Annotated in this window: 56 protein-coding genes, 1 pseudogene and 1 riboswitch (1 of these 58 running past the window's edge); of the genes and pseudogenes, 48 read left to right on the top strand and 9 right to left on the bottom strand. The window is 33.6% G+C overall.

Annotated features, from left to right (window positions below):
* From RWO76_RS02490 to RWO76_RS02480, 3 genes and pseudogenes are all read left to right on the top strand, one after another.
* Nucleotides 1-143, top strand: a pseudogene (locus RWO76_RS02490) (heavy metal translocating P-type ATPase) (it extends 2,342 nt beyond the left edge of the window).
* Between the two features lie 1,114 nt (nt 144-1,257).
* Nucleotides 1,258-2,577 (top strand): glycosyltransferase, encoded by a 1,320-nt coding sequence (locus RWO76_RS02485; RefSeq protein ID WP_314354071.1) that lies wholly within the window; start codon nt 1,258-1,260, stop codon nt 2,575-2,577.
* Nucleotides 2,578-2,754: 177 nt separating this feature from the next.
* Entirely contained in the window at nt 2,755-5,721 is a 2,967-nt protein-coding gene (locus tag RWO76_RS02480) for a YSIRK-type signal peptide-containing protein (protein ID WP_314354070.1), read from the top strand.
* Nucleotides 5,722-5,805: 84 nt separating this feature from the next.
* Here RWO76_RS02480 and RWO76_RS02475 read toward each other — a convergent pair whose 3' ends face one another.
* Nucleotides 5,806-6,525, bottom strand: a complete 720-nt coding sequence (locus RWO76_RS02475) for a YebC/PmpR family DNA-binding transcriptional regulator (RefSeq protein ID WP_006703679.1) — start codon at nt 6,523-6,525, stop codon at nt 5,806-5,808.
* 143 nt (nt 6,526-6,668) lie between these two features.
* Between RWO76_RS02475 and RWO76_RS02470 the strand changes: the two genes are divergently transcribed.
* The 5 genes from RWO76_RS02470 to RWO76_RS02450 all read left to right on the top strand — a co-directional run bounded on the left by RWO76_RS02470 (nt 6,669) and on the right by RWO76_RS02450 (nt 10,298).
* Nucleotides 6,669-6,962: a thioredoxin family protein gene (locus RWO76_RS02470; RefSeq protein WP_314354069.1), complete on the top strand. Its 294-nt coding sequence runs from the start codon at nt 6,669-6,671 to the stop codon at nt 6,960-6,962.
* An 80-nt stretch (nt 6,963-7,042) separates the two neighbouring features.
* Entirely contained in the window at nt 7,043-7,705 is a 663-nt protein-coding gene (locus RWO76_RS02465; RefSeq protein WP_314354068.1) for an NfeD family protein, read from the top strand.
* A complete protein-coding gene (gene floA, locus RWO76_RS02460; protein ID WP_314350002.1) occupies nt 7,699-8,703 on the top strand; it encodes a flotillin-like protein FloA in 1,005 nt (334 codons plus the stop codon). The genes RWO76_RS02465 and floA overlap by 7 nt, the downstream gene beginning before the upstream one ends.
* Nucleotides 8,704-8,774: 71 nt before the next feature.
* Nucleotides 8,775-9,368, top strand: coding sequence for a hypothetical protein (locus RWO76_RS02455; RefSeq protein WP_314354067.1), 594 nt, complete (start codon nt 8,775-8,777; stop codon nt 9,366-9,368).
* A gap of 114 nt (nt 9,369-9,482) precedes the next feature.
* Nucleotides 9,483-10,298, top strand: a complete 816-nt coding sequence (locus RWO76_RS02450; RefSeq protein ID WP_314354066.1) for a DUF2785 domain-containing protein — start codon at nt 9,483-9,485, stop codon at nt 10,296-10,298.
* Between the two features lie 359 nt (nt 10,299-10,657).
* Here the strand turns inward: RWO76_RS02450 and RWO76_RS02445 are convergent, their stop codons facing one another.
* Entirely contained in the window at nt 10,658-11,824 is a 1,167-nt protein-coding gene (locus RWO76_RS02445) for a GTP-binding protein (protein ID WP_314354065.1), read from the bottom strand.
* Nucleotides 11,825-12,003: 179 nt separating this feature from the next.
* On the opposite strand from RWO76_RS02445, the gene RWO76_RS02440 reads away from it, so the two are divergent.
* From RWO76_RS02440 to RWO76_RS02420, 5 genes are all read left to right on the top strand, one after another.
* Nucleotides 12,004-12,861, top strand: a complete 858-nt coding sequence (locus RWO76_RS02440; RefSeq protein ID WP_314354064.1) for a methyltransferase domain-containing protein — start codon at nt 12,004-12,006, stop codon at nt 12,859-12,861.
* A 13-nt stretch (nt 12,862-12,874) separates the two neighbouring features.
* The gene (locus RWO76_RS02435; protein ID WP_314354062.1) at nt 12,875-14,230 is read left to right on the top strand and encodes a hypothetical protein; all 1,356 of its coding nucleotides are present in this window, start codon (nt 12,875-12,877) and stop codon (nt 14,228-14,230) included.
* Nucleotides 14,231-14,366: 136 nt separating this feature from the next.
* Nucleotides 14,367-14,816, top strand: coding sequence for a MarR family transcriptional regulator (locus RWO76_RS02430; RefSeq protein WP_314354061.1), 450 nt, complete (start codon nt 14,367-14,369; stop codon nt 14,814-14,816).
* 55 nt (nt 14,817-14,871) lie between these two features.
* The gene (locus RWO76_RS02425; protein ID WP_314354060.1) at nt 14,872-15,603 is read left to right on the top strand and encodes an ABC transporter ATP-binding protein; all 732 of its coding nucleotides are present in this window, start codon (nt 14,872-14,874) and stop codon (nt 15,601-15,603) included.
* Entirely contained in the window at nt 15,596-17,116 is a 1,521-nt protein-coding gene (locus RWO76_RS02420; RefSeq protein WP_314354059.1) for an ABC transporter permease/substrate-binding protein, read from the top strand. Before RWO76_RS02425 ends, RWO76_RS02420 begins: the two co-directional genes overlap by 8 nt.
* A 141-nt stretch (nt 17,117-17,257) precedes the next feature.
* Here RWO76_RS02420 and RWO76_RS02415 read toward each other — a convergent pair whose 3' ends face one another.
* Nucleotides 17,258-17,824, bottom strand: coding sequence for a TetR/AcrR family transcriptional regulator (locus RWO76_RS02415; RefSeq protein WP_314354057.1), 567 nt, complete (start codon nt 17,822-17,824; stop codon nt 17,258-17,260).
* Nucleotides 17,825-17,953: 129 nt separating this feature from the next.
* On the opposite strand from RWO76_RS02415, the gene RWO76_RS02410 reads away from it, so the two are divergent.
* The 8 genes from RWO76_RS02410 to RWO76_RS02375 all read left to right on the top strand — a co-directional run bounded on the left by RWO76_RS02410 (nt 17,954) and on the right by RWO76_RS02375 (nt 28,175).
* The gene (locus tag RWO76_RS02410; protein WP_314354056.1) at nt 17,954-20,605 is read left to right on the top strand and encodes a YhgE/Pip domain-containing protein; all 2,652 of its coding nucleotides are present in this window, start codon (nt 17,954-17,956) and stop codon (nt 20,603-20,605) included.
* 261 nt (nt 20,606-20,866) lie between these two features.
* Nucleotides 20,867-22,798: a PTS sugar transporter subunit IIA gene (locus RWO76_RS02405; RefSeq protein WP_314354055.1), complete on the top strand. Its 1,932-nt coding sequence runs from the start codon at nt 20,867-20,869 to the stop codon at nt 22,796-22,798.
* Between the two features lie 12 nt (nt 22,799-22,810).
* The gene (locus RWO76_RS02400; RefSeq protein ID WP_314354054.1) at nt 22,811-23,290 is read left to right on the top strand and encodes a PTS sugar transporter subunit IIA; all 480 of its coding nucleotides are present in this window, start codon (nt 22,811-22,813) and stop codon (nt 23,288-23,290) included.
* Nucleotides 23,287-23,565, top strand: coding sequence for a PTS sugar transporter subunit IIB (locus tag RWO76_RS02395; RefSeq protein WP_006703663.1), 279 nt, complete (start codon nt 23,287-23,289; stop codon nt 23,563-23,565). The genes RWO76_RS02400 and RWO76_RS02395 overlap by 4 nt, the downstream gene beginning before the upstream one ends.
* Nucleotides 23,566-23,576: 11 nt before the next feature.
* Nucleotides 23,577-24,917 carry a PTS transporter subunit IIC gene (locus RWO76_RS02390; RefSeq protein ID WP_314354053.1) on the top strand — a complete coding sequence of 447 codons (1,341 nt, stop codon included), beginning with the start codon at nt 23,577-23,579 and terminating at the stop codon, nt 24,915-24,917.
* 538 nt (nt 24,918-25,455) lie between these two features.
* Entirely contained in the window at nt 25,456-26,289 is an 834-nt protein-coding gene (gene rhaD / locus RWO76_RS02385) for a rhamnulose-1-phosphate aldolase (RefSeq protein ID WP_314255914.1), read from the top strand.
* Nucleotides 26,290-26,451: 162 nt separating this feature from the next.
* Nucleotides 26,452-27,201: an SDR family NAD(P)-dependent oxidoreductase gene (locus RWO76_RS02380; RefSeq protein WP_314354052.1), complete on the top strand. Its 750-nt coding sequence runs from the start codon at nt 26,452-26,454 to the stop codon at nt 27,199-27,201.
* Between the two features lie 44 nt (nt 27,202-27,245).
* Nucleotides 27,246-28,175, top strand: coding sequence for a 2-keto-3-deoxygluconate permease (locus RWO76_RS02375; RefSeq protein ID WP_314354050.1), 930 nt, complete (start codon nt 27,246-27,248; stop codon nt 28,173-28,175).
* 40 nt (nt 28,176-28,215) lie between these two features.
* Here RWO76_RS02375 and RWO76_RS02370 read toward each other — a convergent pair whose 3' ends face one another.
* Nucleotides 28,216-28,521, bottom strand: a complete 306-nt coding sequence (locus tag RWO76_RS02370) for a hypothetical protein (RefSeq protein WP_314354049.1) — start codon at nt 28,519-28,521, stop codon at nt 28,216-28,218.
* A 152-nt stretch (nt 28,522-28,673) separates the two neighbouring features.
* Between RWO76_RS02370 and cdaA the strand changes: the two genes are divergently transcribed.
* From cdaA to yidD, 6 genes are all read left to right on the top strand, one after another.
* Entirely contained in the window at nt 28,674-29,519 is an 846-nt protein-coding gene (gene cdaA / locus RWO76_RS02365; RefSeq protein ID WP_314354048.1) for a diadenylate cyclase CdaA, read from the top strand.
* Nucleotides 29,512-30,546 (top strand): CdaR family protein, encoded by a 1,035-nt coding sequence (locus RWO76_RS02360; protein ID WP_314354047.1) that lies wholly within the window; start codon nt 29,512-29,514, stop codon nt 30,544-30,546. The genes cdaA and RWO76_RS02360 overlap by 8 nt, the downstream gene beginning before the upstream one ends.
* Nucleotides 30,547-30,576: 30 nt before the next feature.
* Complete coding sequence (gene glmM, locus RWO76_RS02355; RefSeq protein WP_314255902.1) at nt 30,577-31,932, top strand: phosphoglucosamine mutase; 1,356 nt, start codon at nt 30,577-30,579, stop codon at nt 31,930-31,932.
* A 154-nt stretch (nt 31,933-32,086) separates the two neighbouring features.
* A complete protein-coding gene (locus RWO76_RS02350) occupies nt 32,087-32,617 on the top strand; it encodes an acyl-CoA thioesterase (RefSeq protein WP_314354046.1) in 531 nt (176 codons plus the stop codon).
* Between the two features lie 115 nt (nt 32,618-32,732).
* Nucleotides 32,733-33,344 (top strand): VTT domain-containing protein, encoded by a 612-nt coding sequence (locus tag RWO76_RS02345; RefSeq protein ID WP_314354045.1) that lies wholly within the window; start codon nt 32,733-32,735, stop codon nt 33,342-33,344.
* Nucleotides 33,329-33,655 (top strand): membrane protein insertion efficiency factor YidD, encoded by a 327-nt coding sequence (gene yidD, locus RWO76_RS02340; protein ID WP_399543061.1) that lies wholly within the window; start codon nt 33,329-33,331, stop codon nt 33,653-33,655. Before RWO76_RS02345 ends, yidD begins: the two co-directional genes overlap by 16 nt.
* Nucleotides 33,656-33,678: 23 nt before the next feature.
* Here yidD and RWO76_RS02335 read toward each other — a convergent pair whose 3' ends face one another.
* Nucleotides 33,679-34,218: an ECF transporter S component gene (locus RWO76_RS02335; RefSeq protein WP_314354043.1), complete on the bottom strand. Its 540-nt coding sequence runs from the start codon at nt 34,216-34,218 to the stop codon at nt 33,679-33,681.
* Complete coding sequence (locus tag RWO76_RS02330; RefSeq protein WP_314354041.1) at nt 34,218-34,619, bottom strand: DUF4430 domain-containing protein; 402 nt, start codon at nt 34,617-34,619, stop codon at nt 34,218-34,220. The genes RWO76_RS02335 and RWO76_RS02330 overlap by 1 nt, the downstream gene beginning before the upstream one ends.
* A 192-nt stretch (nt 34,620-34,811) precedes the next feature.
* Here RWO76_RS02330 and RWO76_RS02325 point away from each other — a divergent pair, with 192 nt between their 5' ends.
* Both RWO76_RS02325 and RWO76_RS02320 read left to right on the top strand, forming a co-directional pair.
* Nucleotides 34,812-35,612, top strand: a complete 801-nt coding sequence (locus RWO76_RS02325; RefSeq protein WP_314354039.1) for a formate/nitrite transporter family protein — start codon at nt 34,812-34,814, stop codon at nt 35,610-35,612.
* A gap of 147 nt (nt 35,613-35,759) precedes the next feature.
* Nucleotides 35,760-37,379 (top strand): peptide ABC transporter substrate-binding protein, encoded by a 1,620-nt coding sequence (locus tag RWO76_RS02320; RefSeq protein WP_314354038.1) that lies wholly within the window; start codon nt 35,760-35,762, stop codon nt 37,377-37,379.
* A gap of 39 nt (nt 37,380-37,418) precedes the next feature.
* Here the strand turns inward: RWO76_RS02320 and RWO76_RS02315 are convergent, their stop codons facing one another.
* Nucleotides 37,419-37,985 carry a GNAT family N-acetyltransferase gene (locus RWO76_RS02315; protein ID WP_314354037.1) on the bottom strand — a complete coding sequence of 189 codons (567 nt, stop codon included), beginning with the start codon at nt 37,983-37,985 and terminating at the stop codon, nt 37,419-37,421.
* A 9-nt stretch (nt 37,986-37,994) separates the two neighbouring features.
* On the bottom strand, nt 37,995-38,837 hold the full coding sequence (locus tag RWO76_RS02310; RefSeq protein ID WP_314354035.1) for an AraC family transcriptional regulator: 843 nt from the start codon (nt 38,835-38,837) through the stop codon (nt 37,995-37,997).
* A gap of 195 nt (nt 38,838-39,032) precedes the next feature.
* A riboswitch (THF riboswitch) is annotated at nt 39,033-39,132 on the top strand.
* Between the two features lie 63 nt (nt 39,133-39,195).
* On the opposite strand from RWO76_RS02310, the gene RWO76_RS02305 reads away from it, so the two are divergent.
* The 7 genes from RWO76_RS02305 to RWO76_RS02275 all read left to right on the top strand — a co-directional run bounded on the left by RWO76_RS02305 (nt 39,196) and on the right by RWO76_RS02275 (nt 43,738).
* Complete coding sequence (locus RWO76_RS02305; RefSeq protein WP_314354033.1) at nt 39,196-39,723, top strand: folate family ECF transporter S component; 528 nt, start codon at nt 39,196-39,198, stop codon at nt 39,721-39,723.
* A gap of 33 nt (nt 39,724-39,756) precedes the next feature.
* On the top strand, nt 39,757-39,936 hold the full coding sequence (locus RWO76_RS02300; RefSeq protein ID WP_314354031.1) for a 2-hydroxymuconate tautomerase: 180 nt from the start codon (nt 39,757-39,759) through the stop codon (nt 39,934-39,936).
* A 235-nt stretch (nt 39,937-40,171) separates the two neighbouring features.
* Nucleotides 40,172-40,543, top strand: a complete 372-nt coding sequence (locus tag RWO76_RS02295) for a GntR family transcriptional regulator (protein WP_314354029.1) — start codon at nt 40,172-40,174, stop codon at nt 40,541-40,543.
* A gap of 1 nt (nt 40,544) precedes the next feature.
* On the top strand, nt 40,545-41,234 hold the full coding sequence (locus RWO76_RS02290) for an ABC transporter ATP-binding protein (protein WP_314354028.1): 690 nt from the start codon (nt 40,545-40,547) through the stop codon (nt 41,232-41,234).
* The gene (locus RWO76_RS02285; RefSeq protein ID WP_314354027.1) at nt 41,231-42,025 is read left to right on the top strand and encodes a hypothetical protein; all 795 of its coding nucleotides are present in this window, start codon (nt 41,231-41,233) and stop codon (nt 42,023-42,025) included. Before RWO76_RS02290 ends, RWO76_RS02285 begins: the two co-directional genes overlap by 4 nt.
* Nucleotides 42,026-42,038: 13 nt before the next feature.
* Entirely contained in the window at nt 42,039-43,259 is a 1,221-nt protein-coding gene (locus RWO76_RS02280) for a hypothetical protein (RefSeq protein WP_314354026.1), read from the top strand.
* Nucleotides 43,260-43,501: 242 nt separating this feature from the next.
* Nucleotides 43,502-43,738 (top strand): hypothetical protein, encoded by a 237-nt coding sequence (locus tag RWO76_RS02275; protein WP_314354025.1) that lies wholly within the window; start codon nt 43,502-43,504, stop codon nt 43,736-43,738.
* A gap of 53 nt (nt 43,739-43,791) precedes the next feature.
* On the opposite strand, the gene RWO76_RS02270 is transcribed toward RWO76_RS02275, so the two are convergent.
* On the bottom strand, nt 43,792-44,289 hold the full coding sequence (locus RWO76_RS02270) for an aromatic acid exporter family protein (protein WP_314354024.1): 498 nt from the start codon (nt 44,287-44,289) through the stop codon (nt 43,792-43,794).
* Between the two features lie 213 nt (nt 44,290-44,502).
* Here RWO76_RS02270 and RWO76_RS02265 point away from each other — a divergent pair, with 213 nt between their 5' ends.
* The 12 genes from RWO76_RS02265 to metG form a co-directional block, all read left to right on the top strand.
* The gene (locus tag RWO76_RS02265; protein ID WP_314354023.1) at nt 44,503-45,099 is read left to right on the top strand and encodes a glycoside hydrolase family 73 protein; all 597 of its coding nucleotides are present in this window, start codon (nt 44,503-44,505) and stop codon (nt 45,097-45,099) included.
* Nucleotides 45,100-45,133: 34 nt separating this feature from the next.
* Nucleotides 45,134-46,246: an ATP-grasp domain-containing protein gene (locus RWO76_RS02260; RefSeq protein WP_314354021.1), complete on the top strand. Its 1,113-nt coding sequence runs from the start codon at nt 45,134-45,136 to the stop codon at nt 46,244-46,246.
* Nucleotides 46,247-46,275: 29 nt separating this feature from the next.
* Nucleotides 46,276-48,570, top strand: a complete 2,295-nt coding sequence (pcrA, locus tag RWO76_RS02255; RefSeq protein ID WP_314354020.1) for a DNA helicase PcrA — start codon at nt 46,276-46,278, stop codon at nt 48,568-48,570.
* A complete protein-coding gene (gene ligA / locus RWO76_RS02250) occupies nt 48,571-50,577 on the top strand; it encodes an NAD-dependent DNA ligase LigA (protein WP_314354018.1) in 2,007 nt (668 codons plus the stop codon).
* A 2-nt stretch (nt 50,578-50,579) separates the two neighbouring features.
* Nucleotides 50,580-51,698 (top strand): CamS family sex pheromone protein, encoded by a 1,119-nt coding sequence (locus tag RWO76_RS02245; protein WP_314354017.1) that lies wholly within the window; start codon nt 50,580-50,582, stop codon nt 51,696-51,698.
* Nucleotides 51,699-51,766: 68 nt separating this feature from the next.
* Nucleotides 51,767-52,066 carry an Asp-tRNA(Asn)/Glu-tRNA(Gln) amidotransferase subunit GatC gene (gatC, locus tag RWO76_RS02240; protein ID WP_227931903.1) on the top strand — a complete coding sequence of 100 codons (300 nt, stop codon included), beginning with the start codon at nt 51,767-51,769 and terminating at the stop codon, nt 52,064-52,066.
* Nucleotides 52,067-52,071: 5 nt separating this feature from the next.
* Complete coding sequence (gatA, locus tag RWO76_RS02235) at nt 52,072-53,529, top strand: Asp-tRNA(Asn)/Glu-tRNA(Gln) amidotransferase subunit GatA (protein ID WP_314354016.1); 1,458 nt, start codon at nt 52,072-52,074, stop codon at nt 53,527-53,529.
* A 13-nt stretch (nt 53,530-53,542) separates the two neighbouring features.
* Nucleotides 53,543-54,973 (top strand): Asp-tRNA(Asn)/Glu-tRNA(Gln) amidotransferase subunit GatB, encoded by a 1,431-nt coding sequence (gatB, locus tag RWO76_RS02230; RefSeq protein WP_314354015.1) that lies wholly within the window; start codon nt 53,543-53,545, stop codon nt 54,971-54,973.
* A gap of 146 nt (nt 54,974-55,119) precedes the next feature.
* Nucleotides 55,120-55,530 (top strand): DUF1934 domain-containing protein, encoded by a 411-nt coding sequence (locus tag RWO76_RS02225; RefSeq protein ID WP_314354014.1) that lies wholly within the window; start codon nt 55,120-55,122, stop codon nt 55,528-55,530.
* Between the two features lie 62 nt (nt 55,531-55,592).
* A complete protein-coding gene (gene rpoE / locus RWO76_RS02220) occupies nt 55,593-56,201 on the top strand; it encodes a DNA-directed RNA polymerase subunit delta (RefSeq protein ID WP_314354013.1) in 609 nt (202 codons plus the stop codon).
* Nucleotides 56,202-56,286: 85 nt separating this feature from the next.
* Entirely contained in the window at nt 56,287-56,709 is a 423-nt protein-coding gene (locus RWO76_RS02215; RefSeq protein WP_314354012.1) for a GtrA family protein, read from the top strand.
* Between the two features lie 96 nt (nt 56,710-56,805).
* Nucleotides 56,806-57,671: methionine--tRNA ligase (gene metG, locus RWO76_RS02210; RefSeq protein WP_314354011.1), on the top strand; the 866-nt coding region annotated here is incomplete at its 3' end.

The following is a 57,671-nucleotide window of genomic DNA, read 5'->3' as shown; positions in this document are numbered from 1 at the left end:
CAGTAGCAATGGGCGTCTTACATTTCTTTGGAGGTCCACTATTAAGTCCAATGATTGCAGGAGCAGCGATGAGTTTCAGTTCCGTATCAGTTGTGCTAAACGCATTGCGATTGAATCATAAATTATCTAAATTGGAAAAATAAAAAAGATGAAGCGACCCCAAAAAGTTTAATTTTTTGAGGTCGCTTCAATTATTCCTTCATTATTTTATATCCATGTCTTTGTTTCTTGGGAATATAACATTGTAGTAAAAACTAGCAATACAAAATATAACAATTACTGGTTTAAGAAATGGAAATGAATCGAGAATATTGGTAAACCAAACTAATAAGGCTAAAAATATAAAAGTAATATAGATGATTATTTCATAAAACTTCATATCAATCCCTCCAAACATTCATATTACATCTATTAAGTAAAATTTATTCAAGAGTTACTTCAATGTTGCATTGAAACTACAGCTAAAATAAATATTAATATTAATACAAATATTAAAAAACTCATTGGATTAAATTCTTGAATCTTCTTTTTATATACTAATACAATACTTATTGTCACTGAAATCAAACCTATAACAAATACAAATACTGTTATCATTTATAATCACCTTGGGTAATAAGCAAATTTTGACTATCAATTCAAATCTAAAATAACACCAACACCATTTAAGTTGGCATGATGAGTAATATTTTAAGTTCTATTTTTAATTTTTTTGAACACGAATTTAAGGAAAGCATACAGTAATCCTAGATAAAAACAAATAGTCGAGAGATGAACAAATAACAAGAAAAAGTCAGGTAAGAAATAATATATAAGTAGTACTGTTCCTACGCCAAAAACAGTACCGTAAAATAAATAATTACCAAATAAAAACTTACTCATTTTTATTCATCTCCATTCACATTAGGTATCTAGTTTTCCTTATCTTATCCATATTCTAAAATATAAATTCAGAAAAAAATAGACTTATATTTTAGAAAAAATTGATGTATAATTAATTTTTGTAAGGGCTTTATAAATGTTTTTCAAAAGTTGAGATTGTTATTCTCCTAAAGAAAACTTTCTCGATGAATGATTACAGGAGAAATTGAGCCCTAAATTATCAAAATTGGAAAAGTAAATAGAACACAAAAGTTAGAGGGCTATATGTTGATAGTCCTCTTTTTATGGCATCAATTTCATTTTGTTTATGGTAATATATGAGTAAATAGGTGCGATTTAAAAGTAGATTAGAATAAGAGAATCGAGGAGTCATTTATGGTTAAAATGGTTACGATACATCCAGGACTTTGGAAAGAAACTGTCAAAAAATATGGATTTGAGTCCTCTCAATTATCAAGAAAGAAAATAGCTGAATATTTAGGATGGGGACATCTCTATATTTTAACGCATCCTCAAGTTCGACCAGATTGGAAAGCTGGATATGAAAAAATAGGATTTCAACGTAATGAATTGATATCAATCTCTCATTATCAGTCAGATATTGGACATGATGAATTAAGTGTTCGCCCTTCTGATATTATCGAAAAATATCCAAATGGGAAAATGACCGTTATGAATGGCTTTGTAGCAAGTATGGAATTAGAAGAAGAAACATTATATTTTACTTCAGGATTATTTTTAAAGAAAAATAAAAAAGAGGAATTAGAATGGCTTAATCGAGATGGAACGACAGCGATGAGAGCCAGGTATTATAAACCGAAAGAAGAACCGACTCCTATTTATATGATGGAGGATAATTACTTATATTATAAAGACGGAGAATGGTTAATGTACGAAGATTTATTGATTCAAGTATTAATCAAGCTTACCGATAAGAATGACTTTCTGATTCGAGATCAACATAACGTTGTGACACCAAAATTATGGCGATTTGTAGAAAATACGAATCGAAAATATTTTGAATATATTCATAATAATGTATTGAAAGATCCCGCACATAATTTGAGAAGAAAAACACGATACTTAGTAGCTTCTGAAGTTTTATCAGATATTTTACAAGATTTAGGCTATCATACATGGTTTATGCCACCAATTTATGCTCCTCAAAATGAATCTGTAGTTACAAAAAGAAGTAATCCTCGTTCTTATTGTTATGTTGGGAATATGACAGAAGTAAAAAGAGTAGGATGGATTATTGAAACCTTTAGGCAATTGGAGAAAGAGGGAGTTCCCGTCGAAGTTTCTCTCTATGGGGGAGATTTGAATCAATTAAAAGAGAAGTATGAGAATTTACCTATTAATATTCATATTGTTGGTTATGTAGATGAAGTGCCGTATTGGAAACATGATGGGTATATCTCTACTTCTCAAAAGGAATTATTTGCGAATGCTTGTGTTGAAGCAATGAGTTTTGGTTTAATTCCGTTATTATCTAATGTAGAAATTGCGCATCAATATTATGCAGCTAAAAATCCAGATGTTTGCTTGTTTGATTCACCGGATGAATTAGCAAATATTGTTAAAAATTTATATGAATCAGAAAATGAAATTATAGTGAATCATACGATTTCTTTTGTGAAAGATTACTCAATAGAAGAGGTTTCAAAAAAATATTTATTAATAAACAAATCATGATAATTATTTATAATACTAATTTAATATTAATTTTTTAGGAAAAATTCTTTTTAAAAGTAAAAAATATATTTGTGAATTAATTATATAACTGTTTGATAACTAAAAATTAGAATGCTATGATTAACAGGATACAGTATAAATTTTATTTAACAATGAAGAATTGGAAAAGAGGATTCTATGAAAAAAATAGGTTCAGAAAAAATACAAAAATATTCATTACGTAAATATAAAGGGATTGGTGCTGCTTCTGTTTTGTTAGGGATGATGATTGTTGGAGCTAGTCCGGTATTGGCTGAAGCAAACACGCCTAAGGAAAGTACGGTTACCCCTGCAAAAGATAATGTGGAAATGGAAACTTTGAGTAATAGTGCTGGTAGCTATACAATGCCGAAAATGCATGTGTTTAGTGGATTGAGTTACAATGGAGCAGGTACAGAAGGTGGGTATGAAATAAATCACCGTGTAAATGAAGATAGAGCCAAATATAATTTAGACAGAGTTGAAAAGGAAAATATCAAAAAACAAGGAGAAGATAACTTTAAGGATTCAAGAATTTCTTATGTCACAAAAGAAGGTGAAGTTCTAAAAGAAGAATCGGATGTAGAAATCTCTGTTGGTGATAAAAAAACTGCTAGTAGTACAATGAACTATAAAATACGCGGACTTTTTGGAAAACGTTATGAAGGAAATGTAGCGAATTTAAATAATGATGTCTTAACTAAAATCAAAGAAGCTGATAAAGTTTTAGAAAAGAATGGAGAAAAATATCATAAGATTGATACAGTAGTAGATAAACATGAAGGAACTACTAAGGAAACAACGTTTAATGATATTACAGTACATGCAAATCCTGGCAACTTACATAATGAAGACGGAAGTATTCGCTATAACAATATTAAAGAAGGTAGTCGAGTTTGGTTAGTTTCTGAAACTGATGAAGGAAAATATGGGAAGTATGTTTTAGCCACAAAACCAACTACAGCCAATGATTCTTGGGCTGTTGAAACATTTAAACAAGGTGAAAATGATGCTAAAGATTTTACAAAAGAAAATATAACAACTGATGGTGGAATTAAGGAAGGAGATACTATATTAGTTGTTGAAAAAAATGAGGTAGCGTTAAAAGACTCTGTTTCAACAGCAACCGAAAAAGCAGCTTATACAGCTGGTGCATTTTTTAATGAGAATCAATTAGAAGAGGGGTTAAATAATCTTTTAGATGATAGATTAAGAGATTTAAAAGACGAAGATGTCATGAATCCTGCAAAAGAAAAGACATGGGAAGAAATCTATAAGATTACATTAGCAAATAAAGCTGTAGTTGATAAAAAGAACCGTCCAACTTATTCTGTACATCAAGAGTTTAATGGTTATATAAGAGAAAACGGGCAATTTGTAGAGTATCACGATGTGACAACATATATTGCTAAGTTAAAAGAAATGTTTGGTGAAAAGGAAATCACAGTAGGATGGAAAAATTCTCGAGATAAAGTGGAACCAAAATTTGTTGGAAATATTGAAGAGTTTAAGGAAACTGCTAACTATGAGAGTGAAAAAGCAAATGTTACAAAGTTTAAAGAGAATCATAAAGCAATTCAGTATGTCGACCGAGTTCCAACAAATGCAACTTTTGTAAAAAATGTGTTTGAAGTAAATATTGATTTTAAATTAGGAGATAAGAGTACAGATTCTTATTATCCTAGTGAAGATGATGATTCTAATCAACCAGCGAAAACTTATTTAGCTTATATATTGGGATACTCAGATTTTAAATATTCTGGTGATGATACTAGATTTCAATATGGATTAGGTCAATTATATAAAGAATATGAAAAAGATGGAGTTCGATATAGAATTACTGCACCTACTAAATATGATGAACATGCGTCAGTTTCTGCTCCTATTTATAGTGAAATTCATTATTACAATTTATATCAACCAACTCGTGCCTACCACGTTAGTGACCAATTAACTAATGTTAAAAACATCTACGCTAAGGAAGAAACAGAAACGACTGAAAATAAGGGTAGAGTCATTGTTAAGTATGAATTAGCGGATGGAACTTCTATTAAAGAAACTGCAGATGTTGTTAAAGATGCAGTGATATCATCTACAGAAGCTAAATATTACCTAGATAAGGGCAATAATAAAGTAATAGTAGGAACACAAACGACAACAAACAAAGAAGTTCTCTATGATGCTACAATAGTAAAACTACCCGAAATCATAAAAGATGGTAAAAAATATAAACTAGTAGGATTGAAAGAGGGTTCCCCTGCAGAAAAAGGAAACGTAGGATCGGGAACTACTGAAATTACCTATGTTTATAAACTAGCAACTGGTGGAAATGTATTTGAAAAATATATGTTAGAAGGAACAACTACTGAAATAGCTGAAGGGAAAGTCTTAAAACAAGATGCTTCTCTCGGTGAGGAATATACGTCTGTTGCTCCAAAAGTGGGAACACTGCTTCGAAAAGATGGGAAGACTTATTTCTATAAAGAACATCGTGCTACTTCAGCGCCTGAAATAGGTACGGTTGATGAAAATGAAAAAACAATTATTTATGACTTTGTAGAATACTCTAGTGAAAAAGGTGAACCAGAAGTACAGCCGGAATTACCAGAAGGAATTGTGAGCGAGAAAGGTGAACCGGAAGTCCAGCCAGCGTTACCTGAAGGTGTCGTGAGTGAAAAGGGCGAACTAGCGATTCATCCCGTAGCTCCCCTATTAATTACTCGTCATATTATTATTGGATCCAATGAAGAACTTGTTCCAACTGAGGTAAGTCATTTTGGTCCAAAACAAGGGATGATTACCAAAGATAGTAAACAATATCAATATGAATCGACTCATGAAGAAGATGGAATTACAACACACTATTATAAAGAAATGACTAGTGAGTCTCATACGAATGTACCAGAAGGGAATGGAATGCCTTCTTCTCCTTCGGTAGAAGTAGAGCAATCCTCTGAAGAAACAATAGTATCTCAACAAGAAACAACACAAAATAATACTGAAGAAATCCATTCAAATGAACTACCAAAAACAGGGCAAGCAGAGTTACTTCCAACATGGTTAGGATTCCTAAGTTTAATAGGTGGGGTTTTCGTTAAAAGAAAAAACAATAAAGATAATTTTTAAATAATCTCAAACCAAAAAAGTCTGTCGCAGGAGAACCTCTCCTAGGACAGACTTTTTGTCATATTTCGTAAAAATCAACAATAATTAGTCTTCTAAGTTTACATTGTGGTAAACTTTTTGAACGTCTTCATTATCTTCTAAAGCGTTAATCATACGTTCAAATAAACGTAAGTCATCGCCTGTTAATGTTACTTCTGATTGAGGAATCATTTCGATTTCAGATACTGTGAATTCAGAAATTCCTAATCCTTCTAATGCTGTACGAACTGTGTTGAAGTCGTTTGGTTCAGCATAAACGATTGCTTGGTCGTCTTCTTGTACAACGTCACGAACGTCTACTTCTGCTTCCATTAATTGTTCTAATAATTCGTCTGCATCTTTGTTTGCGATACCGAAGATTGCTGTATGGTCGAATAAATAAGTTACAGAACCAGGTGCACCCATGTTTCCGCCATTTTTGCTATAAGCAGCACGAACGTCTGCAGCAGTACGGTTTACGTTATTTGTTAGTGCATCTACGATAATCATAGAACCGTTAGGACCGAATCCTTCATAACGTAATTCTTGGTAATCGCCATCGCCGCCACCTTTAGCTTTTTCGATCGCACGTTCGATAATATGACGAGGTACATTATATGTTTTAGCTCGGTCAATTACGAATTTTAATTTTTGGTTAGAATGTGGATCTGGTTCGCCTTGTTTTGCTGCTACATAGATCTCAATTCCGAATTTTGCATAAATTTTACTGTTGTTAGCATCGAGTTTAGTTTTCTTTTCTACGATGTTAGCCCATTTACGTCCCATTTTCTCACTCACTTTCTAAAAATATCTATAAGACATTTTTCATTATACAGATGGAAGCTAGGTTTGTTAAGTATTTTCTATTCAGAAATGCATTTTACAAGAAATTTTTTCTAAAAATGTTACACTATATGGGAGGTGAGTTTATGAAAAATATTAAAGTAATCTATTTAGGAAGCGAAACTTGTGGAGTTTGTCATGCGTTACAGCCACGAGTAGAAGAAGTGACAGAACAAGAAGGAGTAGCGTTAGAAGTCATAAATGTAACGCAGCATCCTGAAGTGGCAAGTCAGTATCAAGTACTAACAGTTCCGGTTGCGATTGTTTTTGTAGGAGATAAGGAATTTGCTCGTCAAGCGAGATTTATTGATCTAGAATTGTTTGAAAAACAACTGCAACAAGCGAAAGAATTTGCTCAAATGGAAGACTATCCTTCGTAATTTTAGAAATAGTTTTCATTCTTTAAATTTAAGCATTTCATAATAATTATTCAGTTGTATTTAAAAAGGAAAGTGCTATAATGATGGCAACGAATGGGGGTGGTCTTTTGTATCTAGACTTATTATTACTGTTAGTAGCTGTTATTGGTGTTTTCATTTCTGTGTTCTCCAAATGGAACCTACTCGGTAGTGTGATAACAGTAATAAGTTTTGCAACCTATACTTTCCTTCATCCATACTGGAACTTTTTCGTCATTATCCTATTTGTATTTGGGTTTCTATTTTTAGGATTTGAAGTATTAATTCCAGGAATTGGGGCTTTAGGAGTGTTAGGGACAGTATTCGTATTAGGAGGGATGTACTGGGCAAACCAGGCTGTCATGGATTTAGTCGTTTTAATTTTAATGTCACTATTGTTGGCAATAGCCTTGTTAGTTTTATTGGTAAAAAGAGGAAATCATTTTTCTCATAAGGAAGGGTTAGTATTACTTTCTTCTCTAAAAAAATCAAAAGGCTATTCAACCTCAAAAGTATATGACGATTTAGTCAATAAAACAGGGAAAACATTAACGATATTACGTCCAAGCGGAAAGGTTGAACTAGACGGAGAAATCGTTGATGTTGTCAGTACGGGATTTGTTATTCCAGAAGATACAATGATACAAGTTGTAAAAGTAGAAGGAAGTAAAATCGTCGTACAAGTTTTGGAGAACAATAATGAGAAGGAGGGAGTAAGATGTTAGAAAAAGGTTTATTCAATAATCCAACAGGAGTCATTGGGCTCATTGTGATACTATTTCTAATTTTAACAGTAGTTATGTTATTTTTTAGATTTGTGCCGATTGGGTTATGGATCACAGCGTATTTTTCTGATGTAAAAATTGGAGTAGGCACATTAGTGGGGATGAGATTACGTCGAGTAGCTCCTCAATATATTGTGCGTCCGATGATTAAAGCAACAAAAGCAGGATTAAAAATCGATATTAATGAATTAGAAGCCCATTATTTAGCAGGTGGGAATGTCAATGTAGTCATTGATGCGTTAATTGCAGCGCAACGTGCGAATATTGACTTAGAATTTGAACAAGCAGCTGCCATTGATTTAGCAGGTCGAAATGTGTTTGAAGCCGTTCAAGTGTCTGTTAATCCAAAAGTGATTGAAACTCCGGTTATTGCAGGGGTTGCGATGGATGGGATTGAAGTTCAAGCAAAAGCAAAAGTAACGGTACGTGCTAATATTGAACGATTAGTTGGTGGTGCTGGTGAAGAAACAATTATTGCCCGTGTTGGGGAAGGAATTGTTACTACAGTTGGTTCAGCAGCTCATCATAAATTAGTCTTAGAAAATCCGGATTCTATTTCCCAAACGATTTTGAGAAAAGGATTGGATGCAGGTACAGCGTATGAAATTCTATCCATTGATATCGCGGATGTTGATGTTGGTAGAAATATCGGAGCAAAATTACAAGCAGAACAAGCAGAAGCTGATAAGAAAATTGCACAAGCTAAAGCTGAAGAACGTCGTTCTCTTGCCGTAGCGCAAGAACAAGAAATGTTAGCAGAAGTACAACGCATGCGTGCAAAAGTTGTAGAAGCTGAATCGCAAATTCCATTAGCGATGGCAGAAGCTCTTCGTAATGGAAAACTTGGAGTCATGGACTACTATCAATTGAAAAATATTCAATCTGATACAGATATGAGAGAAGCGATTAGCAAATCTTCTGTTGAGAGTGAATCATGAATATTGTACTCTTTCTCTTGTATATATTGATCCTCGTGATCATGTCTGCTGGTAGTTATCTTAATTTAAAAATGAAAAGTAAAGAAAAGGGATTTAACCAACTGCACGATTGGTTGAATCATTCTTTTCAAGAAAAATCCGTTTCGCCTAAACGTCATCATCCCAAAAATCAAAAAGTGGTAGATGTTGTTGTGGAAGAAATGCCGGAAACAAAAGCGACATTATCTCATACAGAGAAAATGAGACAACAATTTTTAAAAATTGTACAAGTCTTTCGACAATTTTCACCAGAGGATTATTCTTTATCCGTATTTGATAAGGAACTCATTCAAAGAGTGTCGATTATTTCTTCCGAAGAAATTGATACGATGAGAAGAAGTGCCCTATTAATTCATACTGAAAAATTAAAACGATTATATTTAAATAATCCGAATTTGCCGGAAGAATTATTAGAACATCTTCGATCTTTTGTAGAAGAAATGGAAGCAATCCAATTACAGGAAGAAGAAGTTCAACATATGGGTTCAAAAGGTGAATTAGTGGTAGAAGCCGTAAAAAGTGCAACAAACTATACAACAAAAAACCGAGTATTGAAACATCACTTGCAATGGAAAAAAGCAATTGTCGCAAGTGAAATATTATCAAAACCAAAAAGTATGCGATAAAAAGCGTAAAAAGAAGGCTAGGCAGAAATGCTTAGCCTTCTTATTTTATGTTAAAATATACCTAGTAAGAGGAAAGCTTTGTAAAATGGCTTTATAAGTAGAAAGGTGACTATCATGTTAGAACAAGAAATGATTTCTCAGTTAAAAATAAAACAAGTCAATAATCTAGCGTTAACACAAGAAGAATTAGAATGGTTATGGGAGAATATAGGAAATCCTAATCCAGAAATTCGAGATGACTTAGTTTTTTGTTTATTTGGACAAGTTATTTTTGAACAATTAATGACAAAAGAACAATTACGTTGGCTTATTGAAAAAATGACTGTCACAAATCCTTTAGAGTATAGAATGGAAGAAGTTGGTATCGCTACAGCGTATCGCTCTTTCTCAGCACTTGTAATGGGAATGATATTACAAGTAGACGGGGATAAAACAAGTGGATATGACTCTTGTTTAACAACTTCTGAGAGAACGAGTTGGATTCAACATGGAATTTGTTATTTAAAAAGAGAAAAAGACAGAACGGGATATGATGAAAAGTTGGGATGGGTACACGCATTTGCTCATGGAGCAGATTTATTAGGAACCATTATTTCTCATCCGGCTTGTACCCAAGAATATGTACTAGAAGTATTAGAAGTCATTAGTGATATTTTTCAAAAGAGTAAACAACCATTTATAGATGAAGAAGAAAGAAGATTAGGATTAGCAATCTTTTTTGGAATAGAGTCTGGAAATCTTTCTCAAAAACTTTTGTGTGAGTGGATTAAAAAGCAAAGATTTGAAGAATTAGATGGAAGCCGTGAAAGTTATCAACGTTTAGCAATGTACAAAAGTTTTTTAGCGACAATCTATTTTAAAATGGAATCATTGAACCTTTGGGAAAATTCTTTAAAGGATGAGATGATGGTGATTCTCCAAGAATATTAAAAAACCACCGACACAATGGTCGGTGGAAAAAAGGATTTTGAAATATTTAACTTGGGAGGATAATATTTCTTATTTGGGAATGACTAAAGTATAGAGTGAAATTTTGAAAATAATATGAAGACTCCAATAAGAAAGTAAGAAGATTTGTGAAAAAATATATTTTGTCAGAGAAGGAAAAAATAAAACAGAAAAACGATCACCGTAGCAAAAGTAATATAAGCCTGAGGCTTATATTACAGGGGAACTTCGAGACCAAGGCTCGAAGTTTAGCCATGAGACTCGCAAAGCGAGGCTGCTGGCGACCTTGCTACAGTGATAAAAGTTTTTCTGTTTTATTTTACGTATATTGTTTTAAGAATTTATTTATTTGTACAAGCAACGAAGCTTTCTCTTAATGTATCTTCTGGTAAGTTTTTACCGATAAATACTAAAGTCGACTTACGCTCTGTATCGTTCCAATCACGTCCACGAGAAATATCAAAACTCATTTGAACCCCTTGGAAAATGATTTGATAATCTAAACCTTCTACGCTTAAAATCCCTTTATAACGATATAATTCAGGTCCGTAAATATAAACTAATTCATTTAACCATTCGTTAATATGAGCTAAAACAAGAGGTTTCTCTGTTTCAATAACAAATGAATTAATACCACTGTGGTGGTGATGCTTGTGATGATGATGTCCATGATGGTGATGATCATGGTGGTGGTGGTGATGCTCTTCATCATGATGGTGGTGATCATGATCGTGATCGTGTTCCCCATGGGCGTGAGAGTGTCCACATTCTTCACAGTGTTCTTCATCGTGATGATGGTGATCGTGTTCGCCATGCGCATGAGTATGTCCACAAGCTTCGCAATATTCTTCTTCAGAATTTTCTTGCATTTCTAAAATTTTCTTTTCAGAAGCATAGAATAATTCAAGACCAAACATATCTTTCATTTCTACTGGACGAGCATCTAAATCTTGAATTTCTGCAAAAGGATTGATAGAACGAACTTCGTTAATGACTTTTGCATAAATAGTGTCGTCTACTAAACTATGTTTAGACATAAAGATTTTGTCTGCAAAACCAACTTGTTTTGCTGGTTCAGTTTGATGAGTTGTTTGATATAAGAAATTTTTTGAATCGACAACTGTTAAAACAGCGTCTAAAATAAAATGTTCATTTAAAAATGGTACATTGATAAATGTTTGAGCAATTGGTGCAGGATCTGCTAAACCAGTTGTTTCAAATAATACACGGTCTACTTTAATCCCGTTTTGTTCTTTGACCATTAAAATAGATTTTAACATGTCTGCAATATCTGTACGAAGAGTACAACATAAGCAGCCATTATCCATTTGATAAATTTCTTCTTCTACATCTAATACAAATTGATGGTCAACACCAATTTCTCCAAATTCATTAATAACTACAGCAATATGTTCGCCGTGTTTTTCTTTTAATACTTTGTTAATGAGCGTTGTTTTACCTGCTCCTAAAAATCCGCTGACAATGGTTACTGGAATTTTATTACTCATCATGATTTCCTCCATTCATGTAATTAAATCGGCATAATTACGATTCTATTCTATTGTATCATTGCATGAAAAAATGTCAAAATAAAAAACTGGTAATTTTATAGAGAAAGAAAATCAAACAGAAAATCAATTTTATGGTATACTGACAATTGAGAATAAATGGAGCAGGAGTGTGCATGATGCAAAAGAAAATCGACTGGAGTCGAGACTTTATACAAAAACATCAACATTTATTTGCATGTCCCTATTGTCATGCAGCTATTGAAGCGTTAGATGGGTATAGTATGGTTTGTACGAACCGTCATCGTTTCGATATTAATAAAAAAGGGACTCTCCATTTGATGAAACAAAAAGCGAATGAGGATTATGATGCAGAGTTATTTATGCATCGCTATGAGTTAGCTCAAAGTGGATTTTTCAATCCTTTATTAGACGAAGTTTTGACACTCATTCCAAAACAGGAGAATCAACTAATTGTTGATATTGGCTGTGGAGAAGGAAGTCCGCTTGCTTATTTATCGTCATTTTTAGAATCGATTCCCTTAGTAGGAATGGATATTGCTAAAGAAGGAATTCTTGCTGCTAGTCATCATCATGCTCAAAAAGCTTTGTGGATTGTGGCAGATTTAGCGCAGTTACCTTTCGGGGATGAATCCTGTGGAGCGTTAATCAATATGTTAACTCCTTCGAATTATAAGGAGTTCAACCGTGTATTAGCACCAGAAGGAAAATTAATTAAAATTATTCCTGGAAGTAATTATTTAATTGAATTAAGACAACAATTATATAAAAGTAATAAAGAAAAACAACACTATTCTAATGAGGATATTGTAGAACGATTTAAACAAGAATATCCATCTATGAAGATAAAAGAAGTTTCTTATCAAGTGACACTTACAAAAGAAATGTATCGACACTTATTACAAATGACTCCTTTATATTGGGGAGCGAGTATTGAAGATCAAGACTATAGTAAAAATCATCCTTTAGAAACTATTACGGTACATTTATGGATATTAGTCGGAGAAAAGAATTAACGGAGGAAAGAAAATGGGATTAAAAGATTTATTTAAAAAACAAGAAACAGAAGAAACAGCTCAAGACAAACCAACATTCAAACTAGGGGTAGAAGATGTCTATAAAATTAGCGATGATTCTCTAGATTTAGTAGTAACAGGGAATCTGGAAGGAACGCTAAAAGTAGGGGATTTTGTTTGGTTGACAAATCTTGGAGATGACAATGGAACTGTAAGAACTTCTGCGATTTATGCAATGGAAAATGCTCAGCGAGAAAAAGTGTTTGAAGTAACAGATGAACCAGTGGCTCTTTGGTTAGAAGATGCAATGCCTTTAGGGATTAAAAAAGGAACTGTGTTACATGAAGAAGGTGCCGACAAGGAAGAAATCTATAAAACTTTTGTAAATACATTAGGAAATGTCTTTGTTGGTCGTCAAGAAGGTGTTTTAACACAAAGAGATATTGAGACCTTAAGTTTAGCGGATTTATCAGAAATCGCGCGTGTATTTTTACTATACTGTCATATGAATGCTTCACAAGAAACACCTGAAGAGCATACTGCAAATGTCGGCAAGATTGAACAATTAATGATTGCTGTACGAGATAAATTATTACAAGCAGATGAGTTAGTAACGGTTTATTCTAAAAAAACAAAAGAACCTTATTTATTCTCTCAAACACAACAAAGAGAAGAAGGTGGCTTCATTTGTAGTTCTCCAATGATTTTTATTGCTCCAGTAGCGTATGAAGAAAGACTTGCTTCTCGATTTGCAGATACAGAAATTTTTGAATTACGTCGTATTCAAAAAGGAGAAGATGGAAAAGGAATTGAGAATTTCTTCTTAGAAACTTTCTACCAAAACGGAGCGACAGGGGTTCATCTTGTAACAGAACAAACCTCTCTTGCGGCAGAAGGAATTATTGCAGCACCTGATTATACAGGAGTAGCAGAAGAAGATATTCCGGTTACAAACCCTGATGCGATGAGATGGATCTTGTTATTAGGCCAATTAGGATTTCCGCAGACAGAAGAACAAAAAATTATGCACGGTTTATACTATCGTTTCTTATGCTTAGAATTACCAAAAGCAAAATTCTTAACACCAATTAAATTAGAAAATGCAGATCCAAATGCTCAAATTGACTTACAATCTGGAGAAAAATTAAATGTTGCGATTTTACCAGGAAAAGATGAAAAAGAAGCAATGGTTTTCTATACAGATTGGAAGAGATTGAGACAAATTTATGATGAAAGCTGGAGTGGAATGATTCAGACTTTATCTCAAGTAACAAAAGCTTTCGATGTAGTGATTAACCCATCTGAAAATCCAGCTCTAGGTTGTTATGTCAATGATGAAATGTTTGAAGAAATGAAAAAAGTAGATTAATGATTCAAAGAGGAGTGTTCGAGAAAGAACGCTCTTTTTTTATTTTATTTTTAAAAATTCTATATAGAAGTAATTGACAAAGTGGATAAAAGGGGATATAGTTCTACATAGAAACAAAATTCAAGGAGTTGTTTTTATGGAGTGTAAAAAGAATGGGGGATATTTAATTCACCATATTCGTTTATTGAATGGGAGACTTTATCAAAAACTATTGAGTAAAGAACCGGATGCTCTTTTTAGAAGTGAACAAGGAAAAATAATGTCTGTTTTATGGAATGATACTGAAGGGTATATTACATGTACAGAATTGAGCTGTAGAACAGGTTTAGCGAACAACACATTAACAAGTATGCTAAAAAAATTAGAAGAACAAGGCTTAGTTTGTATGCAAGATTGTCCGAAAGATAAACGTAGAAAATATGTGAATTTAACGGAATTAGGAAAATCTCAAAAAGAAATTGGAGAAAAAGTTAGCCGAGAATTAGGAGAAATCTTCTATGCAGGATTTAAGGAAGAAGAAATCGTACAAGTAGAGAACTATCTAAATAGGATTCTACAAAATTTAAAAGATGGAGAACGGGAGTAAAATTAGAGGAGGCGTTTGTTGATGCAATCTGCCTTTGATAAAAGGAGAAGTTAAAATGATTGAATATAAAAATGTAGCATTACGCTACGATGAAAAATCTGTCTTAAAAGATGTCAATTTGCGCATTGAAGACGGAGAATTTATGGTGTTAGTAGGGCCATCAGGATCAGGGAAGACAACGATGATGAAAATGATTAACCAATTAATCGAACCAACAGATGGAAATATTTACTTGAATCAAAAACGTATTAAAGATCATCATCAAAGAGAATTACGCTTAGAAACAGGATATGTTTTACAACAGATTGCGCTTTTTCCAAATTTAACAGTAGCAGAAAATATTGCTTTAATTCCTGAAATGAAAGGTTGGAAAAAAGAACAAATTCAAGCGCAATCAAAAGAATTATTAGAAAAAGTAGGGCTTTCTTTTGAAGATTATGCGCATCGTTATCCAAGAGAATTATCTGGAGGAGAACAACAACGAGTAGGAATTGTTCGGGCTATTATTGCGACTCCAAAAATTTTATTAATGGATGAACCTTTTTCAGCATTAGATGCCATTAGCCGTAAACAATTACAAGATTTAACGAAGCAATTACATCAAGAATTTAAAATGACAACATTATTTGTCACACATGATACAGATGAAGCCGTAAAATTAGCAGATAGAATTGCTGTATTAAAAGATGGAGAAATTGTACAAGTAGCTACTCCTCACGAAATTCAAACGCAACCGGCTAATGAGTTTGTCAAAGAATTATTCAAAGGGGGAGAATATCATGAATGAATTCATTCGAACATTTCAAGAGAGAAATAGTGAGTGGATGTTAGCTCTTGGACAACACCTTCAACTTTCTTTATTAGCGTTATTATTAGCAGTAGTCATTGCTATTCCTATTGCAGTTTTAGTGAGTCCATCGAAAAAGATTTCTGGATTTTTATTACAAATTGCAGGAATTATTCAAACATTACCATCTTTAGCGTTAATTGGATTATTTATTCCATTAATGGGGATTGGAACATTACCAGCTTTAACAACATTAGTGTTATATGCTTTATTTCCAATTTTGCAAAATACAATTACAGGACTTCAAGGAATTGATGAAAGTCTAGTTGAAGCAGGAATTGCGTTCGGAATGACAAAATTCGAGCGTCTTAAAAAATTTGAAATTGCTATAGCGATGCCTGTAATTATGTCAGGGATTCGTACCGCAGCAGTGTTTATTATTGGGACAGCAACTTTAGCAGCATTAATTGGTGCTGGGGGATTAGGAAGCTTTATTTTATTAGGAATTGACCGAAATAATTCAAGTTTAATCTTAATTGGAGCTATTTCTGCTGCGATTTTAGCGATTTTATTTAATTTCTTATTGAAATGGATGGAAACTGCAAAATTAAGAACGATTTTGGCAGCCTTTGTAGTCTTAATTATTGGCTTAGGAACTTCTTATGCTCCAACCATTGCTAAAATGCAAACATCAGATAAACTAGTTATCGCAGGAAAATTAGGACCAGAACCTGAGATTTTGATGAATATGTATAAATTACTAATCGAAGATCAAACAAACTTAAAAGTCGAAGTGAAACCAAACTTCGGAAAAACGAACTTCTTATATGAGGCATTGAAAAAAGGGGATATTGATATTTATCCAGAATTTTCAGGAACGATTACAGAAAGTTTATTGAAAAATAAACCAAAAGTAAGTCATGAACCTGAAGAAGTGTACGAAGTAGCTCGTAAAGGAATTTTAGAACAAGATGGTTTTGTATTTTTAAAACCAATGGCGTATCAAAACACTTATGCAGTTGCCGTACCAAAATCATTAGCAGAATCTGAGAATTTAACAAAAATTTCTGATTTGAAAAAAGTAAACCATCCATTAAAAGCTGGATTTACACTAGAATTTAATGACCGTGAAGACGGAAACAAAGGATTGCAAAGTATGTATGGCTTACAATTGGATGTAGCTACAATGGAACCTGCATTACGTTACCAGGCCATTCAATCTGGTGATATTCAAGTTACAGATGCTTATTCAACAGATGCAGAAATTTCACGTTATCAGTTAAAAGTTTTAGAGGATGATAAACAATTATTCCCACCTTATCAAGGCGCGCCTCTAATGAAACAAGAATTGTTGAAAAAACATCCTGAATTAGAAGGAATCTTAAATCAATTAGCAGGAAAAATTTCTGAAGAAGAAATGAGCCAAATGAACTTTGAAGTAGGGGCAAATGGAAGACCTGCTGAAGAAGTTGCTAGAGAATATTTAGTGAAAGTTAATCTTTTGAAACGTTAAAAAAAGGCAAGAAAAAAATCTTTTTGTTTGTGAGGTCGCCAGCAGCCTCGCATGCGAGGCTCATAGTTAATTTTCACTACAAAAATTTTTTTCTTCTTGTTTTTAAAATATCAAAAAAGGCATAAATCATGAGCGTATGATTTATGCCTTTTTTGATGGGAAATATTCACTGATAGCATTAGAGAGTGGAGATAAAAAGTCTGTAATTTCTTGAGGACTTTCTTTTTTTCCTCGGGCAATCCATTTTTGACAAACCCCGAATAATGCGTTGGAGAGATAGACACTATAATATTCTAATTCTATTATATTTAAAGAATTGGTAGAAATTCTTTTTTCGATATCTGTCTTTACAAGAATAAGCAGTTTATTTCGAAGATAATTTTGAATTTCTTTTGTACCATTTTCGGATAATAACGCGGCTAAAAGGGGTTCAGATTGTAAATATTCAAATACTTCAAAAATAGCTTGTTGTTTATCGTTGGCATACTTGCTAAAAATATATTCTAGTGTATGGAATAGTCTACTTTGGTACAGATCAATCATATCGTATTTATCTTTGTAATGGGTATAAAAACTGGAACGACTAATTCCAGCTGTTTCTGCTAATTTTACAGTACTAATTTGGTCGAAAGGTTGTTCTGCTAACAATTGTACCATGGCATTTTCAATCGCTTGTTTTGTTTTTTGTCTTTTATTACTCTCTGTCATAATATCTCCTTTATGTACATTTTTATACACGGTGTCCAAAAACGATTTTTAGAACTTGCTATCTGTTTTTATTGATGTATAATCTATTTTATCAAAAATTAGACAGTATGTACAGAAAAGAGGGGTTATATGTTTAGAGAATGGAAAGCTATTTTGAAAAAACCAACTTTTATCATTGTGATGGTAGGAATCGCGTTGATTCCTGCTTTGTATAACATTATATTTTTATCTTCTATGTGGGATCCATATGGAAAATTATCTGAATTACCAGTGGCAGTTGTGAATAAAGATGAGGCTGCTTCTTATAATGGAGAGTCAATGAATATTGGCGAAGATATGGTCTCGAATTTGAAAGATAATGATGCGTTGGAGTTTCATTTTGTAACAGAAGAAGAAGGGAAGGAAGGGTTAGAAAATGGTACTTATTATATGGTTGTGACCTTACCTAGTGATTTATCCCAAAAAGCTTCGTCAATTTTAACGAATCATCCGGAACAAATGAATATTGATTATCAAACTTCTAGTGGGCATAGTTTTATTGCTAGTAAAATGAGCGATTCAGCGATGGTTCAATTAAAGCAAACTGTTGCGAAAAATGTGACAGAAACTTATACAAAAGCTTTATTTGAAAAAATGGGTGATTTAAAAGATGGAATGGAACAAGCTTCGCAAGGAAGTCAGACTCTTGCTGATGGATCCAGTCAATTAAAAGATGGAAGCCAACAATTAGCGACTAATTTACAAACTTTAGCTCAATCAAGTGTCACTTTTTCAAATGGTGCAGAGCAATTTACAAGCGGATTAACGACTTATACAGATGCTGTGAAAAAAATTGATGCAGGTGTAGCGACATTCCATAATGGATTACTAACATATACAGGAGCTGTTTCTCAATTAGATAATGGCTTAAATCAATTATCTTCTAAAACTCCAGAATTAGCTTCCGGAATCCAACAATTAAATGATGGGGTTCAAGCATATGCTGGTGGAGTGGCGAAACTAGACTCAGGGTTGAATCAATTATCTAGTGGAGTTCAAGCATATACATCTGGAGTGGATAGTTTATCTTCAGGTGCAACTCAATTGGCAGGTCAATCAGACAAATTGCGAAATGGAGTTCAACAATTGAATCAAGGAATTCAGCAATTATCGAGTCAATTAGAGGCATCTGCACAAAAAAGTAGTCAAATTTCTCAATTGGCAGCTGGGTTAGATCAATTAAATCAAGCGATTCAAGCAACAAATGTAAATGAAAGTACAGCTTTAATGGGTGAGGTAACCAATGCTTTATCTACAATCGCAGCTTCAGCACAAAGTGTAATAGTAAATAGTCAAGCTTCTAAACAAGCTGCATTAACAGCTATTCAATCAACAAAAGCGTATAGCACTTTAAGGGGTGAACAGCAAGCAGAATTAACAGCAGCTGTATCAAATCAAGCAAATACAACTGTGCAATCTGCAAAAGAAATTTTATCGACGATTCAAGTATTAAAAGGGAATTTGGGAAATGCAAAATCTCAAGCGGAAAGTATCGCTAAATTACAATCCGCAGCAGGACAAGTATTGCCATTAGCTTCTACTTCATTAACACAATTATCAGGAGGAATTGGAACACTACAATCGGCAGTAAGTCAACAACTAGTTCCAGCTAGCCAAGCGATTCAAAGTGGTGTAGGTGCTTATACAAGTGGAGTGGATAAAGTTGCACAAGGAGCCAATGCTTTAAGCTCTAAAAACAGTACTTTAAACGGTAGTGTCAGCCAGTTAGCATCAGGTTCTTCTCAATTGGCCGAAAAATCTTCAACTTTAACTTCTGGAGTCGGACAATTGGCGCAAAAAGCTCCTGAACTAGTTACAGGCATTGAAAAAATCTCTTCTGGAAGTAATCAGTTGAATCAAAAATCTTCAGAATTAGTATCTGGAATTACTACCTTACAATCAGGAACAAATCAGTTAAATCAAAAATCTGAACAACTCCTTTTAGGTTCTTATAAATTAACAGATGGATCACAAAAAATTGCAGAAGGTTCAGAAAAACTTGCTGATGGAGGACATACTCTTTCAACTGGATTGGAAACTTTATATGGTGGAGTCACTACATTAAGTAGTGGATTAATGGATGCCAATGAACAATTAGCATTAGCTGCTACAGAAGAAACAAATGCGAAAACTTTATCAAACCCATTGGCATTATCGAAAACAGATTATGATGCCGTAGCAGTCAACGGAATTGCGATGGCTCCATATATGATTTCTGTTGCTTTATTTGTTGCAGCATTATCAACGAATATGATCTTTGCAAAACTTCCATCTGGAAGACATCCAGAAACCCGTTGGGCTTGGTTCAAAGCTCGAATAGAAATTAATGGAATGATTGCGGTATTAGCAGGAATACTAGTTTATGGTGGAGTACACGCCATTGGATTAACAGCAGTCCATGAAATGAAAACATTATTCCTTATTGTATTAGCGAGCGTTACATTTATGGCAATGGTGACGGCATTAACGACATGGAATTCTCGTGTGGGAGCATTCTTCTCACTTATATTATTATTATTACAATTAGCCTCAAGTGCAGGGACTTATCCTCTTGCATTGACGAATAATTTCTTCAAAACTATCAATCCATGGCTTCCGATGAGTTATTCAGTATCAGGATTACGTCAAACGATTTCTATGGCAGGGACGATTCAAGAGCAGGTTGTATTCTTAATGATTACACTGTTAATCTTTATGGTGCTAGGAGTTATTGCATATCGACCTGGTGTGGGTGAAGAGTAGAATTTAGGAAAAATTAGAAATGGAAGAAGCTAGTGAAAAATATTGCTAGCTTCTTTTTCTTTTTGTTTTACAAATTTGATAGGGGCATTGATTTGTATGGGATAAAGTAGGAAAATGGTAGGAAATAAAACTAGCATTTTATGCTTGGAAAATTGTAATTAAAAAATAAAACTTCCACAATGTTCTGGAAAAAAGTTGATTTAATATTTTTTTGCAAACGGTTTAAAATGAAATTGTGGAAATGGTTGGAGGGTGATTTAAATGAATAATAGACAGGTAGATTTATTGAATCGGTTAATTCAAGAAAATGAACCTGTGACAGGAAAGGCATTAGCTCAACAGTATTTAGTTTCCACTAAAACAATCTACAATGATATTTCAGTTATTAATCAATATCTAAAAGCTTTTTCTTCAGAGATAAAGAAAAAACCTAGTATGGGAATTTATATTGAAATAGATGAAAAATATAAAGAACAGTTAAAAAATACTTTTCAAACCTCACAAAAAACGAATAAACAAAATGAAGAGTGTAAACTTATATCTACATTTATATTGAAAAATGAAATAGATATTTTAGATTGTTCAATTGAAAATTTCACGAGTGAATCAACTATAAGAAGAGAAATTCATGAACTGGAAAAAGAAATGAATAAGAATGGAATTAAGTTGATTAAACATCAAGGAAAAATTTCACTAGATGGTTTGGAAGACAATATTAGAAAATTCTTCCGTAATAAGTTATTAAGTGGATTAATTCATTTTAATTTAACAGGATTATCGAATTATGGATGTATCAATCCGAATAGAGTTCAAGAAATTATACAAATTATGAATCAGTTGTTAGAAAAATATAAGTTTTCAGTTTGTTATGAATATCGCCATTATTTATTAATGGATTTGGTAATTTTCGATATTCGTTGGAAAAATGGATACTTTATGGAACAACAAAATGATTTAGATAGTAATAATCCCAAAATTATTGAAACGTATTTATTAGCTAGAGATTTATTGAATGAAGTTTCTGGAAAAGAAGTTGAAGAAAAAGAAATTATATCTCTTTGTCAAAGTTTAATTACTATTGGAAATTATGAAAATTCTTATTTAGAGTCCAATGTTCAAATCGAGAAAACGGTGGATGAATTTATATCATTAGTTGGTGAATTGGCAGGTATTCATTTTGAGAAAGATGAGTATTTAAGAGGAATGTTAATTAATCATATTCCTGCAATGATTATGAGATTACGAAACAAAATTCATTTAAAAAGTGATTTGATGGAAGAAATTAAATACCAGTATGGAGTCTTGTATAACTTTGTTTGGCTATCAGGAAAAGTTTTTAAGAATCATTTCAATATTGAATTAACAGATAATGAAGCGGCACTTTTAACCATACATTTGGAAATATCAGTAGAAAAGATAAAAAAACCAATGAATATTTACGTGATATGCCCACATAGTCTAGCAACATCAGAATTATTATTGAATCAAGTTAGAAAAATAACAGGTCAGTACGAACATATTCATAAAGTTGAATATTCAAAAGCAAGTTCTTTAGATGTTAGTGAAAATGACTTAGTAATTAGCTCAGTGGAATTAGAAAACATATCATTTCCATATATTCATGTTGGAACGATTATGAAAGAAGAAGATTTACTAAAAATCCAGAAGAAATTTTTATCCAATACAATGGTGCAAACACAATATAACTTTTTAACGAAAAATGATGAAGAATATACGAATCGACTTATTAAAAAATTACTTGGTAAATCGATATATATTAGAGAAAAAGTAGGCAGCGTAGATAAGTGTTTATCAAAGATTATTCAATTGGCTAATGAGAAAAATTTAGAAAATATAAATTTTGAAAAGACTATTCGTCATAGAGAAAATTTAGGCATAACAAGTACTTATACAGGAATAGCACTTCCTCATGCTAATCCCAAAGAGGTGCATACTAGTGAATTAGTAATGATGACATTAGATAAGCCAATTTATTGGGGACAAAATTTAGTTAAAGTAGTTATGTTAATTGCAATTGCAGAAAAGGAATTAGAATTTTATAAAGATGCTTTAAAAGTTATTTACTCTAAGATTGATAGTTCTTCTTATATACAAAATTTATGGGAGAGCGAAGATTATGAAAGTTTTATAACGGCATTATTTTCTGAAGCTAACTTTGAATCAATATTATAAGGAGTGAGAAAAATGACAATTATATCACAGTTAGTCAATAAACAATTAATTAATTTAGAAGGAGTGGGTGAGGACAAACAAGAATTACTTCAAAAATTGTCTAAAACTTTGTTTGATAAAGGGTTTGTAACAGATGGATTTGCATCTGCAATTGTGGAAAGAGAGGAGGAGTTTCCAACAGGGTTAAGATTAGAAAAAACTGCAGTAGCAATTCCACATACGTATAGTGAATATGTAAAAAAACCATTTATTTACATTGTTAAATTATCAAAACCTATAACTTTCATTCAGATGGGAACATCGGATGAAGAGGTTCCTGTGAATTTTGTAATTGTATTAGGAATTTCTGAACCAAAAAATCAAACAGGTTTGTTAGTTGAACTAATGAATATTTTTGGACAAGATGAATTTATTACAAAATTGCAAAATGCAAAATCGGAAGAAGAAGTTTATCAATTATTTGTAACAGTAGAAATGGAGGAAGAGTTATGAAAAAATTAATTGTTGCATGTGGATCAGGAGTGGCTACTTCTCAAACAGTAGCATCAAAAGTTGAAAGATTATTAAAAGAAGCTAATGTACCTTGCGAGATTGAAGCTGTAGATATGAAGGCATTAGAAATGCATTTAAAATCAGCAGATGGATATATTTCAATCGTTAAAGCAAAAAAAGACTATGGGGTTCCAGTATTTAACGGAATTGCATTTTTAACAGGAATGGGTCAAAAACAAGAGTTACAAAAAATTATAGATTTCTTAAATAGTTAGGAGGAAAAATTATGGAAACCTTGCAAGTAATTATTCAATATATTTTGGATTTAGGAGCTGCAGTATTTGTTCCATTTTTAATGTTAATTGTTGGATTAGCAATGAAAATGAAGTTCAGAGAAGCTTTCACAGCAGCGTTAACTCTAGGGATTGCATTTACAGGTATGGGAATTCTTGTAAACTTTATAATGACAAGTATGGGAGCAGCAGCAAATGATTTAACAACTCATACTGGATTAAGTTTACCAGCGGTTGATATTGGTTGGCCTGGTGCTGCAGCAATTAGTTGGGCTTGGCCGTATGCTTTCTTAGTGTTCCCATTGCAATTAGCAATTAACTTTATCATGTTGGTTACTAAACAAACAAAAACATTAAATGTAGATTTATGGAATGTTTGGAATAAAATTTTTACAGCAGTAATTGTAACGTACTTTACAAATAACATTTTCTTAGGATTTATTGCAGCAGCTATTATTATTGTATTAGAACTAAAACTTGGAGATGTATTTGCACCAGAGGTAGAACGCTTAACTGGAGTGCCAGGGATTACAGTGCCTCACTTTATTTGTCTGATTGCAGTAATTTTACATCCAATTGATGAATTGTTGAAAAAAATTCCTGTTTTAAATAAACAATTTGATGCGGACACATTAAAAGAAAAAATTGGTGTATTTGGTGAAAATGGAGTAATGGGGGCTATTATTGGGTTTGCATTAGGGGCTGCATCTGGTAATGGTATTAAATATGCATTAACTCTTTCAGTTCAAGCCGCAACAGCTTTAACTTTATTCCCAATGGTATCAAAATTATTCTCTCAAGCCTTATCACCAATTTCAGAAGCAGTATCTGACTTTATGCGTGAAAAATTTGAAGATCGTGAAGTTTATATTGGTTTAGACTGGCCAGTACTTGGTGGACGTAATGAATTATGGGTAGCAGTTATCTTTACAATTCCATTCCTTTTAGTTGGATCTATCGTTTTACCAAATAATATTGTATTACCATTTGCAGGTATTATTAATTTATCATTTGTTGTAGGAGCTCTATTATTAACAAATGGTAATGTATTAAGAATGATAGTTCATGGTTTAATTTCTACTCCTTTATTCTTATATGGAGCAACTTACTTCACTCCATATATGACCCGTTTAGCAGAAGAAACAAAAACATTAAATCAAAGTGGGTTAATTTCATGGGCTACTTTTGAAGGGCCAGACATTCGTTATATTTTAGCAAATGGATTTAATGGAGATGTTATCGCTATTGTATTAGGAGTTGTATGGTTAGCTCTTTATGTATGGCTATTAAAAGATAGAAAGAAATATAATGAAACATTAGAAGTAGGCGAATAGAATGAAGAAGTTGCTTATTTTAGTATTAGGTATACTATTTGTCTATTCTATCATTTCCCAGATTATTTGGTTAACGGTATTAATTTTACCTGTTGCTATTTACTTAGATAAGCAAAATTTATTCAAGGAATTTGATGAAAGCAGATTTAAGAAAGTCCGTAGCACTAAAAAAGAATCGTAAATAAGACGAAAATTCAAAGAATTAGTTTAGAAATAGATAGAATAGAAGAATCAATAAATTTGAATTCGGTTGAATGGGAAAAATTTGAAGAAATCAAAGAATGGATCTCATTATAGGGATCCGTTCTTTTTGTAGAATAGATATTGGGATTCGTTTATAGAATTTGTTTAATTAAATACTTAATCTCAGTAAAATTTTATAATAATAACGGATTGAGATAAATCACGCATAAATTATTAAAAATTAAACAAATTCGGTTGACGACAGTCAAGAAAACGGTTACTATTATGTTGGATAAACAAAAAAATTTTTTCAGGTACGGCTGAAAAATATTATAGTTAAAGAAGGGGAATAATTATGGGGTATCCTAAGTTTATTGAAGGATTATGTCAAGTGACATATGATATGTGGAATAAAGGCTGGGACGAATATAACGGAGGAAATGTTAGTTATCGTTTAACAGTTGAAGAAGCTGAAAATCTTGAAAGCAGCTTAGCTGGTACAGAATATACGTACTATGCTGATAATAGAAAAGAAGTGGAAGTTTTAGATGTTCCAGAACATGTGAGAGGAGAATATATCCTAATTACTGCTTCTGGAAGCCATTTTAGAACATTACATTCTCAACCACATGCGGATACTGGTATTATTCAATTAACAGATAAAGGTTATCAAGTAGTTGCAGGTTTTGTTACAGGAAAACGTCCTACAAGTGAAATCTTCATGCATGTATTATCTCATGCGGCTAGATTAAAACAAAATCCAAATCATAGAGTAGTGATTCATAATCATGCAACAAATGTTGTAACTTACTGCTTATTAAATGATGTAACAACTGAATCTTTATCATTAGATTTATGGTCAGTGTTAACTGAATCAATCGTAGTATTCCCTGATGGAATCGCTGTTCTACCTTGGGAAGTACCAGGAACTCAACAAATTGGTTCTGCTACAGCTAAAGAATTGGAAACTCATCGTTTAGTTGTTTGGAGCAAACATGGAGTTCTTTCTACTGGTGTAGATTATCAAGATTGCTTCGGATTAATTGAAACTGCTGATAAAGCAGCCCATATTGCATTAGATGTTCAACGAATCAGTGGTAAGAGCATTTATGAAAGTAATGTTCTATCTAAAGAAGATTTGAAGAAAATCTGTGCTGTTCTAAAAGTACCAGAAAGATATTTAGATTAATTTGAACAAATTAGTAACCTGTTGGTGGATCCAACAGGTTTTTTTAGTTGTACGTAAATTTGATAAAATTTATAAAAAACTGTGAAAATAGTAACAAATGATAACAATCAGATTTTTTCACAGGAATAGAATGTAAACAATAAATCAAAGGAAGTGATTTTTATGAATTTTTCAGGAAAAGTTGCTATCGTGACAGGTGGAGCAAATGGGATTGGAAAAGAAGTAGTAAGAGGAATTGTTGAAGGTGGAGGTTTTGTAGTGATTGCAGATATTAATGAAGCTGCTGCTACGAAAACGGTAGCCGAGTTTGGAGCAGACCATACTATCTTTGAATATATGGATCTAGGAAATCATGAATCCATTGTTGCAAGTATAAATAAGATTCTATCTAAACGTAAAGTAGATATTTTAGTCAATTGTGCAGGAGTGATTAGTGCAAAACCTTTCGATCAATTGACGTATGAAGAATGGGAAAGAACAATTCGTATTAATCTTTCTGGATGTTTCTCAACGATTAGTACGATTTTCCCTCACTTTATTGAAAATAAAGGAGGTAGAATTGTCAATGTTTCTTCTGTTGCTGCAAAATTAGGGGGAGGTCTTCTAGGAACTGCAGCGTATGCTTCTTCTAAAGCAGGCTTGAATGGATTAACAAAAGCAGTTGCTAAAGAAGGAGGAAAATACAATATTGCTTGTAATGCGGTATGTCCATCATTTACAAGAACAGATATGACAACGGTGCTTTCTGAAGATAAAGAAAAGAGTCAAAAAGTGATTAGTATGATTCCATTAGGACGTCGTGCTGAACCTGTTGAAATTGCTCAAATGATTCTATTCTTTGCCAGTGATTTAGCAAGCTTTATTACAGGGGAAATCGGCGACTGCGATGGCGGTATTACGTTAGATGGTTGATTCTTCTTCCGTTCAAAAAAATTTCAAAAAGGTATGTGAATGTGATGAAAAAGATTAAAATTCCTGGGGATACTATTATTGTTCCTATGTTTATTGGATGTTTTATTAATACATTTATCCCTCAAATCTTGCAAATTGGAGGATTTACAACACCGATTGTAAAAGGTGCTGGGCCATTGGTTGGTGCGTTCTTATTTGTCATTGGTGGAACGATTTCCCTAAAAAATACACCGAAGGCTGTTGTTCGTGGGGCGTCTATTATTATCGCTAAAATTATTGTATCCATTATTCTAGGATTATTAGTGGCAAAAGTTTTCAATGATAATTTCTTAGGATTGAGCGCAGTAGCGGTAATTGGAGCAATTTCAGTAGCGAATAATGCGATGTATGCTGGGATTGTAGAAGTATATGGTGATGAAATTGATGCTGGTGCTGTTGGGATTACTACTTTAAGTGTTGGTCCAATGGTAACAATGGCGGTGTTAAGTACCGCAGGATTAGCGAATATTTCCATTTGGAACTTGATTGGAACGATTTTACCACTCATTATTGGGATTATTTTAGGAAATGCCTTTCCTTATATGAAGAAAGTTCTTTCAAACGGAATTACAGCGATTATAATTGTTGTAGGATTTTGTTTAGGGGCAAATATGAATTTTGGACAAATTCTTGAAGGTGGATTACCTGGTATTTTATTAGGTGTGATTACAACCTTAATTGGTGGGGTTGCAGCGATTGCTGCAGATAAATTGTCTGGAGGAAATGGGGTTGCAGGTGCTGCGATTTCTAGTACGGCTGCAAGTGCTATTGCGACACCAGCTGCTCTTTCTGCGGTAGATGCTTCCTTTAAAGCAATTGAAGCAACTGCTACAACTCAAATTACAGCTTCTGTTATTGTGACGGCTATTTTAACACCAATTTTAACGGCGTATATCGCTAAACGAGTTCAGCAAAAAGACAAGAATGTGGCATAACAAAACCACTCCGTAACGTTAGGCGGAGTGGTTTTTTATTTTAATCTAAGAAATAAGTATGTTCAGCTTTCCATTCTAGTATTTTAATATGGACCCAGAAGCCATAGATTCCTAATGTGATAATACATAAGAAAAACCATTTGACCCAGTTTCTAAATAATTCAAGCGCAGTACCATTAAATCCAAGTCGTCGTCCTTCAACAACGGTATGTTCAATTTCCCATTTATACAAAATGCAAACTGCCCAAGGAGTTCCTAATCCAAAGGTAAATGTGATAATAAAAAATGAAATAATGCAACTAAAAATATACGTTAGTATATCTCCATTAAAATAACTTTTTTGCATGATAAATCCTCCCTTCATCAGTTGATTGTAGTGTAACACGGAGAGAAATTTACTGTCAAAGAATAAAATATAAATAAGTTCACGCTGGGGGCAGTTGTAATGTTTTTAGAAAAGGTATAAACTAAAGAAGATATAGAAATGGGGGTTGAGTGATGCAATTTAATTGGAGTAGTCTAGGTGCATGGAGTAGCATTCGTAATATTGTCGATATTGTGATTGTTTGGTATCTATTATATAATTTATTACTCATCATGAAAGGTACAAGGGCTGTACATTTGATGAAGGGATTGGCAGTCATTGCAGGAGTTAAATTCATCAGTTATATGTTTGGATTAATTACTCTTGATTGGATTATGAATTTAGTGATTCAATGGGGAGTTGTTGGAGCCATTGTCGTCTTTCAACCAGAAATTCGAAGAGGATTAGAACATATTGGTCGTTCGAACTTTTTTTCAAAGAGAGCTTCGGGAACGAATCAAGCTCAAAGGATGATTGAAGAGTTAAATATTTCTGTACAATATATGGCGAAAAGAAGAATAGGGGCATTAATTTGTATTGAGCAATCGAATTCTTTAGAAGAATATATTAATACGGGTATTGCGTTACAATCACGAATTTCAAACCAATTAATGACGCAAATTTTTATTCCGAATACACCCCTACATGATGGGGCAGTTATTATTCGAGGTCATGAAGTGGAAGCAGCGGCATGTTATTTACCATTATCTGAAAGTAAATTTATTCCTAAAGAATTAGGAACAAGACATCGTGCAGCTATCGGATTAAGTGAAGTAACAGATGCTTTAATTATTGTTATTTCAGAAGAAACGGGGAAAGTTAGTGTCGCACTGCGTGAAAAATTATTACGTGAGCTAACTCCAGATGAATTTGTAGAAGTTTTAAGTGAACATTTAATTACTAAAGAAACTTCTCAAAAAGATTCGACAATTTTAACAATGATTATCGATTTCTTTAGAGGAGGTCGAATCAATGATTAGTAAGTGGATGACAAAAAAATCATTTTTAGTACTAATATCTTTTGTTTTGACGATGGCTTTATTTGTATACGCAAGTGAATCAAGTCCAAGTAGACAATCATCAGCTGTTTCTATTCAGACAACTTCGAATACAATTGGAAACGTTCCTGTATATGTTGATATGGATAGTCAATTATATACAGTAACTGGATTGCCGGAAGCTGTTACTTTAAGGGTAGAAGGATCTAGTAGTTCTCTATTAACGGTTGTAGGAAATGGTTCGTATCGTGTGAAAACTCCTAACTTAAATGAATTAGGAGCAGGAAAACATATGATTACTTTACAAGTAACAGGGTTACCTTCAGGAGTAAAAGGGACGGTTTCTCCAGAGACAGTTGAGATTATAATTGAAAAGAAAGCGACAATAGAATTACCAGTTTCAGTTAATGTAAATCGTGCGAATTTACCAGGCGCTTATAAAAATGGACAAGCTTTAGTGAGTCCTGCTAGAGTAACGATTTCTGGATCAGAATCACTTATTAACCAAGTAGAGAAGGTTATCGCAAATGTTACAGTGCCAGAAAATACGAAAGCAGATTATACATCTTCCGTTGCAGTACAAGCGTTGGATGCAACAGGAAAACCTCTGGCACTAAAGGTAGAACCAGAGCAAGTTCAAGTAAGAGTACCAATTACAACAAATAGTAAAAAAGTTCCTATTATATTAACAACAACAGGAAGTGCAGGTACGCAATATTCCTATCAGTTGAAATCTGATACCAAAGAGGTTACAATTTTAGGAGCTCAAGAAGTGTTGGGTCGATTGACAGCAATTCCAGTAGTCGTAGATGTCAGTCAAGTGACAAAAACAACAACACAAGTTGTGAAGATAACTCTTCCAACTGGAGTGGATAGTATTAATCCAGAAAATATTTCTGTTGAAGTAGTTGTTACATCTACAACACCAGAAACACCAGAAACTACGCAGACAACAGAAACTACAGAAACTACACAGACAACAGAAACTACACAAACAACAAGACAATAGAAAATGATTGAATTTTAAAGGAGATTGAACATGGGCAAATATTTTGGAACAGATGGTGTAAGAGGAGTAGCGAATGCTGAATTAACACCAGAATTAGCGTTTAAATTAGGACGTTTTGGTGGCTATGTCTTATTACAACAAGCCGGTGGAGATAAGCATCCACGTGTTTTAGTCGGAAGAGATACTCGTATTTCAGGACAATTATTAGAGCATGCTTTAATTGCAGGGTTATTATCTGTAGGAATTGAAGTGATGCAATTAGGCGTTATTCCAACACCAGGAGTTTCTTATTTAACACGTGTGCAAGGAGCAGTAGCAGGGGTAATGATTTCTGCATCTCACAATCCAGCACAAGATAATGGAATTAAATTCTTTGGAGCAGATGGTTTTAAATTATCTGATGAAACAGAAGCAGAAATTGAAGCTTTATTAGATAGTCCAGAAGATACATTACCACGTCCTTCTACAGATGAATTAGGAACTGTGGATGATTATTTAGAAGGAACAATGAAATATAGTCAATTTTTACAACAAACAATTGATGGTCCTCTAACAGATATGAAAGTAGCGTTAGATGGTGCGAATGGAGCAACTTCAGCAGTTTTAAATCGTTTATTTGCAGATTTAGAAACAGAATTTTACACAATGGGAAATAAACCAAATGGCGTGAATATTAATGATGGAGTGGGTTCAACACATCCGGAAGCTTTAGCAGAATTTGTGAAAGAAAATGGTGCAGATTTAGGATTAAGTTTCGATGGAGATGGAGACCGTTGTATTGCTGTTGATGAAAATGGAGAAATCGTGGATGGCGATAAAATTATGTTTATCTGCGGAAAATACTTACGTAGTGTAGGTCAATTGAATCAAGATACAATTGTTTCAACAGTCATGAGTAACTTAGGATTCCATAAAGCAGTTGAAGAAGAAGGAATGGTTGCTCTTCAAACAGCTGTAGGGGATCGCTATGTTGTAGAAGAAATGCGTAAAAATGGTTATAACTTCGGTGGAGAACAATCAGGACATATTGTATTCTTAGATTTAAATACAACAGGTGATGGATTGTTATCAGGAATTCAATTAATGAATGTTATGAAACAAACAGGTAAGAAATTAAGTGAATTAGCCAGTGAAGTACCAACTTATCCTCAAGAATTAGTCAATATTCGAGTGAGCGATAAAAACGGAGCAATGGAAGTTCCAGCGATTAAAGAAATTATCGATACAGTGGAAGCTGAAATGGCAGGAAATGGTCGTGTTTTAGTTCGTCCAAGTGGAACAGAACCATTAGTACGTGTTATGGTAGAAGCACCAACAGATGAACTATGTCATGATTATGTAACGCGTATCGCGGATGTAGTTCGTCAAGAAATTGGCTTAGACTAAGAATTGAAGTTTGAGTATGAGAGAGTAACGAAAGTTGCTCTCTCTTTTTTGTGTACAATATAAAAACTTAGTTACCTATAAAATCAAAGCCATACTTTTTGAAAAAAAGAAAAGGAATGGTACAATAACCTTATCGAATATTAGAGGAGTTATTATGAATACAACCATTAAAACTTGCGCACAAACACGTGCGATTCAATCTAGAAGAATTTTTCCATTTGATGTGAATATGCATCAAACATTATTTGGAGGGAATTTAACACGAATTATTGATGATTGTGCATCGATTACAGTATCTCGTCATTGTCGTCGTTTAGCAGTGACTGCTTCTGTTGATGCAATGAATTATTTAAAACCTTTACCATTAGGACATTCTGTTTGTGTGGAAACTTATATTTCTGGTGTTGGAAAGAAAAGTATGGAAGTTTTTTGTAAAGTGGTAGGAGAAGATGTTTTAACAGGTGAACGTTATTTGGCGGCAACTAGTTTTTGGACGTTTGTAGCTTTACCTCGAGAAGGGGAGACAGATTTTGCAGTTCCAGCGATTGAGCCGGAAACGGCAGAAGAGAAATTTATTTGTAGTGGCTATGAAGAGAGACGTTTAGCTCGATTAGAACAATTGAAACGACAAGAAGAATTAATGAATCATGTTTCTATTCATAAACCTTGGATGGAATCATTGTGACAGTAATGTAAGGTTATTACCGTTTTTGTTAGAAAAAATCAAGGATTTTTCATATTTGATTTGTTAAAGTAATCTTGTAAATGATTCAAATGGAAGAAGATTACTGGAGGAAATTATGAACAAAACAAATGCAATTGCACTAAACCGAAAAATAATTCAAGTATTGACGATAGCAGGAATTATCCTTACGATTTATTTAGGATATATCATTGCGAAACATCATTATTTTGAAGTTGGAGGAGCATTCCAGCAGTTGGTTGGTAATTGGGGGATTTATGGGGTGTTATTCTTTATATCCATTCAAATTGTACAAGTTGTTTATCCGATTATTCCGGGAGGCTTAACTTGTGTAGTAGGGCATCTTGTGTTTGGTCCATTATATGGGTTTATTTATAATTTTATTGGGATTATGATTGGATCTATGATTAATTTTTTGCTAGCGAGACGGTATGGAGAGACAGTCGTTCAAGCATTTGTTTCTCAAGAAACTTATGATAAATATATTGGCTATTTAAATGATGGAAAGAAATTCGAACGATTCTTTTTCTGGGCATTAGTGTTACCAGGGTTTCCTGATGATTTTTTATGTATGGTAGCAGGATTAGGGAAGATGACGTTTAAGAAGTTTGTAGCAATTTGTTTAGTGGCAAAACCTGTTACACTATATGTTTATACATTAATCGCAGCAGAAGGAGTACAAGTCCTTTTTAAATGGATTCAAGGGTAGAGGTGTTTTGTGTGAAAAGAATAATGATTGGATTGGTTCGAGGATATCAAAAGTGGATTTCACCATTATTTCCACCATCTTGTATTTATCGACCAACTTGTTCAACGTATATGATTCAAGCAATTGAAAAACATGGCGTTATTAAGGGTGTAATAATGGGAATTGGCAGAATTATGAGATGTCATCCATTTATTTTAGGAGGACAAGATCCAGTTCCAGATGAATTTACAGTAAGACGACATAAAGATTATCGAAAAAAGAGAATTTGTGATTGTTGTCAACCAATAGAAATAAAAAAAGAAGGAGATTGAATGGCATCAATCTCCTTTTTGTATTACTGAAATTTAGTTTGATATTTTTGAATAATACGTGGCAATATTGGTGATAAGATTATCCAAAAACCAATATTTCCCAATGCATGTAGCGTATCAAATGGTAATCCTTGTAAATAATATACCCAAAATTTAGGGATGTGATAAAAATATACAGAAAAAATCGAAATGACAAATCCGTATAAATATCCCGTTAAACCAGCCATGATTGTAAAAAAGGCTAATTTCAATAAGGGTTGTTTCCAAGTTTGTCTCCAGAAAGGTTTCAAACAAAAAAATACAAGAATGACAATCGCAAAACTAGCAATTTGATACAAGGTCCATGGCCCCATTCCTAAAAAGATATTAGACAAAATCATGGATAAACTAGCTGTTAGAATTCCTTCTACTAATCCCATTTCTAGGGTAATGATTAATAGAATCACCGTCACCGGTTGAACATTTGGAATCCAGGCAAATAGGAGTCTACCAACATAGGCTAAGGTTGATAGTAATGCGATGAGTGTAATTTTTCTAATAGAAAAAATAGTAGTATTTTTCATTATTGTTTAAAGGCTTCTAATTTCCAATCGATAACGTCACCTTGTTTTAAATCAACTTGGTTAGAGCCGACTTGGCTCATTTCTCCGTTGACATCAAATAACCAATATTTTTGGCTTGCTGGGTCTTGCTCGATTCCGTTAATTGCAGAAATAAAACCATCTTTTTCAACGATTTGCATTTGTTCTTTCATGACTGTTAATAATTTATCGCCATCTTTGAAAGTTAATGTAAATGGGCTACCTGAAATTGGTTCTCCGTCTTTTTTAACATTGACAGTAATGGTTTGTTCTACTTTTGCTGTAGTTGTTGTTTCTTGAGTTGACTGTTTTGCAGGTGCAGCTGGTTGTGCGCATGCTCCTAAAGATAGGGTTAATAAAGCTAATGCTAATAATTTTTTCATAAAATCCTCCTAGAGTGTTTATTTAAACCTATATTATCATAGCGAAAGCAAGTTAGAATGTAAAGTTATTTATATTCAAAGAAGAAATTAAAAAATATAAAATCTTATCTTCTCACATTGTGAAAAAAGTGGTATACTGACAAAGTATTATTCCAAAAAAGGAAGAGTAATTAAAAGGAGGAAATGACCTATATGGCACAAGGTTATGAATTTTCAGAAAAAGTAGCAAAAGCTTGTCAGAAGAAAGAGGCGTTGTTTGACGAAAGTAAAGCACGCTATGCATTACGCTCAATGTTTGCAGGAGCTTTTCTAACAATGAGTACAGCAGCAGGAGCGGCAGCAGCACAAGTGATTGCAGGATTAAATCCAGCGTTAAGTAAATTTTTCTTTGCATTTATTTTTACTTGGGGATTAGTTTATATCTTATTCTTAAATTCTGAATTAGCAACATCTAATATGATGTATTTAACAGCAGGAGTTTATCAAAAAAATATTCGCCTATCAAAAGCTGTAACAATTTTATTATACTGCGGAATCTTCAACTTGATTGGAGCGATGATTATCGGTGCAGCATTTGCGTATAGTTCAGCTTTTAATGCAATAGATGTTCAACACTTCATCGTTGGTCTTGTTAAAGGGAAAGCATTAAGAGGAAATGGACAAGTTCTTTTAGAAGCTGTTTTAGCGAATATCTTTGTTAACGTTGCAATCTTAGCATTCTTATTAATTAAAGATGATGCTGCTAAAATGTGGATTATTATTTCAGCAATTTTCATGTTCGTATTTTTAGGAGAAGAACACGTGGTAGCAAACTTTGCTTCATTCTCAATTGTTAAATTCTCAGCAGTTTCTCCATCTCTAGAATTTATGAACTGGTTCAACTTAATTCGTCACTGGGTAGTAGCGTTCATCGGTAATACAATCGGTGGTGGCGTGATCGTTGGATTAGCTTACGCATTCTTAAATAAAACAAAAAGCGTTTATCATGAATAATACAAATTAGGGTTGTCTTTAAAGACAGCCTTTTTTATTTTCAGAAAATTTTCAAAACCGTGAGCAGAATAATTGGGGAATCGGATAAAATCTGTTACTATAGCTCTATCGTTATAAACGATGAATGAAATGAAAAGGAGAATTGTTATGAAAAAAACAACCAAAATGTTAGCGACCAGTTTATTAGTGGCGGTAGGTTTGGCTGCTTGTGGCAGCAATTCATCATCAAGTTCTACGAATGCTGCAAATCGCTTAACAATGACAACCTTTGGGGAATTAACAACATTAGATAGTGCCGATTATGATGATGTTCCAAGTTCAGATATGATGGGACAAATTTTTGAAGGATTATATCGTGTAGCTGCGAATAATAAAGTGGAATTAGGAATGGCTGCTCAAGATCCAAAAGTGAGTGAAGATGGTTTAGTTTACACATTTACATTACGTGATGCAAAATGGTCAGATGGATCTGCTGTAAAAGCACAAGATTTTGTCTTTACTTATCGTAAATTAGTGAATCCACAAGAAGGACATGTAGCACAATCAGCGGATGTGTTCAAAAATGCGAAAAAAATTCGTAGTGGAGAATTACCAGTGGAAGAATTAGGAGTTAAGGCTCTTGATGATAAAACATTAGAAATTACACTTGAAAATCCAGCTCCATATTTACCAAAATTATTAACAGGCTCACGTTTTTTACCACAATCTGAAGCGGTAGCTCAAAAATTAGGTGATCAATATGGTTCAAATGTTTCGAATGTAGTTGTAAATGGACCATTTAAATTAGAAGGATGGACAGGTTCAGAATTAACTTGGAAATTAGTGAAAAATGCTGATTATTGGGATGCAAGTAATGTTGCTTTAAACGAAGTAACCGTAAATGTATCAAAAGAGGTAGCAACTTCTGTTCAATTATTTGATTCAAAACAAGTTCAATATACAACGATTAGTGACCAATTTGTGGATCAATATAAATCTCAATCAACATTCCATGCGCAACCAAAAGCAACAATGGGATATATGAATTTTAATACATTGAAACCAACAACAGCAAATCAACACTTCCGTCGTGCCATTGCGATGGCTTATGACAAACAAGCATTAACAAATAATGTCTTAAAAGATGGATCAATTCCTTCAACAGGATTAATTCCAAAAAGTTTTGCAACAAATGAAGCAACTGGAAAAGATTTTGTAGATGAATCAGGCGATTTCTTGAAGTTTGATGTACAAGAAGCTCAAAAAGAATGGGAATTAGCGAAAAAAGAATTAGGTGTTAGTGAAGTAACGGTTACTTTATTAACTTCTGATACAGGAACTTCAAAACTTGTAGGGGAATATTTACAAGCTCAAATTCAAAAGAACTTACCAGGTGTAACATTTAAATTACAACCTGTTCCATTGAAAAATCGTTTAGAATTACAACGTGCAAGCGACTATGATATTTTTTACGGAACTTGGGCTCCAGATTATCAAGATCCATTGAACTTCTTAGAGCAATATATTACAGGTGGCGGTATTAACTTTGGGAAATACTCTAATCCTGAATATGATAAAGCAGTAGATGCTGTGAAATCTACTTATGCGACTCAACCAGAAAATCGTTGGAATCAAATGCTAGCTGCAGAAAAAATTATTATGAATGATGCAGTAGTAGCTCCAATTTACCAAGCTTCTCAAAGCTATTTATTAGCTGAAAATGTAAAAGGCTTTGAAGTATTGCCATTTGGACGTACGGTGAACTTACGTCAAGCAAGTGTGCAATAACATCCTATAAAAAAACGAAAAAACTTGAGTGACTCAACATCACTCAAGTTTTTTTGTCATATGATAATAAGAATGTCCGCTTAGGATTTTTGTACTAGTTGCAGAATAGCCTAGTTTTTGATAGAGCTGATACGCTTTGACATTCATCTCATCACAATTCAAAGCAATGACACTAGCGCCTTGTTGTTTGGCTAATTCTTCAGCTTCCTGTAGTAATTTTATCCCAATTCCTTTTCTTCGATGATTTTCATGCACAGAGAGAATATCAATATACCATTCACCGGCTTGTGTTTCAGAATCTTCATAGAGACGAATGGAAGAAGGAATATTGTGCTTTTCATACAATTGATAAAATGGGTCATCGATCTTTTCTTCTAGATGTCCATGGTAGCCAAAAATTGCTCCTTCAACGGTTCCGTCTTCAATATAAACAAGTGTATTGGTTAGACTATATCGGAAGTCTTCGTGTAGCATTGCTTCTTCTAGCATCGCATGAAGAGTGCTGAGTGATATTTTTGTTAAAATAGGCAATTCCATATCATCGATAATGGTTTGGATGAGCGGAATGATTTGTTTTCTTTCTTCTGGGTTGGGGTGTCGAATCATTGTTTCACCTTATTCTAGTTGAGATTTGCGGTATGCGAGTGGTGTCATGCCCATTTTTTGTTTAAATTGTTTTGAAAAATAAGCTTGAGTTGAAAATCCTACAATGGATGCAATTTGTGACATCGAATAATTCGTTGTAGAAAGGAGTACTTTACTTTCCTCAATTCGAATATCGGTTAAATATTCCATTGGAGTTTGTCCCATTTCATTTTTAAAACTATGAGAAATATAAAATCGACTTAAATGGGTTAAATCTGCTAAGTCTTGTAAAGAGATTTGTTCTTGGTAATGTGTCTTTAAATAATGTTTGATGAGACTAATATCTTTTGTCGTTTTATTAATCGGGCTTACATCAATTTCAAAAGATTTATTGCGAAGAATTTTAATCAGTAATATTTCTAATAAATTATGACAAACTAACTCATAGCTCATCGAGTGGTTGGTTGCTTCTGTTACCATTGCGTTTAAATACACTAAAATATCTTTTTGTTCATCTCGTAAGTTAAAAAATGAAAAAGGTTGTTCAACATTAGTTTGCGTATTAAAAAAGTTAGAAAAAGAAAGTCCAGTAATTCCTAATACAATATATTCAAGAGGTTCTTCAGGAGAAGAAACTTCTGTATGATCTACTTGAGGATTAATGATAACAAAATCTTGTGCTTTTACAGGAAAACGACGGTTTTCAATTAAAAATTCTCCCTTTCCATCTAATACATAAAATAATTCCATAAATGGATGAGAATGGATAGTGCTGTGCCAGTCGCTATCATATTTTGATTTTGTAATAGATTCTAAATGGAAGGATAAACTTCGCATATTCGATTCAATCACTAAATAACGTTCATTACTCATACTTTTCACATCCTTATCTATTACTTTCATTATACTTGAAAGCGCCTTATTCATCAATTCCCTTTTGGAAAAGATAGAAACAAACGGAAGTACGACAGATTCATTGACGTTGTTCTTAAAAACAGGTATGCTATTTCCTGGTAGAAAGGAGTGCATGGAAAAGGTTTCGTCAATCGAAGAGATGAACCACTACAAATCAGAGTAGAATATATTGCGTTAAGTGCCAAACGGATGGGATGTTGCCGATTGGACGAAAAAGAAAATTCTTTGCGGTAGTGTATTCGCATTCGCTGCATTTAATGACAGACCATTTATTAAATGGAGCAGCTCTTTATGACAGTTAAAAGGAGATGCTAATATGAACAAACAAACACAATTAACAAGAACATTAACGGTAACCGCATTAATGATTGCCATGCGTTTAATCATTGAGATGATTCCATCGATTAAAATGGGGAATCTCGTACAAATCGGATTTGGATTTATCGGAGCGGCACTTGCTGGGGTAATTTTAGGACCTTATCGAGCAGCTGTTGTAGGCTTTTTTGTAGATATTTTAGGGAATTTTCTAAGAGGGGAAGCGAGTACCTTTTTCCCTGGATTTACTTTAACAGCCGTTTTAGGAGGATTAATTTACGGATATTTCCTGTATCGTAAAGAATTAACACTTTCACGTATTTTTGTGACAGTACTCATTATTACAGTTGTGATTAATTTAGGATTTAATTCGATTTGGATTTATATGATGACGCAAAAAGCTTTTTCAGCCTTTATGGGACTTCGAATTTTGAAAAATATCATCAGTTTACCGTTGAATACTGTGATTTTATATGTGCTGTTTCGTAATCAAACCATGCAACAGATCATTGAGAAATATCGAGTATAGGCGTATACTATTCTTAAAATAAGGAGGGATAGTATGCCGTTTATTCATATTGAAATGTTAGAAGGACGTACACGTGAACAAAAAGAAGCGCTTGTCAAAGAAGTGACAGAAGTTGTTTCGAAAAACATGGGTGCTCCTACAGAACATATTCACATTATTATTCAAGAAATCAAACATGAAAACTTAGGGCAAAATGGTCAATTACGTGGCTAATGCCTAATGAAAACTTTAGATGGGAAATTCCTATCTAAAGTTTTTTTGTTTGCGAAAATCGCTATTCGATTGACAAATCTATCGAAAAAAACAGCCATCAAAAGAATTTTTCGGATTAACTAAAAAAGTTTTCAAAAAACAGTTGACGAACCAAGTGTGTTAAGCGTATAATACAGTCAAGGAACAAAGTGTATTAATGCATTAACACAATAGTACAAGGAGGGGATGAAATGTTATGATCCAATTTGATAAACGATTGCCGGTATATGAACAGATTATTGACTATGTTAAAAAGCAAATTGTATCGGGTGAATGGGAATTAGGAAAAGAATTGCCCAGTCGAAGAGAATTTGCTAGTCAACTGCAAGTCAATCCGAACACTGTTCAAAGGGCATTTCGAGAAATGGAGGAGATGGGGTTGATTTCTACAGGAAATAATGTCATGAGTCGAGTGACCGATAATCCCCAATTAATTGGGCAATTAAAGCAAGAAATGTTACAAGAAGCGATACAAATATTTGCAGATTCAATTTATCCATTACATGTTTCGAATGAGGAAGTCATGGAACAGTTGGAACAGGCGATGAAGAGAAGAGAGGGAGAGTAGCATGTTAGAAGTGAAACATTTACATAAGAGATTTGGCAACAAAACGGTGTTAAATGGAATTTCTTTCACAGCAGAACGTGGAGAAATTACCGTATTAATCGGAGTGAATGGGATTGGGAAAACAACGATTATGAATATGATCATGGGGTTAATTCCAATCAAAAAAGGGGAAGTAAGTATTGATGGACAAGTGATCAAAGGAGATCGCTCGAAGAAGTTAGCGTACATTTGTGATCAAATTGTCGTCAATAAAGGTGAAACGGTTTTTGAAGCGATGGCTTTTATGAGAACTTTTTATCCGAATTGGAATGATGACAAAGCTAAAAAATTATTACATTTCTTCAAATTCAAAGGGAATGAAGTGATTCAACAATTATCAAAAGGAAATGTTGCAAAAGTTAACTTGTTATTAGGTTTATCCCTAGATGTTGATTTCGTATTAATGGATGAACCATTTTCCGGAATTGATATTTTTTCAAGAGAACAAATTGTACAATTATTTACTTCAGATTTATTAGAAGGAATTGGAGTTATTTTAACGTCTCATGAAATTGAAGATATTGAATATATTGTTGATAAAGCTATCTTATTAGATGAAGGAAAAGTGATTAAAGAATTTTATGCAGAACAAGTGCGTGAAGAAGAAGGTAAATCTATTGTAGATGTGATGAGGGAGGTGTATCAATCATGAAAAAGATTTTTAATTTATGGTTGTATGAGTTGGGAAAAAGTAAATTTATGTTAGGATTTCTAATGATTGTGTTCTTTGTCATTCAAGTATTAGTTCATCTGATGCGTATTTTAAGAATAGATCCTAAAAATCTTAATGTCGAAGATACAAGAAGCGTGACGGATTTAGTGCAATCAAGATTTGGAATGAATTTAGCACTGATGGCAGCTTTTATCATTATTATTATTGCTTCGGTTTATATTTGGGTCAAAGAATTTCGTAGTAAGGGGAATTTTATTAATCGATTATTCTTACTACCAGGGAATCGAATGCAAGTGTATTTTGCAAAATTTTTAACGATTTTGTCTTACATTTTAGTACTTCAAATAACACAATTTATCATTCTTGGAGTGAATAAGGCGCTATTGCTTTGGAGATTTCCAGTTTTAGCAAACCATATTCATTATACGGACTTCTTGAATTCGGGTTCAATGTTACAATATTTATTACCGTTAAATGGAACTGCTTATGCATGGTGTATGGCATTTTTAATGGTTGTCATTGTTTTCTTCTTCCAATTAGCAATTTTAGAAGAAGGATTGAAAGCATATGGTTGGGTTTTGATGGTGTCATCTTTAGTGGGTTACTTTGTTATTTGTTGTGGTATTTTAGCAAGTTATGTTCAAGTGATGGTAAACCTATCGTTTACTCAAACGGAGCAATATTTTGTGACAATCTTGTATGCTGTCGTATTTATGGGTATTCATTGGTTCGTCGATTATTATTTATTAGAACGTAAAGTCAGTGTTTAGTGGGGGTGAGATTATGAAATCAATTAAATTTGCATGGGGATTACTCGTAATTGTTGTTGGGTTTCTAGTTTTAGGAATTGGGAATATGGTTTGGACGTCAATGTCAGATGCTCCTTACACCATAGAAACTTCAGCTGAAGCCAATCAATATTTAAAAGGGACAGTTTTTGAAGTAGGAAAAGAAGGCGCAGGAAAAATCAGTAATAGTGTTTCGACATCAGCCATTGTTGATGGGAAAGTGGAAAAACTATTTCAAACATTAGGGACTTGGAATGGGCAAGCGAGAGAACAAGCGATATTAAGTCGTATTCCTCTTTTAGAACGTTCATTACTTGTCAGTCATAGACATGTATTACAATTAGACAATTCTTCACTATTTTATGATATTCATTGGACTTCATATTTTAGTAATACTGGAGATTTTACATTTAATTATGCGATGTACTCGGATGAAAATAAACGAATCATTGAAAAACAAATTCCGATTCATTTAGATTCATCATTTGGCTGGGGAGAAGAACCAATCTTCCAACGTAAGGGAAAAGAGTTAGGAGTTATCGTTCCTTTCTTAGAAAAAAAATCTAGTAAACGAAAATTCTTTAAGTTTAGTTTGTCTTTTGAAGAAGGCACTGTGAAAGATGTGGGAGAATTAACACTTGAAAAAGATGGGTTGTTGCTCAATGCTGCATTTGGAAATCACTCTTATAATCCAGAAACCATTGTATTTAATGTACATCCTATAAAAGATGGACCAAAACCTTCTGAAAAACCAGAGGAAGATGAGTATTATCAATATGATTTATTTACAAATACATTCCGTAAATTGGATACTACTTCACTAAAAAATTCAGCAAGCTTCTTCATTTCAGGTTCTCAAATTTATGCAGTAGAAACGACTCATCCAAGAGTAAGTGGTAGAAAATCAGGAAGAGACCATGTGGTTGAGCGTCCAGAATATATTGCAACGAAAGACCGTCAAGCAGAGTTGGAAACAGTGTATCGTGCTACAGCGGACTTATCTTTAGAAAAAATTGGAACACTTCAACGTGATCCATATTCTACAGAAGAAGAGCTAAACAAAGATACATTAGTCTATGTCGGACTTGAACAAGGTCAAAATGCACTTCGTGTGTTTGATTTGAATAAGAAAGAAGAAGTTTTCTCAGCAAAAATCACACCAAAAGCAGATGCAAAATTATATTTCCAAAGAAAACGTGAATATGTGATTTACTAAAGTAATGTTGTTTAAATAAATAGGTTGATTGTCCAAGAAGGATGACGCCTTTCTAGTAATAGAGAGGAGATGGCGGTGCGAGTTCGTTCGACTATTTATTGAAGGCACTCCGTATGGGGTGCCTTTTTTGATTATCATTAAGGGTTTGGTGATGAAGGTGAATTAAAAGGTTTATAAAATTGTTTGAAATTTCATTAATAGAAGATATAATAGCTTTGAACATACAAAATGGAGGAGAAAAAATGCATAAAAATTATTATGATGGACCACCTGAATATAGACCATTAAGTGCATGGGAATATTTTGGGTATGGGCTTCTTGTAGCAATTCCGATTGTGGGTTTTGTGATGATGTTATATTATAGTTTTGATAATTCTAATATTAATCGTCGAAATTTTGCTCGTTATCTATTGTGTAACGGTATTTTAGTGCTTGTATTTGGGTTGTTCTGGATTGGAATTAATTATTATCCGAAATAGAAAATTTATAGAAAAATTAGTTGATAAAAAAGAGCATTCCGCTTTGGGATGCTCTATTTTTCTTCTAAATGCGGGCTCGGTAATAGTCGATTGACAATCATCGCAATGACTGCTCCCATTAAAGTGTCTAATACCCGTTGAATCGCATATTCCACATTAACGGCTGCTTCAATCGTATAAAAGATGACTAAGAAAGTCGCTGAAGAATTAATCACAGCCGTTTTATTGAATCGATTGCAAAATAAAATTAATAAAATAATTCCAAGAGGAACTAATAGTAAGTCGGCATAATCTGGTAGAGTAAAATATCTATATGATTGAAGAAGAAGAATGGCTAATACCCCACCTGACATGTTTCCAAAGAAACGAGCAATTCCAAACTTCCAAGTTTGTTTATGATCCGTTCTTAAACTAAATACTGCAGATAACACAGCTAACATTGGAGAACCTCGATGAAGTACTTTAAAAAGTAAAATACAGATAAATGCAGATACTGCTGTTTTAAAAGTTCTGAGTCCAATATGAAATGGATTTTGTTGTTGATTAGGCACAGTTTCACCTCGTTGGTTAAAATTCTTGAATATCATATCATAAAATGCATAAAGCGACAACGAGTAAAGAACTGTATAAATAATTGCTATGTTATAAAAAATTAAGTAATTAATTTTATAAAAAACAAGGAAAATTCAAGCGTAAAATTATGGTTTATGATAAAATTAGAGTTATGTATAGAAAGTGGTGTTGCTGTGGGAAGACGAAAATCAATGAAATGGAAATCGCATATGAAATTAGGTGCTAAGAGATTAACGCTTGGAATTATTTTGGTGTTTATAGCTATATGTAGTGTCATTATTATGGGTACATTACAGTTTCAAGAAACAAGGCAAGATCCTACAGAGATTGCGCACCAACAATTTATTCAAAAGCTTGTCCCGTCTTCTCAAAAAGCTTATCAATTATATAAAGTTTTACCAAGTATTAGTTTAGCTCAGGCTATATTAGAGTCTGATTGGGGAGAAAGTGGATTATCAAAGGATTACTATAATTTATATGGAATGAAAGCTGGTGCTGCAGAACCAAGTGTCCAATTAGAAACAAGTGAATTTGTGAATGGTCAATGGATTACCATTATGGCTCCTTTTCGAGTCTATAATAGTTGGGCAGAATCTGTAGAAGCACATGCCAAATTGTTGACATATGGAGTAGATTGGAATCCTAAATTATATGAACCAGTTTTAAAAGCGAAAAATTATAAAGAAGCAGCACACGCCCTTCAAAAAGCAGGATATGCTACAGATCCAACTTATGCACAAAAAATTATTACGGTCATTGAAACGTATCATTTAGAACAATATGATTAACTTCATGAAAAATCTGTAAAGGAGTAGAAAACACATGAGTCAATTATTACCAGGAAGTATTATTGGAATTATTGGTGGAAATTCTCAAATTTCATCTATTATTTTAATGGCGAAACGATTGGGATATCGTATTTATCATTTTCGTGAAGAAGATGAACCTAGTGCTTTATTAGCAGATAAAGAAGTGATTGCTCGTTATTCTGACAGACAAGCATTATCAGAATTTGCAGTACAAGTCGATACGATTTATGTTTTAACAAATGCAATTGAAATAGATACCATTATTACTTTAAGTGGGAAAACACGTTATTATCAATCATTTGAATTAGCAGAAATTTCTCAAAATCGTATGGTTGAAAAATTATTTTTAGAAGAACATGCGATTAATGTAGCTCCTTATGGAATGATTACAAGTATTGGAGAATTGCCAAGTTTATTATCAAGTATTGGATTTCCTGCTGTGTTAGAGACGAATCGTTTTGATAAAAAACATAAGGGGATTATGATTTATGATCATGATATGGATGATCATGTGTTCCAACTAGTAGAGGAACAATCTTGTATGGTGACAGCATTTGTTCCCGGTCAACGTCATTTTAGTATGACGATTTTACGAGATTATGAAGACCATATTGCGATTTTACCAATTACGGAAGATGTATATGTAGATGGAAAATTAAAATATGCGATTGCGTCTAAACGAATGAATCCTGAATGGGTTGGAGAGCTTCGTACGATTGCATCAAAAATAATGCGTTCCATTTCGGGATCTACTCTAGTATCGATTCAAGTAGTAATGGCAAAAAATGGAATTTTTTATGTCAAAAAAGTGGACCAATTACCACTTCTTCAACATCAGTTTAGCGCACGACAAATTCCTCAATCATTTAGTGAAATTGTTTTACGATTAGCAACAGGATTAGGCGTTTTAGAAAGTGGATTGATAGAGGAAGGATTAATTGTTCCGATTTATCAAGAAATGTTAGAAAAAGCGCATATTTTAACAGTAATTAAACCTCATTGGGAATTTGAATATTTCCAAGTTGAAGGTGGAAATCCAAAAGAAGCAGTTGGAGTGATTCGGTTAACAGGTGCTTCAAGTGTGGATTTAGTCAATGAATTAGAATTAAGTGGATTACACGATTAGAATGTAACAAGAGAAGAAAGGATGACTTTGTGAGTATTTCGGCGAAATTACTAGAAGGAATGAATGAACGTCAAAAAGAGGCGGTTCAACATACTCAAGGACCCTTACTGATTATGGCAGGTGCTGGTAGTGGGAAAACAAGAGTATTAACACACCGTATGGCGTATATTTTAGCAGAAGAAGAGGTTCATCCTTGGAATATTTTAGCGATTACCTTTACGAATAAAGCAGCACGTGAAATGAAAGAGCGAGTAAGCCAATTAGTTGGGCCACAAGCTGAAGATATGTGGGTGTCTACTTTCCACTCCATGTGTGTGCGTATTTTAAGAAGAGATATTGAATTATTAGGCTATCAACGTTCTTTTACAATTTGCGACCCAAGTGAGCAACAAACGGCAATGAAGCGAATTTTAAAGAAATTAGATATTGATAGCGAAAAATATGATTATCGCATGATTTTAAATCGTATTAGCCAAGCTAAAAATGATTTAGAAGATGTAGAAGAATTTAGTGAAAAATATACGGGATATGTGGAACAAATCATTGCGAAATGTTACCGTGAATATCAAAAAGAACTAGCAAAAAGTATGACATTGGACTTTGATGATTTAATTATGTTGACGGTACAATTATTCCAAAAATATCCTGAAACATTGCACTATTATCAACAAAAATTCCAATATATTCATGTGGATGAGTACCAAGATACGAACCATGCTCAATATCGATTAGTAACGATGTTAGCAAAAAAATTCAAAAATATTTGTGTTGTCGGGGATGCAGACCAAAGTATTTATGGTTGGCGTGGAGCTGATATGAGTAATATTTTAGAATTTGAAAAAGATTATCAAAACGCAAAAGTTGTTTTATTAGAACAAAATTATCGTTCTACAAAAACAATTTTACAAGCAGCTAATCATGTGATTGAGAATAATGTTAATCGTAAAGTGAAGAAATTATGGACTGAAAACGAAGAGGGACAACCCATCACGTATTACCGTGCTCAATCGGAGCAAGATGAGGGACGTTATGTATTGTCACAAATTCAAAGTCTATTAAGAGATGGCTATCATTATGATGATTTTGCCATTTTATATCGTACAAATGCGCAATCTCGTGTCATGGAAGAAAATTTATTAAAATCAAATATTCCATTCCGACTAGTAGGAGGGCAACGATTCTTCGAAAGACTTGAAATTAAGGATTTATTAGCGTATTTACGTTTAATTGTAAATCCTCAAGATGATTTAAGTTTTAGAAGAATTGTCAATAGTCCGAAAAGAGGAATCGGAGCAACTTCTTTAGATAAATTAAATGATTTTGCTTCTATGCATCAATTCTCCTTATTAGAAGCCAGTTCACAAATAGCAATCTCTCCTCTATCTGGGAAAGCAGCAAAGTCTTTAGAAAAATTTGCTGAAATGATTGAAGATTTGAGAAAAATGCAAGAATTTCTATCAATCAGTGACTTTGTGGAACAAGTAATTGAGAAAACAGGATATCTTTCTGCTTTAGAGCAACAACATACAATGGAAGCTGATGCGAGAATTGAAAATATTCAAGAGTTTATCTCAGTTGCAAAACAATTCGAACAAGATCGTTTAGAAGAAGAGTCGGAAGATTCTCCATTATTACAATTTTTAACAGACTTATCTTTAGTTTCTGATGCGGATAGCGATGATGGGGATGGTCGTATGGTGACATTAATGACGCTTCATGCTGCTAAAGGGTTAGAGTTTCCAGTTGTATTTATTATCGGTTTAGAAGAAGGAATTTTCCCAAGTTTAAGAAGTATAATGGAACATGATGATGTAGAAGAAGAACGTCGTTTAGCATATGTAGGAATTACTCGTGCAGAACAAAAATTATTTTTAACAAATGCATATTCAAGATTATTATATGGCCGTACACAAACGAACCGCCCATCGAGATTTGTATTAGAAATCGGAGAAGAATTATTTGATTCGAAACAACAGCAATCCTACGGCCATACAAGTAGAGAGTCTTCTCCATTTGTTTCAAAAAATTCTTCATCAAGTTCGTTGTTTGATAAATATCGATCAAAATCTCAGGCAACTGCGTATCAACCAAAAACAGTTCAGCCTTCAAGCATCCAACCAGTACGTAAACAAACCGTTACTACCGAAGACGCAGCTGTATGGAAAGTTGGCGACAAAGTGATGCATAAAAAATGGAATGTTGGAACAGTTGTAAAAGTGACAGGAGAAGGTACCAATCAAGAAATTGATGTAGCTTTTGCAGGAATGGGTATTAAACGCTTGTTAGCAAGTTTTGCCCCAATTGAAAGAATAGAGGAGTCGTAAATGGATACTTCAGTAGAACAAAAAATCCAACAATTAAGAGAACAATTAAATCGTTGGAGTCATGAATATTATGTTCAAGATAGTCCAACAGTTACAGATCATGAGTATGATGAAACGTATCATGAACTAGTACGATTAGAAACGGAGTATCCACAATTGATTACTCCAGATTCTCCAACTCAACGTGTTGGAGGTGTTGTTTTAGAAGGTTTTGAAAAAGTTACTCATCAAAATCCTATGTTGAGTTTATCAAATGCTTTTTCAAAAGAAGACTTACAAGCATTTGATGATCGTATTAAAAAATTAACCAATCGTGCGATTGACTATGTTTGCGAATTAAAAATTGACGGTTTATCTGTAGCGCTAACTTATCAAGAAGGAAAATTAGTGTTAGGTGCTACAAGAGGAGATGGTGTAATAGGGGAAGATATTACGCATAATATTAGAACGGTTAAATCCGTTCCTCTTTCGTTAGATCAACCATGGTCGATTGAAGTTCGTGGGGAATGTTATATGCCAAAAAAATCATTCCAACAATTAAATCAATCAAGAGAAGAAGAAGGATTAGAAGTATTTGCTAATCCTAGAAATGCAGCTGCAGGAAGTTTAAGACAATTAGATTCTAAAGTAGCAGCTAGTCGAAATTTAGCAGTGTTTCTCTATCAAAGTCCTAGTGTTGAAGCTTTAGAAGTGGATTCTCAAATAGAATTGCTAGAAAAAATGCAAGCATTAGGATTTGTCACGAATCAAGAAAGCGTACTTTGCCATTCGATTGATGAAGTATGGGCATTTATTGAAAAAATGACAGTGGAAAGAAATAATTTGCCTTATGAAATTGATGGGATTGTGATTAAGGTAAATGACTTTAAAGCACAAGAAGAAATAGGGTTCACTGTAAAAGCTCCAAAATGGGCAATCGCTTATAAATTCCCTGCTGAAGAAGCGCAGACAATTGTGCGAGATATTGAATGGACAGTGGGACGTACGGGAGTAGTGACCCCAACAGCTGTGATGGATGCGGTATTTCTTGCGGGAACTACTGTGAAACGTGCCAGCTTACATAATGTCGATTTAATACGAGAAAGAGATATTCGAATTGGAGATACGGTTGTCGTTCATAAAGCCGGTGATATTATTCCTGAAGTCACTCGAGTGATTTTAGAAAAACGTCCCGAAGGGATAGAACCGTATGAGTTTCCAGCAAAATGTCCTTCTTGTTCGAATCCTCTCGTGCATTTAGAAGAAGAGGTTGCTTTACGTTGTATGAATCCAAAATGTCCAGCTCTTTTAAAAGAAGGGTTAACTCATTTTGTATCGAGAGATGCGATGAATATGTCTGGAGTAGGGACAAGAATTATTCATCAATTATTTGAAAGTGGATTGGTCCAAGATGTAGCAGATTTATATCACTTAACAATGGAACAGTTAGTGACACTTGATAAAATTCAAGAAAAATCAGCGCAAAAAATTATACAGGCAATTGAAATGAGTAAACAAAACTCATTAGAGCGTTTATTAACGGGGCTAGGTATTCGAAATGTTGGATCAAAAGCGGCAAAAGATTTAGCAATGCATTTTGAAACAATGGAAAACCTTCAAAACGCGACTGTGGAAGAATTAGTTTCTATTGAAGGATTAGGATTAGTAATTGCGCATAGCGTTTTAGCTTATTTTAGTCAAGAAACGGTTCAAGAAATGTTAGAAGAATTAAAAGAAGCGGGCGTTAATATGCGTTATTTAGGAAAAGATAAGACAGTTATTTCAGAAAACTCACTATTTGCTGGAAAAACAGTTGTATTAACAGGAACGTTAGAGCAGATGACAAGACAAGAAGCAAAAGAAGCAATCGAGTCTTTAGGTGGAAAAGTGACAGGATCTGTTTCTAAAAAAACAGACCTAGTCATTGCAGGCTCTCAAGCAGGAAGTAAGTTAACAAAAGCTGAATCTTTAGGGATTTTAATATGGGATGAAGAACAATTTAGAACAATGATTGAAGGAAAGGAATAGTTATGAAGAAAAAAATTATCGCTCTCGCTAGTGTCACAATGATGTCATTAGCAGGGTGTGCGAATATTAATCAAGCAACACAAAAAAATGTTGAATCAGAATCTTCACGTGCAAAAGTTGCTCAGCCAACAACGAACCAACTTTCAAATCAATATTATAGAGCATTGATTACAAATGGAAAGTATCAAGTAAGTAAGACTCGCGGTGCAACTTTAAGTTTAAATACTGGATTCAACTTGAGGAATTTTGAATCAGGTTTAATTGAATTATCACGTGCAGTTTTTCCAACGAATCAATATTTCTTTAGAGAAGGACAAGTCATTGATTCAAAAACAACGAATCAATGGGTAGCCCGTAAATCAGATAAAAACCCTGATGGACTAAATCCAGAAGATAATGGTGAAACAGATGCAAGTAAAAGAAATCCATATTATTTAGCCCAAATTTTAGAACAAGATTTTATGATTCAAACAGAAAATAATTATGAGCTAGGTGGAATCAGTATTGGTCTTGCAATGAATTCAGTGGATTATTATACTGCGGGAGATAAAGATGCGGAGCAAGAAATTTCGAATGAAGAGATGTTAAAACAAGCAAAATCAATTGCGAATACAGTGTTGACTCGTTTACGTCAAAATGATGCTCTGAAGACAGTACCAATAGTGTTTGGAATTTTTAAACAAGCTCCAAAAGATGATATTGGTGGTGGAGTCTATATTTTAGAAGCTACCTCAGTAGAAGGAACTGAGGTGACAAATTGGACAAATATGAATCAAAAAATAGTTGTATTACCATTAGTTGATGGCAATCCAACAGAAGAATCATCTGCTTTTGAAAACTTTAGAACAGAAGTTCAAAACTTCTTCCCGAATTTATCAGGAGTAACAGCTAAAGTTTATTATCAAGAAAATGCTCCTAAAAAAATGGTTGTTAATATTATGACTCAATTTTATGGAGAGTCAGAAATTATTGCTTTAGCACAACATGTGACAGATGTTGCCAATAAATATTTACCAAAAACGACACCAGTTGAAGTTCGTATCTCATCGATTAATGGGATGGAAGCATTCTTAATGCAAGATACTGCTCAAGGTGTATTTACGTATCATGTTTTTGATTAAAGATTGACATAAAAGGTACGTGCCTTTTACAATAGGAACGAAAGAAAAGTTGAAAGTGAGGAACAGTCATGGCAATTGAAGAATCAGAAGTACGTCACGTTGCAAAATTAGCGAAATTATCATTTGCAGATCATGAGATTTTACATTTCACAGAGCAAATGAGTGATATCATTGATATGGTAGAACAATTAAAAGAAGTTGATACAACAGGAGTAGAAGTTACAACTCACGGATATTCATTAGTGAATGTTTTACGCGAAGATGTGCCGGTAAAAGGAACAGATCGTGATTTATTAATGAGAAATGTAAAAACAAGCGAGGATGGATTTATCCAAGTACCTGCAATTATGGGTGAAGGAGAGGAGTAAGACGCATGAGTTTATTAGAAAATCAAACATTAGTAAGCTTGCATGAAGGTTTAGTTCAGAAGAAATTTACTTCTCAAGAATTAACAAGTGCAACATTCGAAAAAATTCAAGCAGTAGATGATAAAGTTGGAGCTTTTCTAGCTCTAAATGAAGAAGAAGCAATGGCTCAAGCAAAAGCTGCTGATGAAAAAGGTTATGATTCAACTCTTTCTCTTCAAGGGTTACCAATCGGGATTAAAGATAATATTGTAACTCGCGACTTAATCACAACAGCTGCAAGTCGTATGTTGGAAGATTTCAATCCAATTTATGATGCGCATGTGATGGACTTGTTGAAAAAAACAGGAGCTGTGAATGTCGGAAAATTAAACATGGATGAATTTGCCATGGGTGGTTCAACAGAAAATTCTTATTTCAAGAAAACTAGAAATCCTTGGGATTTAACAAAAGTTCCTGGAGGGTCTTCAGGTGGTTCTGCAGCAGCTGTAGCAGCTGGAGAAGTGTTAGCCACTTTAGGTTCTGATACAGGTGGTTCGATTCGTCAGCCTGCAAGTTTTACAGGAATTGTTGGTATGAAACCAACTTATGGTCGTGTATCTCGTTATGGATTAATTGCCTTTGCATCAAGCTTAGATCAAATTGGACCATTAACTCGTACGGTTAAAGATAATGCATTAGTATTAGAAGCAATTAGTGGATATGATCACCGTGATTCTACAAGTGTGAATGTACCTGTTCCAAATTATTACCAACAAATTAATGGCAATATTAAAGGATTAAAAATTGCTTTGCCAGTAGAATATTTAGGAGATGGAATTGACCCTGAAATTCGTAAAGCAGTCTTAAAAGCTGCAGAACAATATCGTGCATTAGGAGCAACGGTAGAAGAAGTAAGCTTACCTCATTCTAAATACGGTATTCCTGCCTATTATATTATTGCTTCTTCAGAAGCATCTTCTAACTTACAACGTTTTGATGGAATTCGTTATGGACACCGTTCAGCTGAAGCGAAAACTTTAGAAGATTTATATGTTATGAGCCGTACTGAAGGATTCGGTATGGAAGTAAAACGTCGTATTATGTTAGGAACATTCTCATTAAGTTCTGGTTACTATGATGCTTACTTCAAGAAAGCAGGACAAGTTCGTACATTAATTAAACAAGATTTTGCGAATGTATTTGCAAACTATGATTTAATTTTAGGACCTGTAACGACTTCAACTGCTTATGGAATTGGAGAAAGAAATGATGATCCAATTGAAATGTATATGGCAGACTTATTAACAGTTCCTGTAAACTTAGCAGGACTTCCAGCGATTTCTGTACCTGCTGGATTCTCTAGCGAAGGTTTACCAATTGGTATTCAATTAATCGGAAATTACTTCCAAGAACAAACCATTTATCAAGCAGCATTTGCATTTGAACAAGCAAATGACTATTACTTAAAACAAGCAAACGTATAAGGAGGAAAATAAGATGAATTTTGAAACAATTATTGGGCTAGAAGTTCACGTAGAGTTAAAAACAGATTCAAAAATCTTCTCTCCTTCACCAGCTCATTTTGGAGCAGAGCCAAATACAAATACAACAGTGATTGACTGGGGTTATCCAGGGGTACTTCCCGTCATTAATAAACGTGCCATTGAATTTGGAATGCGTGCTGCATTAGCATTAAACTGTGAAATTTCACAACATACAAAATTTGACCGTAAAAACTATTTCTATCCTGATAATCCAAAAGCATATCAAATTTCTCAATTTGATTACCCAATTGGTCATGATGGATGGATTGATATTGAAGTAGAAGGAAAAACAAAACGTATCCGTATCGAACGTGTTCATTTAGAAGAAGATGCCGGTAAAAATACTCACGGTACAGATGGATTCTCATATGTAGATTTAAACCGTCAAGGAACTCCATTAATTGAGATTGTATCTGAAGCGGATATGCGTTCTCCTGAAGAAGCGTATGCTTACTTAGAAGCATTACGTCAAATTATTATGTTTACAGGCGTATCTGATGTGAAAATGGAAGAAGGATCAATGCGTTGTGATGCGAATATTTCTCTACGTCCTTATGGTCAAGAAAAATTCGGTACAAAAACAGAGTTGAAAAACTTAAACTCGTTTAATAATGTTCGTAAAGGTTTAGCATTTGAAGAAGTCCGTCAAGCTCAAGTATTACGTAGTGGTGGCGTTATCGGTCAAGAAACAAGACGTTTTGATGAATCAAATGGACAAACAATTTTAATGCGTGTGAAAGAAGGTTCAAGTGACTACCGTTACTTCCCAGAACCAGACTTACCAAACTTAGAAATTTCAGATGAATGGGTAGAAGAAGTCCGTCAATCAATTCCTGAAATGCCAACCGTTCGTCGTGAACGTTATATTCGTGAGTTTGGATTACCAGAATATGATGCAATGGTCTTAACATTATCAAAAGAAATGTCTGATTTCTTTGATGAAACAGTTGCAGCAGGTAGTGATCCAAAATTAGCTTCAAACTGGTTAATGGGAGATATTTCTGCTCACTTAAATAGTAAAAAATTAGAATTACAAGATCTTTTATTAACTCCACAAAGTTTAGCAGAAATGATTCAATTAATTGGAGATGGAACAATCAGCTCGAAATTAGCGAAAAAAGTATTCTTATTATTAGCTGAAGAGGGCGGAACTGCTCGTCAAGTTGTTGAAAAACATGGTATGATTCAGTTAAGTGATCCATCAAAATTATTACCAATTATTCAAGATGTGCTAGCTAATAATGCACAATCGATTGAAGATTTCAAAAATGGTAAAGATCGTGCAGTTGGCTTCTTAGTGGGGCAAATTATGAAACAAACAAAAGGAAAAGCAAATCCTGGAGTTGTAAACCAATTATTACAAGAAGAATTAGCGAAATATTAATAACTGAGAGGACTGAAGCGTAGCAGAAAGAGATTTTCTATGATGCGTGAAGTTAAATAACCGCTGGGGGTGAATAGAAAACGGAATTTCCGACTTCTTATTCACTCCTTCTCTCTTTTTCATAAAGAATGAATGGAGGTATCAAAATGATCCGAGTTCACACAAAAATTATTCAAGCCGGAGAATCTTTACAAACGGAATTAGAAGCACCGATTGAATCCATTGAATGGAAAGTTGAAAACAAGCAATTAGCGTTATCTTATCAAGAAAGAGAAACTCAGACAAAAGTTGATTTATTAGTGTCAAATAGAGAAATTCAATTATTCCGTAAAGGTGAAGTAGCTAGTCAATTACTGTTCCAACATCAAAAGAAAACGAAGGGTCGTTATCAATTAGCCCAAGGGCAAGAAATTTTATTTGAGATTCAAACGAAGAATGTTGAAGTCTCATCAGATTGGAAACAAATTTCTTTTGAATACCAATTATCTCAATTAGGAGAAAATTTAGGTGAGTTTACAGTAAATGTAGAAATTCTTAAAGAAAACATTGTGCAATAGTAGCGTTCTATAGCTTTTGTGTGCTATACTGTTAAAGAATATGTGGAAAGGAAGTGTATCCTTTGGAATTAAAAGCACTAGATGGAATCAATAAAAATGAATTATCAATGGTTGAAGTAGCTCATGCTATCTTGGAAACAAAACAAGAAGTAATGGACTTTAATCAATTGTTAGTAGAAATTCAATTATATATGGAGCTAAGTGATGCGCAATTAGAAGCGCGTATGGCTCGTTTTTATACAGATTTAAATATTGATGGAAGCTTTATTTCTCTTGGAGAAAATCGTTGGGGATTACGTTCATGGTATCCAATTGATTCAATTGATGAAGAGATTGTTTCATCAATTGATGATGAAGACTTGAAAAAACGTCGTAAAAAACGTAAAAAAGTTAATGCCTTCGGTACTGAAGAGGACCTTATTGACTACAATGATGATGATCCAGAAGATGAAGATGGCTTGTTAGAAGATGAAGATGAAGACGATATTATTGATTTGGATGATGATGTAGATGATGAAGAAGAAACTGAATTAGATGCATATCGTTCAGATTTAAGCGAATTAGGTGCCGACGAAGATATAGATGAAGACGTTAGTGCAGATGAAGATTTATCAATTATTAATGATGATGAATTAGATAGCGATTATGATGACGAAGAGGATGAATTATAATCTTTCGTTTCATTTAAGAAACATAATTATTAAATTAAAAAGTGGGAGTGCTTTGCACCCCTCTTTTTTATAGGAGGAAAAAATTTTGAAAAAAATCTTATTATCATTTTTTGATGTGACTTTTCTAAAATTTATTCTGGTAGGAATCGTCAATACGGTAGTAGGAACAGCAATTATGTTTTTTTGTTTTAATGTATTAGCGTGGAGTTATTGGGTTTCCAGTGCATCAAATTATATTGTAGGAAGTATCGTGAGTTATTTGTTGAACAAACGATATACATTTGGGCAAAAGGGTCATGATTGGCATATAATTTGGAAATTTATCATAAATATTACACTTTGTTATGGACTTGCTTATGGATTAGCTAAGCCATTTGTGGCTTGGGTACTATCAGGAATTTCTACTAATGTTCAAGGAAATGTTGCGTTATTGGTAGGAATGGTTTTATTTGTTGGATTTAATTATATTGGGCAAAGATTTTGGGCATTTTCACCAAAGAAAGACTGAGAATAATGACTTGTTCATAAAAGAGTTAGTGGTTTAATTCTAGGAATCGTTATGGTAAAATAACACTATCTATAGATTTAAGGGGGATACTGCCAAATGGCGGAAGATAAGAAGACTTTTTATTTAACAACACCAATTTATTACCCAAGTGGACAATTACATATCGGACATGCATATACAACTGTAGCAAGTGATGCAATGATTCGTTATAAAAAATTACAAGGTTTTGATACTTATTTTTTAACAGGAACAGATGAACACGGACAAAAAATTCAACAAAAAGCTCAAGAAGCAGGTGTGAGCGAGATTGAATTTGTCGATAATATTATTTTTGGTATCCAAGATTTATGGAAAAAATTAGATGTTTCTTATGATGATTTTATTCGTACAACTCAACCTCGTCATAAAAAATCTGTACAGAAAATTTTCCAAAAATTAATCGATAATGGCGATATTTATTTAGGTGAATACGAAGGTTGGTATTCTGTTAGTGATGAAGAATACTTTACAGAATCTCAATTAGTCGAAGTTTATCGTGATGCAGAGGGGAAAATGATTGGCGGAGTGGCTCCAAGTGGTCATGAAGTCCAATTAGTGAAGGAAGAATCTTATTTCTTCAGAATGAGTAAATATGCAGATCGCTTATTACAATACTATGAAGAACATCCAGAATTTATTCAACCAGAATCTCGTAAAAATGAAATGATTAATAACTTCATTAAACCAGGTTTGGAAGATTTAGCCGTTTCTCGTACATCATTTGACTGGGGAATTCCAGTACCAAATGATCCAAAACATGTCATTTATGTATGGATTGATGCTTTATCAAACTATATTACAGCTTTAGGCTATGGAAGTGATGATGAGACATTATTCAATCGTTATTGGCCAGCAGATGTGCATTTCATCGGAAAAGAAATCGTTCGTTTCCATACGATTTATTGGCCAATTATGTTAATGGC

The organism is uncultured Granulicatella sp. (assembly GCF_963521425.1).
Lineage (GTDB): Bacteria > Bacillota > Bacilli > Lactobacillales > Aerococcaceae > Granulicatella.
The sequence above is the reverse complement of the archived record's forward strand: the minus strand, read 5'-3'. Positions and strand labels throughout refer to the sequence as shown.

Coding starts and splice junctions, on each gene's coding strand:
- RWO76_RS02345 (WP_314354045.1), top strand. CDS start 32,733: ATGAACAAAACAAATGCAATTGCACTAAACCGAAAAATAATTCAAGTA.
- RWO76_RS02450 (WP_314354066.1), top strand. CDS start 9,483: ATGTTAGAACAAGAAATGATTTCTCAGTTAAAAATAAAACAAGTCAAT.
- RWO76_RS02400 (WP_314354054.1), top strand. CDS start 22,811: ATGACAATTATATCACAGTTAGTCAATAAACAATTAATTAATTTAGAA.
- RWO76_RS02380 (WP_314354052.1), top strand. CDS start 26,452: ATGAATTTTTCAGGAAAAGTTGCTATCGTGACAGGTGGAGCAAATGGG.
- RWO76_RS02280 (WP_314354026.1), top strand. CDS start 42,039: ATGAAATCAATTAAATTTGCATGGGGATTACTCGTAATTGTTGTTGGG.
- RWO76_RS02420 (WP_314354059.1), top strand. CDS start 15,596: ATGAATGAATTCATTCGAACATTTCAAGAGAGAAATAGTGAGTGGATG.
- RWO76_RS02325 (WP_314354039.1), top strand. CDS start 34,812: ATGGCACAAGGTTATGAATTTTCAGAAAAAGTAGCAAAAGCTTGTCAG.
- RWO76_RS02440 (WP_314354064.1), top strand. CDS start 12,004: ATGCAAAAGAAAATCGACTGGAGTCGAGACTTTATACAAAAACATCAA.
- floA (WP_314350002.1), top strand. CDS start 7,699: ATGTTAGAAAAAGGTTTATTCAATAATCCAACAGGAGTCATTGGGCTC.
- RWO76_RS02360 (WP_314354047.1), top strand. CDS start 29,512: ATGATTAGTAAGTGGATGACAAAAAAATCATTTTTAGTACTAATATCT.
- rhaD (WP_314255914.1), top strand. CDS start 25,456: ATGGGGTATCCTAAGTTTATTGAAGGATTATGTCAAGTGACATATGAT.
- RWO76_RS02285 (WP_314354027.1), top strand. CDS start 41,231: ATGAAAAAGATTTTTAATTTATGGTTGTATGAGTTGGGAAAAAGTAAA.
- RWO76_RS02245 (WP_314354017.1), top strand. CDS start 50,580: ATGAAGAAAAAAATTATCGCTCTCGCTAGTGTCACAATGATGTCATTA.
- RWO76_RS02260 (WP_314354021.1), top strand. CDS start 45,134: ATGAGTCAATTATTACCAGGAAGTATTATTGGAATTATTGGTGGAAAT.
- RWO76_RS02335 (WP_314354043.1), bottom strand. CDS start 34,218: ATGAAAAATACTACTATTTTTTCTATTAGAAAAATTACACTCATCGCA.
- RWO76_RS02485 (WP_314354071.1), top strand. CDS start 1,258: ATGGTTAAAATGGTTACGATACATCCAGGACTTTGGAAAGAAACTGTC.
- RWO76_RS02435 (WP_314354062.1), top strand. CDS start 12,875: ATGGGATTAAAAGATTTATTTAAAAAACAAGAAACAGAAGAAACAGCT.
- RWO76_RS02480 (WP_314354070.1), top strand. CDS start 2,755: ATGAAAAAAATAGGTTCAGAAAAAATACAAAAATATTCATTACGTAAA.
- RWO76_RS02310 (WP_314354035.1), bottom strand. CDS start 38,837: ATGAGTAATGAACGTTATTTAGTGATTGAATCGAATATGCGAAGTTTA.
- gatB (WP_314354015.1), top strand. CDS start 53,543: ATGAATTTTGAAACAATTATTGGGCTAGAAGTTCACGTAGAGTTAAAA.
- RWO76_RS02465 (WP_314354068.1), top strand. CDS start 7,043: ATGATGGCAACGAATGGGGGTGGTCTTTTGTATCTAGACTTATTATTA.
- RWO76_RS02295 (WP_314354029.1), top strand. CDS start 40,172: ATGATCCAATTTGATAAACGATTGCCGGTATATGAACAGATTATTGAC.
- gatA (WP_314354016.1), top strand. CDS start 52,072: ATGAGTTTATTAGAAAATCAAACATTAGTAAGCTTGCATGAAGGTTTA.
- RWO76_RS02370 (WP_314354049.1), bottom strand. CDS start 28,521: ATGCAAAAAAGTTATTTTAATGGAGATATACTAACGTATATTTTTAGT.
- RWO76_RS02455 (WP_314354067.1), top strand. CDS start 8,775: ATGAAAAGTAAAGAAAAGGGATTTAACCAACTGCACGATTGGTTGAAT.
- RWO76_RS02430 (WP_314354061.1), top strand. CDS start 14,367: ATGGAGTGTAAAAAGAATGGGGGATATTTAATTCACCATATTCGTTTA.
- ligA (WP_314354018.1), top strand. CDS start 48,571: ATGGATACTTCAGTAGAACAAAAAATCCAACAATTAAGAGAACAATTA.
- yidD (WP_399543061.1), top strand. CDS start 33,329: ATGGATTCAAGGGTAGAGGTGTTTTGTGTGAAAAGAATAATGATTGGA.
- RWO76_RS02445 (WP_314354065.1), bottom strand. CDS start 11,824: ATGAGTAATAAAATTCCAGTAACCATTGTCAGCGGATTTTTAGGAGCA.
- RWO76_RS02300 (WP_314354031.1), top strand. CDS start 39,757: ATGCCGTTTATTCATATTGAAATGTTAGAAGGACGTACACGTGAACAA.
- RWO76_RS02425 (WP_314354060.1), top strand. CDS start 14,872: ATGATTGAATATAAAAATGTAGCATTACGCTACGATGAAAAATCTGTC.
- RWO76_RS02350 (WP_314354046.1), top strand. CDS start 32,087: ATGAATACAACCATTAAAACTTGCGCACAAACACGTGCGATTCAATCT.
- RWO76_RS02470 (WP_314354069.1), top strand. CDS start 6,669: ATGAAAAATATTAAAGTAATCTATTTAGGAAGCGAAACTTGTGGAGTT.
- RWO76_RS02330 (WP_314354041.1), bottom strand. CDS start 34,619: ATGAAAAAATTATTAGCATTAGCTTTATTAACCCTATCTTTAGGAGCA.
- RWO76_RS02375 (WP_314354050.1), top strand. CDS start 27,246: ATGAAAAAGATTAAAATTCCTGGGGATACTATTATTGTTCCTATGTTT.
- RWO76_RS02290 (WP_314354028.1), top strand. CDS start 40,545: ATGTTAGAAGTGAAACATTTACATAAGAGATTTGGCAACAAAACGGTG.
- RWO76_RS02320 (WP_314354038.1), top strand. CDS start 35,760: ATGAAAAAAACAACCAAAATGTTAGCGACCAGTTTATTAGTGGCGGTA.
- RWO76_RS02305 (WP_314354033.1), top strand. CDS start 39,196: ATGAACAAACAAACACAATTAACAAGAACATTAACGGTAACCGCATTA.
- cdaA (WP_314354048.1), top strand. CDS start 28,674: ATGCAATTTAATTGGAGTAGTCTAGGTGCATGGAGTAGCATTCGTAAT.
- RWO76_RS02475 (WP_006703679.1), bottom strand. CDS start 6,525: ATGGGACGTAAATGGGCTAACATCGTAGAAAAGAAAACTAAACTCGAT.
- RWO76_RS02265 (WP_314354023.1), top strand. CDS start 44,503: ATGAAATGGAAATCGCATATGAAATTAGGTGCTAAGAGATTAACGCTT.
- RWO76_RS02410 (WP_314354056.1), top strand. CDS start 17,954: ATGTTTAGAGAATGGAAAGCTATTTTGAAAAAACCAACTTTTATCATT.
- RWO76_RS02225 (WP_314354014.1), top strand. CDS start 55,120: ATGATCCGAGTTCACACAAAAATTATTCAAGCCGGAGAATCTTTACAA.
- RWO76_RS02395 (WP_006703663.1), top strand. CDS start 23,287: ATGAAAAAATTAATTGTTGCATGTGGATCAGGAGTGGCTACTTCTCAA.
- RWO76_RS02390 (WP_314354053.1), top strand. CDS start 23,577: ATGGAAACCTTGCAAGTAATTATTCAATATATTTTGGATTTAGGAGCT.
- RWO76_RS02275 (WP_314354025.1), top strand. CDS start 43,502: ATGCATAAAAATTATTATGATGGACCACCTGAATATAGACCATTAAGT.
- gatC (WP_227931903.1), top strand. CDS start 51,767: ATGGCAATTGAAGAATCAGAAGTACGTCACGTTGCAAAATTAGCGAAA.
- glmM (WP_314255902.1), top strand. CDS start 30,577: ATGGGCAAATATTTTGGAACAGATGGTGTAAGAGGAGTAGCGAATGCT.
- RWO76_RS02415 (WP_314354057.1), bottom strand. CDS start 17,824: ATGACAGAGAGTAATAAAAGACAAAAAACAAAACAAGCGATTGAAAAT.
- RWO76_RS02405 (WP_314354055.1), top strand. CDS start 20,867: ATGAATAATAGACAGGTAGATTTATTGAATCGGTTAATTCAAGAAAAT.
- RWO76_RS02315 (WP_314354037.1), bottom strand. CDS start 37,985: ATGATTCGACACCCCAACCCAGAAGAAAGAAAACAAATCATTCCGCTC.